This is a genomic window from Streptomyces sp. NPDC041968 (assembly GCF_055589025.1).
On record NZ_JBVJCB010000001.1, the window covers coordinates 787,845 to 835,597 of the forward strand.

The following is a 47,753-nucleotide window of genomic DNA, read 5'->3' on the forward strand; positions in this document are numbered from 1 at the left end:
GTCACGTCGCCGAGTGTGGCCAGCGTGTCCTCGGTGACCGTCGCGGACGCCCGGTACGGCGTGTAGCCCTCGGCGGACACCGCGAGCCGGTACTCCCCCGCCGGCACCGTCGCCACGAACGACCCGAAGGGGTCCGTGCCGCCACCGACCACCTTGCGCCCCATGGTGTCGCTCACCGTGAACTCCGCGTGCGGCACCGGTTCGTCGACGGGGTCGAGCACCCGGCAGCTCAGCACTCCCGCGCTCGGCGGGATCCGCACCGCCGCCAGGGGACCCGTCCGTTCCATCCGCTTCGTTCGGCTCTCCAGCCAGCGGCCGATCATCTGCGACACCTCTGCGCGACGTGCGAAAATTCGTTGACGAAGCAACATTCGATCACTGACGGGGCTTTCGCGGCAACACGGACCCACATCATGGGAAACCGGCGTATGTGCAGGCAGTAGGCACGAGTACGCCTGACTACACACGAGTGGACCCTGTGTGGGCCGTGTGTACCCCGTGGGTCGAATTGGGCGGTTGGGACGCGGTTCCGCGGGGGGCGTGATGACCGCTGCTCACGGTCGGCGCGCGGTGGGCACCCGGTGCAGTTCGATACCGAACCGGTCCCGGTACGCGGCGAGCACCTCCTCGTCCGTCGTCAGCCCGGTCTCCTCCCGGCTCCCGTCGACGGTCGTCGACACGAACCTGCGGCCACTGATCGTGATCCTCCCTCCGTCCTCCGTGAGCATCGAGCAGACCGGCGCCTGGAGGAAGTGCGACTGCGGCGAAGTGCTGTGCCACCACGCACCGGACACGAAGTCGCCGAGCACCCGCGGGCGCAACTCCAGGCGGTACACGGGCTTCCCGTCCTGCGACACGTCCAGGTCGGCCGCCCGGGCCGAGTCGTGGCCGCCGCGCACCCCCGCGGCGTCCGGCCCCGCCTCGGCCACCCGGAACGTGCCGCCGGGGTCCTCCTGCTCGCCCCGCTCCGCGAAGGCCAGCGGGGCGTGGCTGTGCGCCCCGAACCCGACGTCGGCCAGCCAGTCGCCGGCGTCCACCGACCGCACCAGCAGCGCCAGGTGGTCGTAGGGGACGCCGAGCCGGCCACCGTCCCCGTACACCCTCGCCGCGAGCAGGGTGACCTCGTACCCGAGCGCCGTCAGCAGCGCGCCGAAGAGGCCGTTGAGTTCGTAGCAGAACCCGCCCCGGCGCGCGCCCACCACCTTGTCCAGGAGCCGCTTCTCCTCCAGCACGATCTCCTCACCGAGGTGCACGGAGAGGTTCTCGAAGGGCACCGTCCGCAGATGGCGCGCCTGCAGCTCACGCAGGGCGTCGGCGGTGGGCCACGCCGGGTACTCGACTCCGAGTCGGCGGAGGTAGGCATCGACCTGTGCTGAATCCATGCCCTCAGTCTCCCGCCACCCGCAGGGCCTCGCCGGTGCCGGTGACCGCCAGCGCCCCGTCCCGGTCCGTGCGCAGCACCATCGTGCCCCGGGCGCGCAGCGCCGCGACGGTGGCGGGGGCCGGGTGCCCGTAGGTGTTGCCCGCGCCGCAGCTGATGAGCGCCAGCCGTGGGGCGACCTTTCTCATGAGGCCGGGATCCTGGTGGGCCGAGCCGTGGTGGGCCACCTTGAGCACGTCGACGCCTGCCAGCGCCGCTGCCACCGGTGAGTTCGCCAGCTCCTGCTGGGCCGGCGGCTCCAGGTCGCCGAGCAGCAGCAGACGCAGCCCCGCCGTCCGCACCAGGAGGGTGACACTGGCGTCGTTGGGCTCCACCGCGCTCGTCGCGGCACCCGGCCCGGCGCTCGGCGAGGGGGGCGGTGGCGGCCACACCACCCGCCAGGACAGCGGGCCCGCCCTTCGCTGCTGCCCGGCGGCGGCGTGCCGCATCGGGATCCGTCGTGCCGCCGCCTGTCTGCGGACGGACTCGGCCTGCTCCGCGGGCTCCTCGAGCGCGGTGGTCTCGATGGCGCCCACGGCACGCCCCCGCAACACCCCGGCCAGTCCCGCGACGTGGTCGGCGTGGAAGTGGGTCAGCACCACGAGCGGGACGCGGGTGATGCCGAGCGAGCGCAGGCAATGGTCGACCAGCGCCGGGTCCGGTCCGGCGTCCACGACCACGCCCGTGCCCTCGCCCGCCGCGAGCACCATGGCGTCGCCCTGCCCCACGTCGCACATCACCATCCGCCAGTCCGGCGGAGGCCACCCCGTGATCACCCGGGCCAGCGGGGGCGGCCTGACCACCACCAGCATCAAGAGCGCCGCGCAGACACCGCACCACCAGGGGTGCCTGAGCAGTCGCCGGCCGACCAGGAGCCCGCCCACCGTGACGAGGGCGAGCAGCGCCGCCCCGGTCCAACTGCCCGGCCAGTCGATTCCCGCGCCGGGCAGCGCCGCCCCCGTGCGGGCGATCCCCGCGATCCACTCGGCGGGCCAGCTCCCGCACCAGGCCAGACCTCGGGCCACCGGCATCGCCACCGGGGCCGTCGCCAGCGCCGCGAAACCCAGCACCGTGGCCGGCGCGACCGCGAACTCCACGAGCAGGTTGCAGGGGACCGCCACCAGACTCACCCGCGCCGACAGCACGGCGACGACCGGCGCGCACAGGGCCTGTGCCGCACCCGCGGCGGCCAGCGCCTCGGCGAGCCGAGGGGGGACCCGACGCCGGCGCAGCGCCGCGCTCCACCGGGGGGCGACCGTGAGCAGCGCCCCGGTGGCCAGCACGGAGAGCAGGAATCCGTAGCTGCGGGCGAGCCACGGGTCGTACAGCACCAGCAGCAGCACGGCCGTCGCCAGCGCGGGGAGCAGCGACCTGCGGCGCCCGGTGGCCAGCGCGAGCAGGGCGACGGCCCCGCAGGCCGCGGCCCGCAGCACGCTCGGGTCGGGCCGGCAGACGACCACGAAGCCGAGTGCGAGGACCCCGCCGAGCAGCGCGGTGGTCCGCAGGGAGATGCCGAGCCGGGGCGCCAGGCCTCGGCGCTCGCTGCGCTGGGCCAGTCCGGGCGGGCCGAGCAGCAGGGCGAGCACGATCGTGAAGTTGGCCCCCGACACCGCGAGTGTGTGCGCGAGGTCGGTCTCCTTGAACGCCTCCTCCAGCTCCGGCGTGATACGCGCGGTGTCCCCGACGACCAGGCCGGGCAGCAGGGCCCGGGCGTCCTCCGGCAGACCGTCGGTGGCCTCCCGCAGTCCCTCCCGCAGCCGTCCGGCCAGCCGCTGCGCTCCCGACGGCTCGGCCACGACCTCCGGGGCCTCCCGTCCACCCCGTACCCGCAGCACGGCTGCGATGCGGTCGTCGGCCGCCCTCGGGGGCGCAGCCCGGGCGGTGACGCGCAGCCGCGTGGTGGGCAGCAGCCCCAGCCAGTGTGCGGCGCCGGGCCCGGCACGGGAGGCAGGCGAATCATCCGGGACACCCGGGAGGGGGCGGCTCGAAGTCCCTCCGGGTGTCTCCGGCTCTCCGGACGCCGCAGGTGCTCCGGGTGCGTCCGGCCTACCGGACACCGCAGGTGCTCCAGGTGCGTCCGGCCTCCCGGGCACCGCAGGTGCTCCGGGTTCACCCGCTGCCTCCCCCACGTCGACGAGTACCAGCACCGGTGTCCGGGTCACGACCTCCGCTCCGCCCGCCTCCGTCAGCCGGCGTACCTCGCCCTCGATCAGCACGGTGGGCGGCACGGCCCGGTTTCCCCGGACACGGGGCCGGGTGAGGCGGGGATCCGCGGTGACCTCCACCTCGGCGGTGACGGTGGCGTACTGCCGTGCCAGCGCCGGTACCGGCCCCCGGCGCAGGTCCGCGCCGTGCAGTGCGGCCGAGGCGGCGGCCGCGGTGACGCACAGGAGCAGGGCGGCGAGCGACGCGTACGGCCGCCCGCGCGCCGGGCGGTGCCTGCGCGACCTCAGCAGCAGTACGCCGGCTGGGAGAAGGGCACCGGTCACGACCGCGACGGCCCACCCGGGCGGCGCGTCGAGCATCACCGCCGCCGTCGCCCAGGCCCCCAGCGCGGGCGGCACCAGCCGCAGGTCCGTGGGCCCTTCCTGGCGGGGGTGGGCGGCACCGAGCCGATGCCCGGAAGCGGCGTGCACGGCCGCGCGCGGCGGTGCCGTCCGTTCGCCGGGCACCTCGGCGCTGCCGGGGGTCGTCGCCTCCGTCCTCATGGCCGCACGAGGTTTCGCAGGTCGGCGAATCGACGCTCACCGATGCCGTTGACCTCGCGCAGTTCGTCCACCGAGCGGAAACCGCCGTGCCGGGTGCGGTAGTCGATGATGTGTTGGGCCAGCACGGGGCCGACACCGGGCAGGGTGTCGAGCTGGTCGGCGGTCGCCGTGTTGAGGGAGACCGGTGCGACGGGGCCCGCTCCCGCGAGCCCACCCGCCACGGCCGACCCGCCCGCCCCGCCTGATCCACCCGGGACCGTCCCACCCGGGACCGTCCCGGTGCCGGGCACGGGAGCGCCGACGACCACCTGCTCGCCGTCCACGAGGAAGCGGGCCCGGTTCAGCCCGTCGGTCCCGGCGCCGGGCCGGACCCCTCCGGCGGCACGGAGGGCGTCCGCCACCCGTGAGCCGGCCGGCAGGCGGTGGACCCCGGGCTTGCGGACCTTCCCCCCGACGTCCACCACGATCTCGGCGCCGGCGGTGGCCCCGGCCACGGCGGAGCCCCGGTGCGTACCGGCCGTGGAGCCGTCCCCGCCCGCCTCGCCCTCGGCCGTCCCGCTCCCCGCCGCCCCGCCCCCCGGCGAAGCTCCGTACACCGCGGCCTCGCGCACGGTCTCGGGCGCCGGGACCGGCTGGGTGCGTCCCGTCCAGAAGTGCTGCACGGCGACGACCGACGCGATGACGAGCAGCACCGTGAGCGCGGCCACGCTGCGCCGCTCCAGCGCGCACCGGGTCTGCAACCACACCGGCATGCGCTCCCGCAGTGCCTGCCCCGCCCGGCCCCGCCAGGTCTCCGCAGGGGTGTCGGCGGCGCACCGTGCCGCCTCCTCCTCGCTCCCGGCGGCTTCCCTCCGCGCCCCTTCGCTGCCTGCGTCCACCCGCGGGTGTCCGAGATCACGGCTCCGGGGCGACGGTGGTCCCTTCCCCGACTCGCCCCGCCGCACGGGGCGTTCGGCGAAGAGTGCCTCGGCGCGCAGGCGCACCTCCTGCGCCTGCGCGTCCCGGCGCATCTGTCCTCCCCGGCCGCCGGAGCGGGACCCGGACCCGGAACGGGTGTGGAAGGCGGAGCCGGACGGACGGCGGTCGCGCAGGCGGCCGGAGGGGCGGCGGTCGCGCTGCCGGCCGTCGGATGCGGGGCCACGGCCCGGGCCACTGGCCGCGGTCGCCGTGCGTGAGCGTGATGATCGGAGAGCCATGCGACGAGGATCGGGCACCTCGGCACCACGGCGTTGATCTTGGTCAGATCCCGGGGACGACCGCCGCGTTGTGGACAACTCCGCCACCCGCACGGGTGACGCGGCACCCGTTCAGCGCGACGAGACCACGACCCCCAGCAGCCCGGGGCCCGTGTGCGCCCCGATCACCGCGCCGACCTCGCTCACATGCAGGTCGGCCAGCCCCGGCACCCGCTTGCGCAGGCGGTCCGCCAGGGCCGAGGCCCGGTCGGGGGCGGCGAGATGGTGGACGGCGATGTCGACGGGCGCGGTACCCGCCCGGTCGGCGACGATCTCCTCCAGCCGGGCGATGGCCCTGGACGCCGTCCGTACCTTCTCCAGAGGTTCGATGCGGCCCTCGGCCAGCTGCAACAGCGGTTTCACCGCGAGCGCGGAGCCGAACAGGGCCTGGGCCGCACCGATCCGGCCGCCGCGGCGCAGGTAGTCGAGGGTGTCGACGTAGAAGTAGGCGGAGGTGGCCGCGGCCCGCTTCTCCGCGGCCGTGACCGCCTCGTCCACCGTGCCGCCCGCCTCCGCGGCCTCGGCCGCGGCCAGCGCGCAGAATCCGAGGGCCATCGCGATCATCCCGGTGTCCACGACCCGCACCGGGACCGCCGCCTCGCGCGCGGCGACGACGGCCGCGTCGTGCGTACCGGAGAGTTCGGCGGAGAGATGGAGGGAGACGATGCCGTCGACGCCGGACCCGGCGATCCGTCGGTAGGTCTCGGCGAAGAGTTCGGGGCTGGGGCGGGAGGTGGTGACCGGGCGCCGCTTCTGCAGGGCCTGGGCCAGCGAGCGGGTCGAGATCTCGGTGCCCTCTTCCAGCGCCCGGTCGCCCAGGACGACGGTCAGGGGTACCGCGGTGATGCCGTGCCGCTCCATCGTCCGGGCCGGGAGGTAGGCCGTGGAATCCGTGACGATCGCGACATGGCGGGACATGAGCTGGAGGTTACCTGGCGTAGCGCCCGTACGGCAGCCCGGCCCGTCGGCCGGGCATCCACACGGCTGTGATCAGGTCGTGTTCTCCGGACGGGCCTTCTTCTGCCAGGGGTACACGGGGCTCGGGCCGGGCGGGTCGATGGCGGGCCGCGCGGGTTCCTCCGCCGGCTCCGACTGCGGGGTCCGCGGCCAACTCTGCCGGGCGCCGGGGGCGTCGGCGGCCGGGGCCTCGGGCCAGGGCGGCGGCGCGGCGGCGGGCTCCGTCTCCGTCCAGTGCCGCAGGGCTCCGGCCTCGACGTCGATCTGCGCGCTCAGTGAGTCCAGGTCGTCGTCCGCGAAACGGCGGGCCCGGTCACGGGCCGCCCAGCGCAGGGACTCCGCCGAGCGCGCGATGCGCTCGGTGCGCTCGCGCAGCGTGGGAAGGCGCTCGGCGAGCGTGGCCCGGTCCGGATCGGACTCCAGCCGCCTGAGCTCGCCGTCCAGTTCGAACCCGTGCGCGCTGAGCCGGTCGAAGAGGGCGAGGGACTCCTTGAGGGACTCGTCCTCGGCCACGCCCGCGTGCAGCGCGTCCTGGGTGGCCCGCATCGATGTGCGCAGTGTCAGCCGCAGCTGCGCCAGCTCGCCCGCCGGGCCCGTCTGGACGAGGGACTTGGCCCGCAGCGTGTGGTCCTCGACCGTCCGTCGGGCCTGGGTGATGCCCCGGTCCACGCTGCGCTTGGCCGCGCCGACGGCCTTCACCGTGGCGTAGGCGCCCAGCACGAGGGCGAGCACGAAAAGCAGGGCGAATACCGTGATCACTGCTTCCACGAAGCTCCTCCTCCGAGCGTCCGACCCGCGCACCGGCAGGCCGCGGCATTCTCCGCGCCGCTCTTCCACGGTAAACGCAGCGGGCAGGCCCAGGGTTCCGACGGAACCCCGAACCTGCCCGCACACGACCCTGAACCGGCCCGCCCCGCCCCCTAGGGGACGTCCGTGCCCTCACAGGCAACCGTGCCCTCGTGGACGACCGTGCCCTCGTGGACGACCGTGCTCTGGGGGCCGTCCATTGCCCCGGACGCCCCCTCCCACCTATGCGGGAACGATGTTCACCAACTTCGGCGCCCGCACGATCACCTTGCGGATCCCGGCCCCGCCCAGCGCGGCCACGACCTTGTCGTCGGCCAGCGCGGCCTTCTCCAGGTCCTCCTCGGAGATCGACGGAGCGACCTCCAGCCGGGCCTTGACCTTGCCCTTGATCTGCACGACGCAGGTCACGGTCTCGTCGACGACGTAGGCCGGGTCGGCGACCGGGAAGTCCTGGTGGACGACCGAGTCGGAGTGCCCCAGCCTGCGCCACAGCTCCTCGGCGACGTGCGGGGCCAGCGGCGCGACCAGCAGCACCAGGCGCTCGGCGACCGTGCGCGGGACCGGGCCGCCCACCTTCGTCAGGTGGTTGTTCAGCTCGGTGATCTTGGCGATGGCGGTGTTGAAGCGCATGCCCTCCAGGTCCTGCCGTACGCCGTCGACGGCCTTGTGCAGGGCACGCAGGGTGTCCGTGTCGACGTCGGTCTCGGCGACGTCCGCGACCGTCACCTCGCCGGTGTCCTCGTCGACGACGTTGCGCCACAGCCGCTGCAGCAGCCGGAACTGGCCCACCACCGCGCGCGTGTCCCACGGACGGGAGACGTCCAGCGGACCCATCGCCATCTCGTACAGGCGCAGGGTGTCGGCGCCGTACTCGGCGCAGATCTCGTCCGGGGTGACCGCGTTCTTCAGGGACTTGCCCATCTTGCCCAGCAGCCTGGAGACCCGCTCGCCCTGGTAGTAGTAGGAGCCGTCGCGCTCCTCCACCTCGGCGGCCGGCACCGCGATGCCGCGGCTGTCCCGGTAGACGTAGGCCTGGATCATGCCCTGGTTGAACAGCTTGTGGAACGGCTCGGCCGAGGAGACGTGCCCCAGGTCGAACAGGACCTTGGACCAGAAGCGCGCGTACAGCAGGTGCAGCACGGCGTGTTCGGCACCGCCGACGTACAGGTCGACACCGCCGTGCGGCAGGCCCTCACGGGGGCCCATCCAGTACTTCTCGATCTCCGGGTCGACCAGCTTCTCGCTGTTGTGCGGGTCCAGGTACCGCATCTCGTACCAGCAGGAGCCGGCCCAGTTGGGCATGGTGTTGGTCTCGCGCCGGTACTTCCGCGGCCCGCGGCCGTCGCCCAGGTCCAGGGTGACGTGGACCCAGTCGTCGTTGCGCGACAGCGGCGTCTCGGGCCGGGTGTCGGCGTCGTCCGGGTCGAAGGTCCGCGGGGAGTAGTCCTCCACCTCGGGCAGCTCCAGCGGCAGCATCGACTCGGGCAGGGCGTGCGCGATGCCGTCCTCGTCGTAGACGATCGGGAAGGGCTCGCCCCAGTAGCGCTGGCGGCTGAACAGCCAGTCGCGCAGGCGGAAGTTGACGGTGCCCTCGCCGGCGCCGGACCGCTCCAGCCACTCGGTGACGCGCTCCTTGGCCTCGACCACGCCCAGGCCGTCCAGGGAGACGTCCGCACCGCAGGAGTTCACGATCTTCGCGTCGTAGGAGGCGAAGGCCTCGTCCCACGTCGCGGTGTCCGTACCGCGGCCGTCGGTCGGTTCGACGACGCAGCGGATGGGCAGCTCGAAGGCGCGCGCGAACTCGAAGTCGCGGGTGTCGTGCGCCGGGACGGCCATGATCGCGCCGGTTCCGTACCCCATCAGCACGTAGTCGGCGATGAAGACCGGCACCTGCTCGCCGTTGACCGGGTTGGTCGCGTACGCGCCGATGAAGACGCCGGTCTTGTCCTTGGCCTCGGCCTGCCGCTCCACGTCGGACTTCGAGGCGGCCTGCGCGCGGTACGCCGCGACGGCCTCGGTCGGGGTCGCGTGACCGCCGGTCCACACGTCGTGCGTGCCCTCGGGCCAGGCGGCCGGGGTGAACTTCTCGACCAGCGGGTGCTCGGGCGCCAGCACCATGTAGGTGGCGCCGAACAGGGTGTCCGGGCGCGTGGTGAAGACGGTGATGCGCTCCCCGTCGACGGGGAAGTCGACGCGGGCGCCCTCGGAGCGGCCGATCCAGTTGCGCTGCTGCAACTTGATGGCCTCGGGCCAGTCCAGCTCGTCCAGGTCGTCCAGCAGCCGGTCGGCGTAGGCGGTGATGCGCATGTTCCACTGGCGCAGCTTGGACTTGAAGACGGGGAAGTTGCCGCGCTCGGAGCGACCGTCGGCGGTGACCTCCTCGTTGGCCAGCACGGTGCCCAGGCCCGGGCACCAGTTGACCGGCGCGTCGGAGGCGTAGGCCAGGCGGAACCCGCCCAGCACGTCGGCGCGCTCGGCCTCGGTCAGCTCGCCCCACGCCCGGCCGGAGTGGCCCGGGACCGCGCGCTCACCGGACTCGAATCGGGCGACCAGCTCGGCGATCGGCCGGGCCCTGCGCGCCTCCTCGTCGTACCAGGAGTTGAAGATCTGCAGGAAGATCCACTGGGTCCACTTGTAGTACTCCGGGTCGATCGTGGCGAACGACCGCCGCTTGTCGTGGCCCAGACCCAGCCGGCGCAGCTGGCTCTGCATGTTCTTCATGTTGGCCTCGGTCGACACGCGCGGGTGCGTGCCGGTCTGCACGGCGTACTGCTCGGCGGGCAGGCCGAAGGCGTCGAAGCCCAGGGTGTGCAGGACGTTGTGGCCGGTCATCCGCTGGAAGCGGGCGAAGACGTCGGTGGCGATGTAGCCCAGGGGGTGACCGACGTGCAGGCCCGCGCCGGAGGGGTACGGGAACATGTCCATGATGAACTTCTTGGGCTTGGCGACCAGCTCCGGGTCGCCCGCCAGATCGCCCTCGGGGTTCGGTGCGGCGTACGTCCCCTCGGCGTCCCAGAAGTCCTGCCAGCGTGCCTCGATGTCGGCGGCCATGGCGGCCGTGTAGCGGTGCGGCGCGGCGTCCGCCGACACGGGGGCGGTCGCCGCAGGGTTCGTCTCGCTCATGATCCTCAAAGCTCCATCGATCGTCTCTGCCAGCGGCTGCGACCTTCATGACCTACGGCGACGAAGGCCGGGAAATGAAAAATCCCCTCGCACAGGAGGGGACGCCGCGCCGATTCCGGCCGCCGGACTGGGGCCGGGGTCGGAACTGATCAGCGCGGCTCGCTAAGCAGAAGGCGTACGGCACGCATGGCGTCAGGGTACCGCAGTCGCCGCACGGGCCGCGACGGCCCTGTGGACGCCCCGCGCACGCCCGGCGAACCTGAACCTAGGTCAAAGGTTACTTCGCGTAACGACCACTAACGGGACATCACAACGACCGCATTGTCATTTGATAACAACGCAATAACTCAAACCTCGTACTCGCGGGTATGGCGCCACTTAGAGTGCGGCAGCGGGACCGCTTTCCCGAACCGCTCCGGAGTCGCCCCCATGAACCCTCCCCCGTTCCACCCCAGCAGTGACAGCTCACCCCCTCCCCTCACGTCCCTGACGTGGGGAGGCCGGTCGTGGTGACGAACGACAGCACGATGGACGACACCTTCGCCCAGTTCCTCGACTTCGGCGCCGGTGTCCTCTCCCTCGTCTTCCTCAGCTGTTCCGTGATCTGGGGACTCGTCGCCCAGGACCGGGTCGTCCTCGACACCCGCCAGCGCATCCTGGCGCAGGCGGTGCACCGGACCACCGCGGTCGCCTCGGTCGTGTTCCTGCTGGTGCACATCGGGGTCAAGCTGACCCTGGCCCACACCACCTGGGTCGCCGCGGTGATCCCCTTCGGGCTGCTGGCCACGGAGGACGAGGCCTTCGGGGGAAGGTCCGTCCTCATCGGCTTCGGCACCCTCGCCAGCATGCTCATGATCTTCGTGGGCGTGACCGGCGCCCTGCGCAACCGCTTCGCGTCTCCGGCCCCCGTGGCCTCCCGCTGGCGCGCCATGCACATGCTGGCCTACCCGGCGTGGTGCCTGGCCCTGCTGCACGGGCTCTACGCGGGTCGCGCGGCGAAGCCGGTCTTCACGGTGCTGTACGGCCTGTCCGTGCTCGGCGTCATGGCGGCGCTGGCCCTGCGCGCGGCGCCCAGCCCGGTCAAGCGCCAGGTCGCCGACCGGATCGCCGGCTTCCTCGGGACCGCCGAACGCAGGCGCCAGGAGGAGCTGGAGGAGAGCCGGGCCCGCACGGCCGACACCTCCGCACGGCCGGGGTACGCGGGCCCGGCGTCCTCCGGGCCCCGGTCCACGCCGCTGTACGCGTCCGCGGAGCGGCTCACGTCCCCGGAGCCCGCAGGCGGCTTCGCGGCGGCCTACCACGCCGTGTCCAGCCCCGGCGGCACCCGACGGCAGCCGCTGCCGGCCGACGCGGTCACGCCCGACCTGCTGCCGCCGGACATGCGTCCCACCGAGACGATGCCGGTCGCGGACGGCGGCGGCAGCACCTCGGGAAGCTGGCCGATACCGTCGCCCCCGCCGGTCGGCGAGGCGCCCCCCTCGGCCTACGACCCGCTCAACGACACGGGACACACCATCCCGGTCTACGGCAATCCGGACGCGTCCGGCTACGGCTCGAGTGACGTGTACGACACCGCTGAGACGAACGCCGTCTATGACACGTACTACCCGGACGACACCTACAACAGCGGTCCCGCCACTGAACCGACCCCCGGCGTGCCCTCCGGCCCCACGGCCTTCGGCACGCCGTACGACCCGTCCTACGATTTCGACGCACCGGGTTCGGGCGAACCTTGGAACACGCCTTCCGGAGGCTTGAAGTGAACGAGGCCCTGCCCGACGTCCCCGAAGTCCGCGTCGTCGGCCTTCCCCAGCTCACGTCGGGCTTCGACCTTGTCGAGCGCCTGGACCTGCCGATGCACCTCAAGGTGCACGGGCCGCTCGAACCGCTGGGCGGCGAACAGCTCGCCCAGCTGTCCGAACGCATCAACCTGCTGGGCCGCGGCGGCGCGGGCTTCCCCTTCCACAAGAAGCTGCGCTCGGTCGCCGAGGCGGCGATCAAGCGCGGCGTGCGGCCGGTCGTGGTCGTCAACGGCAGCGAGGACGAGCCCGCCTGCCGCAAGGACACGGTGCTCATCAACCGCGCCCCGCACCTGATCCTGGACGGCGCGCTGCTGTGCGCCGAGGCCATGGGCGCGCGCACGCTGGTCATCGGGGTCACCCGGGAGTCCACCCAGCGTTCCATGGAGGCCGCCCTCGCCGAGCGCGGCCTGAACAACGGGCGCCGCTCCGCCCTCCGCGCGCGGGTCCAGCGCAACCCGGTCCGCATGGTCACCGGCGCGGCCGCCTCCCTGATCCGCTCCATCGACGGCGGCCCCGCGATGCCGCCCGGCCGCAAGGTCAGCGCCTCCAGGAGCGGGGTCGGCGGCGCCCCGACCCTGCTGTCCAACGCCGAGACCTTCGCCCAGCTGGCGATCGCCGCCCGCATCGGCCCGGAGCGCTACGGCAACACCGGCCTGTACGACGAGCCGGGCACCGTCATGCTCACCGTCTCCGGCGCGGTCGCCCGCCCGATGGTGATCGAGGTGCCGACGGGCGTGCCGTTGCGCTACGTCCTCCAGCTCGCCGGCGCCCCGCCGGTGCCGCAGGGCGTGCTGACCGGCGGCTACCACGGCAAGTGGATCGACGCGGCGACCGTCGACGAGGCGATCGTCTCCCGCAACTCCCTGCAACAGGCGGGCGGCTCGCTCGGCGCGGGCGCGATCCTGCCGATCGGTCAGGGCACCTGCCCGCTGGGCGAGTCGCTGCGCGTGGCGCAGTGGCTGGCGCAGGAGAGCGCGGGCCAGTGCGGCCCCTGCTACCTGGGTCTGCCGGCCGCCGCCCGCGGTCTGGAGGACATCCTGAACGGCGGTGGCCCGGCCGCGCTGGAGGCGGTCAAGCAGGTCGCGCGGAACGTGAAGCGGCGCGGCGCCTGCTCGCACCCGGACGGCTCGGCGATGTTCCTGGAGTCGACCCTCAAGGCCTTCACCGACGACCTCGCCGCCCATGTCCTCGGCAACGGCTGCGGACGGCCCGTGGAGGGCGTCCTGCCGCTCTTCGAGGGCGGGGCGACCCCTACGGGCGTCCCGGGCGGCGGTCCGGAGAACGGCCCCAGCCGTCAGAAGATCTACGTCGACTGGACGCTGTGCCGGGGCCACGGCCTGTGCGCGGACATCCTGCCGGAGGTCTTCCAGCTCGGCGCCGACGGCTTCCCGACGGTCGCGCAGGCCGAGGTGCCGCGCTTCGCGGAGGCCAAGGCGGTCCGCGCGGTGCGCCGCTGCCCGGCGCTCGCCCTGCGCATCGAGGAGGACACCCGGGGGCAGCTCCCCGCACCCTCGCGGACCAACCTGCCGGTCCTCTCCCCGGGCCGGGGTCGCCGGGCACTCGGCCGCTGAGGCCGGGCCACACGAACAAACCCCCCGGATCATGATCCGGGGGGTTTCCCTGTGGAGCTAAGGAGAATTGAACTCCTGACCTCCTGCATGCCATGCAGGCGCTCTACCAACTGAGCTATAGCCCCTTGCTTCTTCCTCCGCCCGGTCTCCCCGGCGGCGACGCCAACATTACACGGTCCACCGGGCCCAACACCAAATCGTTTCCGTTCTGTCCGATTTGGTGACGGATGCTCCGCACCGGGTGCGTGCGGCTAGGCCGTCACGAACGAGTAGAACCGCTTGAGTGTGCAGTGCTCCTCCAGGAGCCGGCCGTAGATCGGCTCGCCCTCGAGTTCGCGGTACGTCTCGATCGGGTCGCCTTTTATGATCAGCGCCCGCGCGCACTCCTCGCACCAGTACTGGTAGTCCGGATTCACCGGCTCCATGTCCCGCACGATCGGGGTGCCGCTGCCGCACCAGTCGCACTTCCGCCTGTGTGCACCCATCGATCAGCTCCAGCTGTGGCCGCAGGCCGTGCACACGTAAGAGATCCCGCCGTTGTCGCCGAGGACTTGGGCCACGTGTCCGGAACCGCAGGAAGGGCAGCTGAGACGGGTGATCGTGTTCCGTGTCACCGCTCCGCCGAGGAGATGACCGACCTCCTCGAGGATGCTCGCAGGCATCGCCACTCCCTCCCGTCGGGCCGCGGTCCCTTCCGGCCGTTTGATTCTGCCACGACCGGGCCAATACGGTCAGCGACGCCTCAGTACCGGTCCGGACACGGAGTCCCGGAGGGGTATACGCCTGCGGGACGCCTGGTGCTCAGCTGGGCTCGAAACGAAAAATCCCGCCCCCCGAGGGGGACGGGATTCGTCCGTGGGCTGTGGAGCTAAGGAGAATTGAACTCCTGACCTCCTGCATGCCATGCAGGCGCTCTACCAACTGAGCTATAGCCCCTTGCTGCCACCCGGCTCGGCCGTGTGGTCCTTCGCTCCGCTCGGCGGGGCGAACAAGAAGAACTTTAGCCTGCGACCTGCCGGAAAGTGAAATCCGGGTACCCGGACCTCGCCCGCGGCGGCTCAGTCGTCGTCGCCGAGCACCGGTTCCGGCAGCGTGCCGGCGTTGTGCTCCAGCAGGCGCCAGCCCCGGGCGCCCTCGCCGAGGACGGACCAGCAGCAGTTGGTCAGCCCGCCGAGGCTCTCCCAGCTGTGCGGTTCCAGGCCGAGCAGGCGGCCGATGGTGGTGCGGATCGTGCCGCCGTGGCTGACCACGACGAGGGTGCCGTCCTCGGTGAGCTTCTCCGCGTGGCGGAGCACCACGGGCGCGGCGCGGTCGGCGACCTCGGTCTCCAGCTCGCCACCGCCGCGGCGGACCGGCTCGCCGCGCTTCCACGCCGCGTACTGCTCGCCGTGCCGGGCGATGATCTCCTCGTGGGTCAGCCCCTGCCAGACGCCCGCGTAGGTCTCCCGCAGGCCCTCCTCCAGGGTCACGTCCAGGCCGGTGAGGGCGGCGAGTTCGGCCGCGGTGTGCGCGGCCCGCTTGAGGTCGGAGGCGATGATCGCGTCGGGGCGCAGGCCGACGAGCAGCCGGGCGGCACGGCGGGCCTGGGCGACGCCGGTCTCGGTGAGCTCGACGTCCGTGGTGCCCTGGAAGCGGCGCTCCACGTTCCACGAGGTCTGGCCGTGCCGCCACAGGATGATGCGCCGGCCCTTGCCGGGCCGGCCGGCGGTCACCTCTCCGGTGGCGCTCATCGCCAGTCCCCGTCGGTGTCGGTCGCCTCCTCGGCGGCCTTGTGCTCGGCGTGCTCCGCCGCCTTGCCGCGGGTCTCCTTGGCGTCGGCGGGCAGCTCCAGCTCGGGGCAGTCCTTCCAGAGCCGCTCCAGGGCGTAGAAGACGCGCTCCTCGCTGTGCTGGACGTGGACGACGATGTCGACGTAGTCGAGCAGGACCCAGCGGGCCTCGCGGTCGCCCTCGCGGCGCACCGGCTTGGCGCCGAGCTGCTTGTTGAGCCGCTCCTCGATCTCGTCGACGATCGACTTGACCTGGCGGTCGTTGGGGGCGGAGGCCAGGAGGAAGGCGTCCGTGATCGACAGCACATCGCTGACGTCGTAGGCGATGACGTCGTGGGCGAGCTTGTCGGCTGCCGCCTGGGCGGCGGCGTTGATGAGTTCGATGGAGCGGTCGGTCGCGGTCACTGCCTGGCTTTCGGGTCGGCGGTCGGTTGACCTCAAGGGTCTCACGACCGCCGACGGTGGCCGACGTGGCGACCGCGCCGCCCGCTAGGACGCCGGTTCGTAGTCCTGCCCGAGGACGACCGAGACCCTCGCGTTCGCGGAGACCTCGCCCTGGGTGACGGAGCCGGTGGGCAGGCCCAGGGTCTGGGCGACCTGGACGGCGTTCTCCTTGTCGGCGGCCTGCGCGTAGACCACCTTCGACGTGGCCTCGGTGCCGGAGGCGGTGCCGCCCTCCAGGAAGGTGAAGCCGCCGTTCAGGAGGACGACGCGGGCCTTGCCGGTGCGGTCCTCGACGCCGGTGGCGTTGCGGACGGAGACGCTGACGGCCGCGTCCTTGTCGGGGCTCTTGGCGGTGCCGCCGAGGACGTCCTTGACGATGCTGTCGCTCGCCTCGGCGCTGAGCCTGCCGTCGCCCCCCACGGGCAGCAGCGCGGTCTTGAAGTCGCCGCCCTTGGCCAGGTCGGAGAGCCCGGCGAGGAAGGCGCCGAGGTCCTGGTCGGTCAGCGGCGGGTCGAGGATCAGCCCGAGCGTCTGGATGGTGGTCGTCGCGGCCTGCGGGTCGGAGGAGAGCTTGCGCAGCACCCCCTGCATGACCTGGCCGAACCGCTGGAGCTGGGCGTCGGCCCGCTCGCCGGAGCCGCGGTGGGTGGCGTAGGCGACGGCCGCCTTGCCGCTGAGGGTCTGGTTCTCGCCCTGGTGGACGAGCGGGGCGGCGCCCTTGTCCTTGGCCGCCGGGTCGGGGACGTCGGTGTCGGTGTCGACCTCGATGTTGCCGACCAGGTCGACGAGGATCTGGAGGTACGGAGTGTCCAGGCGCCAGGTGCCGCCGATGTCGGTGCCGAGGGCCGAGTCGAGCGCGGTCCGGGTCGCGTCGGGACCGTCGTCGTCGACGGACTTGGCGAGCGTGGTGGTGGTGCCGTCGTCGCCGGTCAGGGCGAGCGCGTTGGGCACCAGGACGGCGGTGCCCTGCTTGGTCGTGGTGTTGTCGACGAGCAGCGCGGTGGAGGTGCCGCCGCCCTTGGTGTCGTGCAGGTGGACGGCGATCACGTCGCGCTTCTGGGCGCCGGCGGCCGTCGTACCGCCCGTCCGGTCCTCCGAGGAGGACGCGCCGGGCAGCTTCCCGGCGTACCAGAGGTAGCCGACGCCGCCGACCGCGACCAGCGCCAGGACGACGACCAGGGCGACGACCCGCGCGCGTGCGCGCCGCCGGGCCTCCTCACGGCGCTCGGTGCGGTTCTCCGTGAACTTCATCCAGTCGATGACGTCCTCGGAGTCGTCGGTGGGCTCCTCGACGAAGGCGAACTGCTCGGTCCGGTACTCCCGGTCGGGCCCGGCGGCCTCGGCGAGGGCGTCCCCCTCCGGTCCCTCGCGCGGGCCGGCCTGCTGCGGGATGTGGGCGGTCTGCTCGGCGACGCGGGGCTGCGGGCCGCTGGTGGCGGTGCGGCCGTACGGGTCGTGGGCGGGCTGCTCCTGCGGGCCGGTGGCGTAGCCGTCGTAGGCGCCGTGGCCGGGGACGGGGGGCTGCTGCCCGGTGTCCCAGCCGCCCTGGGTGCCGTAGGGGTCGTACGGCTGCTGGGCGGGCTGCTGGGCGTACGGGTCGTAGCCGTAGCCCTGCTGCCCGTACTGCCCCTGCTGGTGACCGTACTGACCGGCCTGCTGCTGCGCGTACGGGTCGTACGGCTGCTGTCCGCCGGGGCCGCCCTGGACCTGGTCCTGCGCCTGGGCCTGGCGGTACACCGGCCGGCCGTACTCGTCGTAGCCGACGAGTTCGTACTGGTCGCCGCCGTACCCCGCGTCGTATCCGTCGTTCACCGGTGCCCCTCTCGGCTCACTCGCCGCGGTACAGCTGGCGCTTGTCGATATAGCGCACCACGCCGTCCGGCACCAGGTACCAGACGGGATCGCCCTTGGCGACTCTCGCACGGCAGTCCGTGGAGGAGATGGCGAGGGCGGGGACCTCGACGAGCGAGACTCCGCCCTTGGGAAGCCCGGCGTCCGTGAGCGTGTGGCCGGGCCGGGTGACGCCGATGAAGTGTGCCAGGGAGAACAGCTCCTCGCTGTCGCGCCAGGTGAGGATCTGGGCGAGGGCGTCGGCGCCGGTGATGAAGAACAGGTCCGCGTCCGTGTTGAGGGCGGCCAGGTCGCGCAGGGTGTCCACGGTGTAGGTGGGGCCGCCGCGGTCGATGTCGATGCGGCTGACCGAGAACTGGGGGTTCTCGACGGTGGCGACGACGGTCATCAGGTAGCGGTCCTCGGCCGCGGAGACCGTGCGGTGGCTCTTCTGCCAGGGCTGCCCGGTGGGCACGAACACCACCTCGTCGAGGTGGAACTGCGCGGCGACCTCACTGGCCGCCACGAGGTGTCCGTGGTGGATCGGGTCGAAGGTGCCGCCCATGACGCCGAGGCGTCGCTTGCCCGACGGCGACGGGCCGTTGCCCGGGCCGGTGGCCCGTGCGGGCGCCGCGCGGTTCTGCGTGCCACGCGCCGGAGCGTGCGCCGTGTCGTGCGCCGGACCGGTAGGCATGTCCTGCTCTCCCATGCGTGCAGACCCTACCGGCCCGGCCTGAGGGCTCCTGCCGGGCCCACGGTCCCCGGACCCGCTGCCGTGCTCAGCGGTCGCGGTTGAACCGGGTGGTGATCCACAGCAGCAGCATCAGGATGACGAACGCGCCGATGCCGGTGACGTAAGGGCTGAGACTCTGGTGGTTGCCGCCGTGCTCCTCGCCGCCCTCGGAGGCGAGGGTGACGATCTGGGCAGCGGTGCTGTGGAAGCTCATCTTCGGCAGGACCTATCCGGTGTGGGCGGAATAAAGACGTCGGCTCATCGTATGCGGGCGTCTCACGGGCGATCACGCCGACTCCGCCGTTGGGGACCGGTCGGGGAGGTCCGGGGAACCTTCGGATCCCCTCAGTCGTCCTTCCGCTTGTACCCCCGCAGCAGGAACCACGCGGTCAGCACGCAGCCCACCACCATCACGATCAGCACCACCCGGAGCAGATTCCCCGGCCCTTGCTGTTCGGCCGCGGTCGCCGCCGTGGCGAGCCAGTCGGTGTGGGGGGTGTGCGCCATGACGTGGACTCCTTCGTTGCACTGCCCGTCCACGGTATCTCCGCCTAAGGTGGGCTCGGCTCCGGGGGCACAAAAGGTCGCACAAGGGTTCGTAAAGGGCCGGCCAGCAGCACGGGCCGCACACACGCACATGGGGGATGACATGTCCGACGGCCACCAGCACAACGGGCACGAGCACGTGCCGAGCAGGCAGCGCAGGCGCTTCCCCGGAATCTCCTCGCGCGCGTACGAGCACCCCGCCGACCGCAGCGCCCTGGTGGCGCTGCGCAAGCTGAGCGGCTTCGACACGGTCTTCAAGGCGCTCAGCGGGCTGCTGCCCGAGCGGAGCCTGAGGCTGCTGTTCCTGTCCGACTCGGTCCGGGTCTCGGAACGGCAGTTCGCCCATCTGAACGTCATGCTGCGCGACGCCTGCTACATCCTGGACCTGGAGAAGGTCCCCCCGATGTACGTCAACCAGGACCCGACGCCGAACGCGATGTGCATCGGTCTGGACGAGCCGGTCATCGTCGTCACCACGGGTCTCGTCGAGCTGCTGGACGAGGAGGAGATGCGGGCGGTCGTCGGGCACGAGGTCGGGCACGCGCTGTCCGGGCACTCGGTCTACCGGACCGTCCTGCTCTTCCTGACCTCCCTCGCGGTCCGCGTCGCCTGGATCCCGCTGGGAAACCTGGCGATCATGGCCATCGTGACCGGGCTGCGCGAGTGGTTCCGCAAGTCGGAGCTGTCCGCCGACCGCGCGGGCCTGCTGGTCGGTCAGGACCTGCAGGCCTCCATGCGGGGCCTGATGAAGATCGCGGGCGGCAACCACCTGCACGAGATGAACGTGGACGCGTTCCTGGAGCAGGCCGACGAGTACGAGGCCGGGGGCGACCTGCGCGACTCCGTGCTGAAGATCCTGAACGTGCTGCCCCGTTCCCACCCCTTCACCACGGTGCGGGCCGCCGAGCTGAAGAAGTGGGCCGAGTCCCGTGACCACCAGCGGATCATGGACGGCCACTACGCGCGGCGCGAGGAGGACAAGGACACCTCGGTCCGGGACTCCTTCCGCCAGTCGGCGTCCAGCTACGCCTCGGACGTGCGCGACTCCAAGGACCCCCTGATGAAGCTGGTGGGCGACATCGCCGGCGGTGCCGGTGACCTCGGGGACCGGGTGCGGCGCGGCTTCGGCGGCTTCACGGCCTCCCGGCCGAGGCCGCCCCAGGACGCCGACCGCCCGTCCGAGGGTCCGGAGGGGGCCGGCGGGGCGGACGGCCGCCCGGACGACCGCCCGCCCCGCGACGGCGCCTGAGAGGGCGGCTCACACCCCCTTCCGGCCCCTCAGACCTTCGGCTGCGCGCCGGCCGCGAGGGTGCCGCACAGGGCCGTGGCGTTGTCGGTGGTGTAGGGATCGGTGCCCGCCGGGGCGCTGGTCCTGACGCTCTGGCCGGCGAGCAGCGGCCGGAGGTGGTTCGCCGAGTCCTCGGCGCAGGACAGCGGGCCGGCCTGGACGTAGGAGGCGACGAGCTGCGTCTGGTGCAGGCGCAGGTCCTCCCGGTCGAAGCGGAACTGCAGCTCGCGCCGGACGGTGAACAGCGACGCCTCGGCCCGGTCGTCGCCGGCGGGCCGCAGGGGGTAGACCATCGTGTGGTCGGCGGTGACCTCCAGCGTGGACGCCTCCGTCTCCGCGATCCGCATGCTGCCCTTCACCCTGATCTCGGCGTCGGTGAGCCGGGCGCGCCCCGGGTCGAAGCGCACCAGCCAGCCGGTGGGCGCGTGCCGGCCGTCCGCGGCGGGCCGCTCGAAGCTCTCGTCGAACTGGTCGAGCTGGGCCGGGTCCAGCAGCACCCGCACGGAACGGACCTCCCCGCGAGCGAGCACGTCCGGGTCGAGCGCCGAGCGGACGATGTAGTTCTTGGCGGTGGTCAGAGCGTTGAGCACCTGGTCGTCCGAGAAGTGCGCGGTGCGCCGGGCGCCGGGCAGCGGGACGCCCTCGGCGGCGGACCGGAAGTGCGCGGCGGGGCTGTGCTCGTACAGGTGGACGGGGTCCCGCGCGCCCGGCACCGGTCCCTGGGGGGCGAGCGGGACGACGGTCATCCGCACCGGCTCGGTGGACCGCTGGTCGCCGGGGCTCTGGTAGGGGTGCCGTACGCCCATGTAGAGGGCGGTGCCGAAGGCCACGGCGATCAGCACGACGAGGATCAGCGCCTGCCGGGAGAGGCCGGCCCGGCGCAGCGGCGTACGGCGGCGCACGGCGGGCGTGTGGTCGGCGATGCGCTCCTGCGCGGAGAACTCCTGGAGGCGGGCAGCGCGGACGAACGACTCGTCGAAGACGACGGATCGGTACTCGTCCTCTCCGCCTCCGGGGGAGCCCTCGGGCGTCCCTCCGGGCGGGTCGCCAAGCCCTGCCATACCTTCAGGGTGGGTCGCCGGGACGCCCGGTAAACGCGTCGGCACGGGTCAAGACGGGACAGGTTCCCCGTCCCCCGGGCGGTGGGTCAGGGGCTGCGCGGAATGACCGAGACGGCCGGCTGCGAGTAGTCGGCGGAGGCCGAGGGCGTCGCGGTGCCGCCCTGCTCGGGGCCGGTGGAGGCGGGTGGGGGCACCTGCTGCGTGCCGCCCCCGGAGGACGCGCCCCGGTAGACGGCCGCGAAGGCCAGCGCGACCATGCCGACCCCCATCACCAGGGCGAGCATCCAGGCCACCGGCCGGTGCCAGCGGACCTGCTTCCCGGAGGCGGGAGGAGCGCCGTAGGGGCGGTCGAGGAGGTCCCGGTCGTCGTCCGGGTCGTCGAGGTCGGGGTCGTGGCCGAAATCGCCGTACCCGTCGTCGTAGCGTTCGGCTCTGCTGCGGCCGCGGCGGGCCGCCTCCGCCTCGGTGGCCTCGGCCCGGGCCTCGGCGGCGGCCAGGAGGCGTTCGACGGCGGTCGGCTCGTGCACCACGGCCGCCCGTACGAAGTCCTCGTCGAAGACCACGGAGGCGAACTCTTCGTCCGACACCCCGCGGTCGTGATCGTCGTCGGGCTCCCAGCCGTCAGGGAACGGCCTACCCCCCACGTCCTCCGGCACGGGACCAGAGTAGACCGGGGGGGTCGTTTTGGGCAGACCGCGGGGAAATTCATCCGGTGGGTGAGATGCCCCGATCGGGGCAAGGACGTCACCGACGGCGTGCGCCGGTCATCCGTGCCCCGGCGTGCGCCTCGGCGCGGCAGCCCCCGTCGCTGGGGCGGGGGCCCGCTCAGCGCCGTACGTGCCCGTCACCGGTGACGATGTACTTGGTGCTGGTCAGTTCCGGCAGCCCCATCGGCCCCCGCGCGTGCAGCTTCTGCGTGGAGATGCCGATCTCGGCCCCGAAGCCGAACTGGCCGCCGTCGGTGAAGCGGGTGGAGGTGTTCACCGCGACGGTGGTGGAATCGACCAGCTGGGTGAAGCGGCGGGCTGCCTGCTGGGAGGTCGTCACGATGGCCTCGGTGTGACCGGAGGTCCACAGCCGGATGTGCTCCACGGCCCGGTCGAGGGAGTCGACGACCGCCGCGGCGATGTCGTACGACAGGTACTCCGTCTCCCAGTCCTCCGGCGTGGCCTCCACGACGGTCGCCTTGGAGTCCTTGGCGTGGGCCAGCACGCGTTCGTCGGCGTGCACGGTGACGCCGGCCTCGGCGAGGGCGTCCAGCGCGCGGGGGAGGAAGTCGGCGGCGATGTCCTGGTGGACCAGGAGGGTCTCGGCCGCGTTGCAGACGCCGACGCGCTGCGCCTTGGAGTTGATCAGGATGTCGACGGCCATGTCGAGGTCGGCCTGGGCGTCGACGTAGACGTGACAGTTGCCGGTGCCGGTCTCGATGACCGGGACGGTGGACTCCTGGACGACCGTGTTGATCAGCGAGGCGCCGCCGCGCGGGATGAGCACGTCGACCAGGCCGCGGGCCCGCATCAGCTCGCGCACGCTGTCACGGCTCTCGCCGGGCACGAGCTGCACGGCGTCGGCGGGCAGTCCGGCTCCGCCCACGGCGTCGCGGAGCACCCTCACGAGGGCCGTGTTGGACCGGTAGGCCGAGGAGGAGCCGCGCAGCAGGACGGCGTTGCCGGACTTCAGGCACAGGGCGGCGGCGTCGACCGTCACGTTGGGCCGGCCCTCGTAGATGATGCCGACCACGCCGAGCGGCACCCGGACCTGGCGCAGGTCGATGCCGTTGGGGAGGGTGGAGCCGCGCACGACCTCGCCGACCGGGTCGGGCAGCGCGGCGACGTCGCGCACGTCGGAGGCGATGGCGCGGACCCGCTCCGGGGTCAGGGTCAGCCGGTCGATGAGGGCCTCGCTGGTCCCGGCGGCGCGGGCCTTGGCCACGTCCTGGGCGTTGGCCTCGACGATCTCGCTCGTACGGACCTCCAGCGCGTCCGCGACGGCGAGCAGCGCGTCGTCCTTGGCGGCCCGCGGCAGCGGCGCGAGGTCGGCCGCGGCGGCCTTGGCCCGGTAGGCGGCCCGGGTGACCGGGGACATCGAGTCGTACGGCGAGAGCGTGGTCATGGGGGAAGCGTAGTGCGCCGGGCAGGGGCGTTCACCGGCTGTCCCAAACCCCGAGACATGCCCCGGACGGCGTCAAAAGGGGTGCACCCCGACCGGGGTGGCCGGGGCGGGTCCGTACCCGGCGGCGATGCGCTGGTGGTAGGTGGCCCGGTCGATGACCTCCAGGCCGACGATCTCCCAGGGCGGCAGTCCCGCGGTCTGCCGGTGCTCGCCCCACAGGCGCAGGGCGACCGCGGCCGCGTCGTGCAGGTCGCGGGCCTCCTCCCAGTACCGGATCTCCGCGTGGTCGTCGGCGTACCGGCTGGTCAGCAGGAAGGGGTGGTCGTGGGCGAGCTGCTCCAGGGCGCGGCGCACCTCGGTGAGCGGGGCGCGGGCGCCGGAGACGCTGAGGGTGACGTGCCACAGGCGCGGGGTGTGCTCGGGCTCCTCGCCCCGGTGCCGGTCGCCGGCCGCGACGCTGGTCAGCGGGCGCTCCTCGCCGGCCGCGCGGGGTCCGCCGCGGCTCCCGCGGGCGCCGGTGCCGCCGCGGGAGGCCGTGTTCCCACCGCGGGAGCCGGTGCCACCGCGGTACCCCGTACCACCGCGGGACGCCGCCGTCCCAGGGCGCACTCCGCTCACGACGGCCTCCTTCACGCACACCGCTCGGCCCGGTAGTCGGCCGGGCTTGTCCCTGAGGAAAGTTGAGCAGGCCGGGCAGGATCGCGGGGCGGTTTTGCGGAACGTCCACCGTCGATTCGGGGACGTTTCGACCCATTACGGATGCAGGATCACCAGGTCGTCCCTGTGTACGACCTCACGTTCGTACGCCGGACCGAGTTCGCGCGCCAGTTCGCGGGTGGAGCGGCCGATCAGGCGGGGCATCTCCCTGGCGTCGAAGTTGACGAGCCCGCGGGCCACCGCGTGCCCCGCGTCGTCGCGCAGCTCGACGGGGTCCCCGGCGGTGAACTCGCCCTCGACGGCGGCGATCCCGGCCGGCAGCAGCGACTTGCGGCCCTCGACGACCGCGCGCACCGCACCGTCGTCCAGGACGAGTGCCCCCTGCGGGGTGGAGGCGTGCTGGAGCCACAGCAGCCGGTCGGCGGAGCGCTTGCCGGTGGCGTGGAACCAGGTGCCGGTGTCACCGCCGACCAGGGCGTCGGCCGCGTGCACCGCGCTGGTCAGCACCACGGGGATGCCGGCGGCGGCGGCGATGCGGGCCGCCTCGACCTTGGTGACCATGCCGCCGGTGCCCACGCCGGCCTTGCCCGTGCTGCCGATCTCGACGTCCGCGAGGTCGGCCGGCGCGCGCACCTCGGCGATCCGCGCGGTGCCCGGCCTGCTCGGGTCGCCGTCGTACACGCCGTCCACGTCGGACAGCAGCACCAGCAGGTCGGCGCGGACCAGGTGGGCGACGAGGGCGGCGAGCCGGTCGTTGTCGCCGAAGCGGATCTCGTCGGTGGCGACGGTGTCGTTCTCGTTGACGATCGGGAAGGCGCCCATCGCCAGCAGTTTGTCGAGGGTGCGGGAGGCGTTGCGGTGGTGGGCGCGGCGGCTCATGTCGTCGCTGGTCAGCAACACCTGGCCGACGCGTACGCCGTAGCGGGCGAAGGAGGCGGTGTAGCGGGCGACCAGGAGTCCCTGGCCGACGCTGGCGGCGGCCTGCTGGCGGGCCAGGTCCCTCGGGCGGCGGCGCAGGCCCAGGGGGGCGAGGCCGGCGGCGATGGCGCCGGAGGAGACGAGGACGATCTCCCGGTCCCCTCCCCCGCGCACCTTGGCGAGGACGTCGACGAGCGCGTCGACCCGGTCGGCGTCCAGGCCGCCCGCCGCGGTGGTCAGCGAGGAGGAGCCGACCTTGACGACGATCCTGCGGGCCTCGCCCACGGCCTGCCTTGCCCCTGCCACGGCCCCGTCCGCCTCTCCCGTCGACGCGCGCCGATCCCTGCGCTCGCCAGGCAATCTACGCGAAGGGCGACGCGCGCCGCACCACGGTTCAGGCCGTGGACGCCCGGTGCGGGATCCGCCGCGTCGAGGGGGCGGTCAACACGCGCGTGTCGTCGGACGGCCACCGGGCGTTAACCCGGTCGTCCGATGTGCGACGAGCCTGGAGCGACCGCAGTGCCCCTATCCCTGCCCCGCCGCCGTCTCCCCCGCCCGCCCCGCGGCCCCCGCGTGCCCCGCGGTCTCCGCCTGGCCCGCGGCCTCCGCTTCGGCCTGCCCGGGCGGCGGACCGTGGTGAAGGGGCTCGTCCTGTGCGTGCCGGCGGCCGCCTTCGTGGCGCAGGCCGTGGGCGCGCTGCTGCCGCACGTGCCCCTGCTCCTCGCCGCGACCGTCGCTTCCCTGGCCGCCGAGGGCGTGCTGTACCGGTGGCAGCGGGGCATGGTGTCCCTGTTCGCCAAGTCGCACGCGGACGTCACGGTGCGGCACGTGCTGCGGGACCTGCTGCTCGTGGTGGGACTGCTGCGACTCGGCGAGCAGCACCGGGAGACGGTGTACGCCCCGCTGGTCGCCGGTCTGCTCGCCTTCTACGGGCTGCACTGGGCGATCCAGGCGGTGTCGGTCCTGGTCCGGCGCACCCGCACGCTGCCCGTGGTCACCCGGAACATCGACACCTCCGCGCTGCGCCTGACGCCGACTCCCCCGCTGCTGCTGCGCCGTCCCGGGCACCGCCTGGCGGCCTTCGGGCTGCCCGCGACGGCCGGGCTGCTCGCCACGACGGCCACCGATGCCCCGGTCTACGGCGCGGCCGGTCTCGCGCTGTCCCTGACGGCGGCGCTGGCGGGGCTGGGCGCGCTGCTGCTGCGGTTGCTGCCGGGGCGCCGGCCGGCGGGCGAGCAGGAGGTGCTCGACTGGTTCGAGGCGTGGCTCGCGGCGTACCGGCCCAGCGTCGGCCTGTACTTCTCGGGCGGGGCCTCCTCCGCGTACCAGGCGAACATGTGGCTGGAGCCGCTGGCCCGGCTGGACGGGCGTCCGCTGATCGTGCTGCGGGAACGGCACATGGTGCAGCGGATCGCGGCGACCGACATCCCGGTCGTGTGCCTGCCCCGGGTGTCCACGCTGATGCGCCTGGAGCACTCCACGCTCCGGGTCCTGCTGCACCCCTCCAACTCCGGGAAGACCTCGCAGGTCCTGCGCATCCCCACGATCAAGCACGCCTTCGTCAACCACGGGGAGAGCGACAAGCTGTCCTCGTGCAACCCGTACGCGAAGGCGTACGACGAGGTGTGGGTGGCCGGCCCGGCGGCGCGCGAGCGGTACGCGCTGGCGGAGGTCGGTGTGGAGGACAAGGACGTGGTGGAGATCGGCCGCCCGCAGCTGGACGCCGTGGCGCCGTACGCGGGGCCGCCCGCGCCCGGCGCGTACACGACGGTCCTGTACGCGCCGACCTGGGAGGGCTGGGACGGCAACCCCGGCAACACGTCGGTCGTCGAGGCCGGCGAGAACCTCGTACGGGCGCTGCTCGCGGACCCGGGGGTGCGACTGCTGTACAAGCCGCATCCGCTGACGGGGTCGGTCGATCCGCGGGCGCGCGCCGCCGATCTGCGCATCCGGGAGCTGGTGCGGGCGGCCGGCCGGGAGCGGGGCGGGCCCCGGCCGGACGCGTCGGCGGCGGCCGAGCTGACCCGGCGGACGGCGGAGCTGGACGGGCTCGTCGCGGCCGGCTTCCGGTCGGCCGCCGACCAGGCGGAGCGGATGCTGCGCGGGTCGGCGCCGGAGCCGGGGTGGGCGGGGGCGGTGGCGCGGGCGACGGCCGCCTGGGAGGAGGCCTACCGGGCCTCGCTGCCGGCGTGGGAGCACCAGGTCGTCACGGACGCCCGGCCGCCGCTGTACGTCTGCTTCAACCAGGCCGATCTGCTGATCAGCGACGTGTCCAGCGTGATCAGCGACTTCCTCGCGAGCGGCAAGCCGTACGCCGTGGCCAACACCAGCGGGCTGGCCGAGGACGTGTTCCGCAAGTCGTTCCCTACGGTGGCGGCGGCGACCGTGCTGGCACCGGACGCGTCCGGGGTGCCGGCGCTGCTGGAGGCGGTCCGGCATCCGGAGCTGGACGAACTGGCCGGGGCACGGGCCGAGTTGGCCCTGAGGCTGCTGGGGCCGGCCGAGCCGCCGCCCCAGGAGCGCTTCGCCGGGGCCGTACGGGCGCTGTGCGCGACGGCCGGGGAGCACCGGGCGCGGAGGGCGGAGCGGACGTCCGCGGAGCTGCCGCTCCCCGCCCCGCGGCGGCACGCCGGAGCCCTCTCCACGTCCGTCGCACCGGACCCGCGGGGCCGCCGCCCCTGACACCCGCCCGCGGACGGAGCCCTACGGCGACTTGCCCGCCCCGCGAACGGGGCGGGGCGAGTCGTCGTGCGTCATCGCGGCCGTCGCGGGTCACCGGACCCGGGGCCGCGCATCCGGGTGGGAGACGACCGGCCGACGTTCAGCACGCCGCCGGCAGGGTCCGGCGGCTGCCGTCGGCACACGTCAGCCGCGCCGGTGGCACCAGCCCTGCCAGGCCGAGTCGATCATGTCGTCCAGGCCGTGCCGCGCCGACCAGCCGAGTTCCGCGTGGGCACGGTCGGCGGAGGCGACGACGCGGGCCGGGTCGCCGGGGCGGCGTTCGGTCACCCGCGGGGCGAGGTCCTCCCGGCCGGTGACCTTGAGGATGCGGTCCACCATCTCCCGGACCGAACTGCCCTCGCCCCGGCCGATGTTCAGGACGAGCGAGGTGCCCTCCGGGGCGTCCCCGAGGCGCCGGGCCGCCGCCAGGTGGGCGGCGGCGATGTCCCGTACGTGGATGTAGTCCCGCACGCAGGTGCCGTCGGGCGTGGCGTAGTCGTCGCCGAAGACGCGCGGGGCCTCGCCCGCCTCCAGTCGCTCGAAGACCATGGGGATGAGGTTGAAGACGCCGGAGTCGGACAGCTCGGGGGCGGCGGCGCCCGCGACGTTGAAGTAGCGCAGCGACGCCGCGCGGATGCCGTGCGCCCGGGCGGCGGCGCCGATCAGCCACTCACCGATCAGTTTGGTCTCGCCGTAGGGGCTCATCGGCAGGCAGGGGGTGTCCTCCGTGACGAGGTCCACGTCGGGCATGCCGTAGACGGCGGCGGAGGAGGAGAAGACGAGGCGGTCGACGCCGGTCGACGTCATGGCCTCCAGGAGGGTCTGCAGACCCGTCACGTTCTCCCGGTAGTAGTGGAGCGGCCGCTCCACCGACTCACCCACCTGCTTCTTGGCCGCGATGTGCACCACGCCTGTCACAGCATGGTCACGAAACGCGCCTTCCAGGGCGGCGTGGTCGAGCACGCTGCCGACCACCAGCGGCACCCCTTCGGGCACCCGGTCCGCGCTGCCGGTGGACAGGTCGTCGTAGACGGCCACGCGTTCACCGCCGTCGACCAGAGCGCGCACCACATGCGCGCCGATGTACCCGGCGCCACCCGTGACCAGCCAGCTCATCCTCATGCCTCCCAGGTCTTCGTCCCTGGATGCAGACTCGTCCGTGCGCCTCCGAAAATCGAGTCGGGCACAAGGGACGGAAGCCGACGGAAGTCAATAAAGAGGACAGGGGGGCCGAATGTGAGGAAGTTCTCCAGCCGCTGTGAAGCGATCGTTTCCGGCGCCCGTCACCGGGCAATTCCCGTGGTGGCCGGGCACGGACTGTCCGACTACCGTGCCAGCGGAAACTTCGCGTGAATCCTTTACGCTGATGCGGCGGCGCGCTCCAGGCCCCAACGGCGCCGGGAACGTGTTCCGGCCCCGGCCCCGGCTCGCGGTCCCCTGGTCAGTTCTCGGAACAGGTTGTAAGGATGCCCAAACTCTCTCTCGTCGTCCCCGTGTACAAGGTGCAGGGCTATCTGCCCGAGTGCCTCGACTCCGTACTCGGACAGGACTGCACGGACTTCGAGATCATCGCGGTCGACGACTGTTCGCCGGACGAGTCTGGGGCCATTCTCGACGAGTACGCGAAACGCGACTCCCGGATTCATGTGATTCACCTCACGGAAAACGTGGGTCTGGGTCGCGCGCGCAACGCCGGGCTGGAAAAGGCCACGGGCGATTACGTGTTGTTCCTGGACAGTGACGACACGTTGTCCGACGGCGCGTTGTCGGCCATTCGCGACCGGCTCGAGGCCACGGACCATCCCGAGATCCTCGTCTTCGACTACACCCGCACCTACTGGGACGGCAGGGTGCGCCCGAACCTCCGGGCCGAGCTGCTCAAGGAGGAGGGACCGGACGTCTTCTCCCTCGCCGAGCGGCCCGAACTGCTCGACCTGCTCCAGATCGTCTGGAACAAGGCCTACCGGCGGGACTTCATCACCCGCACCGGGCTCACCTTCCCGCCCGGGTACTACGAGGACGCCCCCTGGACGTTCTGCTCGCTGATCAGCGCCGAGCGGATCGCCGTGCTGGACCGCGTCTGCGTGCGCTACCGGCAGCGCCGCGAGGGCGGCAACATCCTCAAGACGGTGAGCCGCAAGCACTTCGACGTCTTCGACCAGTACCGCCGCGTCTTCGACTTCCTCGACGCGCACGAGGAACTCGCCCGGTGGCGCGGCCCGTTGTTCCGCAAGATGGTCGACCACTACCTGACCGTCCTGGAGCGCCCGGGCCGCCTGCCGCAGAACGCGCGGGCCGAGTTCTTCCACCGTGCCGCCGCCGACTACCGCGCCCGGGTGCCCAAGGGCTTCACCCGGCCGGGCGGTGGCCGCGGCCACAAGTACGGGATGCTGGAGCGGGACGCGTACACCACCATGGTGAGCGCGCTCGCGGCGGTGAAGCTCCGCCAGCGGGTCAGGACCCGCACCCGCACCGCGCTCAACCGCTCCAAGCGCAGCGCGATGGGCGCCTTCTACCAGTCGCAGCTCAGACTGCCGCTGGACGAGAACCTGGTGCTGTTCTCCGCCTACTGGAGCCGCAGCGTCTCCTGCAACCCCGCCGCCATCGACGCCGAACTCGCCCGGCAGGCCCCGCACATGCGCCGCGTGTGGGCGGTCCGCGCGGAGAACGCGGCCCAGGTGCCCAAGGGCGTGCGGGTCGTGCGCGTGGGCTCGCGCGAGTACTGGGCGGCGCTCGCCCGCGCCAAGTACCTCGTGAACAACGTGAACTTCGCCGACTCCGTGGTCAAGCGCGAGGGCCAGATCCACGTGCAGACCCACCACGGCACCCCGCTGAAGACCATGGGCCTGGACCAGCAGAAGTACCCGGCCTCCACCGACATGGACTTCGAGAAGCTCCTGGAGCGGTGCGACCGCTGGGACTACAGCGTCAGCTCCAACCGGTTCTCCTCCGTGATCTGGGAGCGGGTCTACCCCTGCTCGTACACCACGCTGGAGACCGGCTACCCGCGCAACGACGTCCTGGTGAACGCCACGTCCGAGGACGTGCGCGCGGCACGCGCGGCGCTCGGGCTGGCCGACGGCTCCCGGGCCTTCCTGTACATGCCGACGCACCGCGAGTACCAGCCCGGCTTCACCCCGCCGCTGGACCTGGGCCGGTTCGCCGACGAACTGGGCCCGGACGTGACCCTGCTGGTGCGCGGTCACTACTTCTACGGCAACTCCCCGCACACCGCCGAGCTGCGCCGCACCGGCCGGATCGTCGACGTGTCCGGGCACGCCAAGGTGGAGGAGCTGTACCTCGCCGCGGACGCCCTGATCACGGACTACTCCTCGGCGATGTTCGACTACGCCGTGCTGGACCGCCCGATCATCAGCTACGTCCCCGACTGGGACGTCTACTCGGCCGTGCGCGGCACCTACTTCGACCTCCTCCAGGAACCGCCCGGCGCGGTGGCCACCTCGCAGACGGAGCTGCTGCGGCTGCTCGCCTCGGGTGACCACGACAGCCGGGAGACGACCGAGCGCCGGGACGCCTTCCGCCGGCGTTTCTGCGAATTCGACGACGGACACGCAGCCGAACGCGTCGTGCGACGCGTCTTCCTCGGTGACGAGACCACGCTGCCCTTCGTCCCGTTCGACGAACGCCCCCACGCCCCGACCCCCGCCCAGGCTCTCGAACTGGTCGAGCGGGCCTGACCCCGAAAGGAGATCACCAAGCCATGGCCCCTCGGCTCAGTGTCATCGTCCCCATCTACGACGTGGAGCGTTACCTCCCCGCCTGTCTGGACTCGCTCGCGGCACAGACCTTCCGTGACTTCGAGGTCCTGATGGTGGACGACGGTTCACCCGACGGCTCCGCCGCCATCGCCGAGGAGTACGCCTCCCGCGACCCCCGCTTCAAGCTCATACGCAAGGAGAACGGCGGCCTCGGCGCCGCCCGCAACACGGGCATGGCCCACCTTGCGCCCGAGTCCGAGTTCCTGACCTTCGTCGACAGCGACGACCTGATACCGCCGGACGCCTACCGGCTCATGGTCGGCAGCCTCGACGAGAGCGGCTCCGACTTCGCCACCGGCAACGTCTTCCACCTCAAGGGCGAGAAGTCCTGGCAGGTGCCGCTGATGCGGATGCTGGCCGGCGAGGCCCGGGTGGGCACCCACATATCGCGGTACGCCAAGCTGGTCGCCGACCGCATCGCCTGCAACAAGGTCTTCCGCCGCACCTTCTGGGAGAAGAACGGCTTCGCCTTCCCCGAGGGCCGGCTGTACGAGGACACCCCGGTCACCATGCGGGCCCACTACCTGGCCGAGAGCGTCGACGTCATCTCGGAGCCCTGCTACTACTGGCGCCTGCGCGAGGGCGAGTCCGCCCCGTCGATCACCCAGCGGCGCACCGACCCGGCGGGCGTGCGCGACCGGGTGACCTCCGTGATGGAGATCAGCGCCTTCCTCGCCGAGCAGCCCGGCGAGACCTACGCCCGCCTCAAGCGCGAGTACGACACCCGTGTCCTCCGCGACGACCTGCGGCTCTTCCTCAACGTGGTGCCGGACGGCGACGAGGAGTACCGGGCCGAGTTCCTGCGCTCGGCGAACCGCTTCCTCGACAGCATCGACCCCAAGCTCGTCATGGACCTCCCGGCCGAGCTGCGCGTGCAGTGGCTGCTGGTGCGCAAGCACCAGACGGAGGAGCTGATCGCCCTGCTGGCCGGCCAGCGCCGCCGGGAGACCCCCGAGGTCAGCGGCCTGGTCCGCAAGTACGCCTCCTGGCCCTCCCTAGAAGGTGCCGACCTGCACCTGCCCAAGGAGGCGCTCCGCATCGACCAGCACCTGAACATGCGGGCGCCGCTGCAGGAGGTGAGCTGGGTCGGCGGCAAACTCGTGCTGTCCGGCAACGCGTGGATCGACAAGATCGACCTGCCGACCCGCAAGGCCTCGGTCAAGGTCCTCCAGCTGCGCAAGGACCGCTCCCGCCGCCGCATCCTGCTGCCGGCCCGCAACCTGCCGCGCCCCGAGGTCACCACCGACTCCGGCCAGGACCGCTACAACTACGACTGGGCCGGCTGGGAGGTCACCATCGACCCCGCCCGGTTCCGCAAGGGCGGTGAGTGGCAGGAGGCCGTGTGGCACGTGGGCCTGGGCATCTTCGCCTCCGGTCTGGTGCGACGCCACGCGGTCCACTCCAGCGGCGGCGCGGCCTGCAACTTCCCGCCGTACCAGTGGCTGAGCCCGGACTTCCGGATGCTGCCCGCCGTGGAGCGCGGCGCGCTGAAGCTGCGGATCGAGAAGGTCCGCGCCCTGATCACCGGCCGCTCCCTGGAGGGTGACCTGATCAAGGTCACCGGTGAGATCCGCGAGCCCCTCGCGGCGGACGAGCAGGTGGTCCTGCGCGTCAAGAACCAGAAGGGCGCCGAGACCCTCGAGTACCCCGTCACCGTGGACCGCGCGGGCTCCGGGCAGGCCTTCTCGGTCGAGGTGCCGGTCGCGGACGTGGCGCTGGTCTTCCACGAGGGCGTCGACGAGAAGGCGCAGCCGGAGAAGCGGACCTGGTCCACGGTGCTGGTCGCGACCGGCCCGACGGGCACGGAGCGCCGCTTCGGCACCGTGATGCAGGAGGGTCTGGCCGACGCGGAGTTCGCGCTGCCGTCCTCCCTCGGCACCCAGTCGCACCTGGTGGAGCTGGCCGTGGTGGCGGGCCACACCGGGTTCCTGAAGTTCTCCGGCCGCACCCGCCGCGCGGTGATCGACACCGCCACGGTGCGCGACGGCAGGATCGCCCTCACCGGCCATGCCGACCCGCGGCTGTCCGGTTCCCGCTTCCTGCTCAAGCCGCGCAACCGCTACGAGGAGCGCTTCGTCGAGACCCGGTGGCTCGACGGCGGGCGCTTCGAGGTGTCCTTCGACCCCTCCCGCCTCGGCGGCGCGGGCGACGTCCCGCTGCGTGCAGGCCGCTGGAACCTCTTCCTGCGTCCCGACGAGGAGGGCGTGCCCGACGTGCCCTTCGTCACCGACCGGCTGGCCGCCGACTCGTTCCCGGTCCAGGCCGAACTCGGCGGCCGCCGCTACTGGCTGGAGAACCGCTGGGGCGACTTCCCGCAGCTCAACGCCCGCTCCGAGCTGAGCGACCTGGAGCGCGGCCCGTACCGCCAGAAGGAGCTGCGCCGGACGGTGTACGAGCCGCTGTTCCAGCAGCCGCTCAAGGACCAGGTCTTCTACCTGAGCTACAACGGCAAGCAGTTCTCCGACAGCCCGCGTGCGATGTACGAGGAGCTGGTGCGGCGCGGCGCGGACCTGAAGCACCTGTGGGCGGTCCGTGACGGCCAGGTCAACCTGCCGGACGGGATCGAGACGGTCCGGATGTGGGGCAAGGAGTGGTACGAGGCGCTGGCCTCCAGCCGCTACATCGTCACCAACGGCCATCTTCCCGACTGGATCGTGCGCCGCCCCGGCCAGTCGATCGTGCAGACCTGGCACGGAACGATGCTGAAGAAGATCGGGCACGACATCGACACGCTCCACTTCGACCGGCGCTACCAGGAGAAGCTGGCGCTGGAGGCCAAGCAGTGGAGCCTGCTGGTGTCCTCCAACCGCTTCAGCACGCCGATCCTGAAGCGGGCGTTCTCCTACGACGGTGAGATCCAGGAGGCGGGCTACCCCCGCAACGACTACCTGTACTCGCCCGACCGGGACGCGATCGCGGCGCGGGTGAAGGAGAGGCTCGGCCTTCCCGAGGGCAAGAAGGTCGTCCTGTACGCGCCGACCTGGCGTGACGACCAGTCGCACAGCGCCGGGCAGTACCTGTTCGACCTGCGCATCGACCTCGAGGACGCCCAGCGTCGCCTGGGCGACGACCACGTGCTGCTGATCCGCCGCCACTCCAACGTGGTGGACGCGGTACCGGGCGCGGGCAACGGCTTCGTGTGGGACGCCTCGGAGTACCCGGACATCGCCGACCTGTACCTCGCGGCGGACATCATGATCACGGACTACTCGTCGGTGATGTTCGACTACGCGCACCTCAAGCGGCCGATGCTGTTCTTCACGTACGACCTGGAGCACTACCGGGACACGCTGCGCGGGTTCTACTTCGACTTCGAGCAGGACTCCCCCGGCCCGCTGATCGACAACTCCAAGGAGCTGGTCGACGCGATCCGGGACATCGATCAGGTGCGGGTGGAGTACCAGGAGCGGTTCGACCGCTTCCACCACCTGTTCTGCGACCTGGACGACGGCAACGCGTCCGCGCGGGTCGTGGACCGGATGCTGGAGCAGGCCCGGGAGGGCTGACCCGCTGCGGTGAAGGCGAAAGGGGGCGGGCCCGGAGGAACATGTTCCTCCGGGCCCGCCCCCTTTCGCCTTCGGCTGCTCAGAGGCGCACGGTCTTCACCGCGAGCTGGCAGGCGGCCGTGTAGTAGGGCCGCAGCTCGGTGCGTCGGCGGGTGGGCGGCAGCGGGACGGGCGTCTGGCCCAGCGCCCGGCGGGACTTGCGCACCGCGCGGGTGAGCACGGTCGGCGGGGCGGCCACCGGTTCGCTGATCACCGGACGGGGGAAGGTGAACACGTCGATCGGCGCGAGCACGTCGGTGCCCAGCTTGGCCAGCTGCACCCGGGGCGCGTCGGGCGCCGTGCGCAGCGACAGGTCCCAGATGACTTCCTGCTCGTCGCCCTCGCCGTGCTCGCGCACCAGCGTGGCGCAGTCCAGGTCCACGGCCACCCAGCCGTCGCCCTCGTCGCGCAGCGGGAAGGTCAGCACCCGCTCCTTGTCCCGGCGGTGCACGGCCTCCACCACAGCGCCCGCGGCGGGCCGCGCGCCCCACAGTTCGGCACGTACGGCGATGGTCCGCTCGTCGACCCTGACCGGACCGACCTCGGCGTGGACGTCACGCAGCGCGCTGCGCAGCCGCAGCCCGCCGTCCTCGTGCAGGTGCGGCAGCAGCAGCGCGAGGGACGGCCCCTGCGTGCGCGGCAGTTCCACGGCGAGCAGGTCCCGGGTGTCGCACCCGTAGCCGTCGGTGGTCAGCGCCACCTCGCGCTCACCCCCGCGGGCGGCCAGGGCCAGCTCCCAGGTGCCGTGGGGCACCCCGGCGTCCCAGGGCACGACGGCGTCGCCCTCGGCGGAGAACGGGAAGCGGTGCTCCCCGCCGCCGGCGCCCCCCCTGCGCAGGACCAGCTCGGCCTGCCCGGCGCTCGGCGGCAGCGTGCCCACGGCGACGTGGACCGAGCCCTGCCGGTCCACCCGGGCGGTGGCGTGGCGGGGCAGCTCCTTGCGGGCGAAGGCCTCCTCGAGGATGGCCTCGAAACGTTCCCGGCTGGCCCGCTCGTGGAAGCGCTCGGCGTTGCGGATGCCGGCGGCGGCCATCTTCAGGCGCAGTTCGTCGTCCTGGACCAGGCGTCGGATCGCGTCGGCCATCGCCTCCACGTCGCCGCGCGGGACGATCAGCCCGTCCTCGCCGTGGGTGAGGATGTTGCGCGGCCCGTGGTCGGCGTCCGTGGCGACGACGGGCAGTCCGGCGGCCATCGCCTCGACGAGGACGTTGCCGAACGCCTCCCGCTTGGAGGGCAGGACGAAGATCGAGGCCTTGCCGAACTCCGGGGTGACGGGCGAGGTCTGGCCCATCAGCAGGATGCTGTTGGACAGCCCCAGTTCCTCGATGCGGGCCCGCAGCTTCTTCTTCTCGGCGCCGTGGCCGTAGATGCGCAGGGTCCACTCCGGGGCGACGGCGTGGACCTTGGCGAAGGCCTCGATCAGCAGGGCGTGGTTCTTGTTGTCGGTCAGGTGGCCGGCGGAGACCACCACCTTGTTGGTGCCGCTGGAGCGGATCGTGGAGGCGGGCACGCAGTTGGGCATCACCGCCAGGCGGTTGCGCACCGCGGGCACCTGCCGGGCGAGCGAGGCGACCTCTTCCGGGGTGAGCGCCGTGAGGGCGTGCAGGTGCCGGTAGGCAGGGAAGAGGCGCTGTTTGATGTCCGTGGCGTAGATGGCGGGCATCGAGTGCTCCTGGGTGACCTTCAGGTAGTCACCGGGCGCCTGCGCCAGCATGATCGTGTTGCGCGGGCTGGAGCTGACGACGACGTCGGCGTCGGTGGTGTCGAAGTACTCCAGCAGCCGCAGCTCCGCGAGCCGGCTCACCACCGGCGTCTTCGCACCGTCGTTGAGCGGGTAGATCAGCGGGAACTTGTCGGACAGCGGGTTGTCCACGTCGGACACCGGGGAGTGCGGCCGCATGTCGGTGAGCGCCCGCACCTTCACCCGCGGGTCCAGCGGGAAGTACGACTCGTCGCGCACCTTGCGCAGCGCCACGATCTCGACGTCGTGCCGCTCGGCCAGCGCCCCCGCGAGATTCTGCGTGGCGCTGACCACGCCCCCCATGTGGCACAGGTCCCGAACGAGGAATGCGATCTTCACTTTGCGGCTTCTCTCTGCTCCCGGGAGCGGCTGGTCGGGCCGTCCCCCCGCCCCTGGCCACGCATGGGTGGCCACATCCTTCTCACAACGTACACATGGATGTTGTAGAGCAGATCACGGCCCCGACACACCCGTGTAACCCTGTGAACAGCAAGATGCCGCCCGTGGAACCGCGGTTCCACGGGCGGCGGTGCGCGGTGCTGCCGCGGTGGGGTCAGAACGGCTCGAAACCGTCGAACTCCTGCTGTGCCTCGTCCCGTTCGGCGTCCCGGTCCCGGCGGCGCTGGGCGGCCGGGCGGGGTGCCTCGAAGCGGTGGTCCTCGCCGCGGCGGCCGAGCATCTCGGCGCCGGCCGTCACCGACGGCTCCCAGTCGAAGACGACCGCGTTGTCCTCGGGGCCGATGGCCACGCCGTCGCCGCTGCGGGCGCCCGCCTTCATCAGCCGGTCCTCGACACCGAGGCGGTTGAGCCGGTCGGCGAGGTAGCCGACGGCCTCGTCGTTGCTGAAGTCGGTCTGGCGCACCCAGCGTTCGGGCTTCTCGCCGCGCACCCGGAACAGGCCGTCCTCCTCGCGGGTGACGGTGAAACCGGCGTCGTCCACGGCCTTGGGCCGGATGACGATCCGGGTCGCCTCCTCCTTGGGCCGGGCGGCGCGCGCCCCGGCCACCAGCTCGGCCAGCGCGAAGGACAGCTCCTTCAGGCCCATGTGGGCCACCGCCGACACCTCGAAGACGCGGTAGCCGCGCGCCTCCAGGTCCGGCCGGACCATCTCGGCGAGGTCCTTGCCGTCGGGCACGTCGATCTTGTTGAGGACGACGATCCGGGGCCGGTTCTCCAGCCCGCCGTACTCGCGCAGCTCCGCCTCGATGATGTCCAGGTCGGAGACCGGGTCGCGGTCGGACTCCAGCGTCGCCGTGTCCAGGACGTGCACCAGCACGCTGCACCGCTCCACGTGCCGCAGGAACTCCAGGCCGAGGCCCTTGCCCTGGCTGGCGCCGGGGATCAGGCCGGGGACGTCGGCGACGGTGTAGACGGTCGCGCCGGCCGTCACCACGCCGAGGTTCGGCACGAGCGTCGTGAAGGGGTAGTCGGCGATCTTCGGCTTCGCCGCGCTCAGCACGGAGATCAGCGAGGACTTGCCGGCGCTCGGGTAGCCGACCAGCGCCACGTCGGCGACGGTCTTCAGCTCCAGCTGGATGTCCAGGACGTCACCGGGGACGCCGAGGAGCGCGAAGCCGGGCGCCTTGCGCCGCGCGGAGGCGAGCGCCGCGTTGCCGAGGCCGCCCCGGCCGCCCTGCGCGGCGACGTACGAGGTGCCCTGCCCGACCAGGTCGGCCAGCACGTTGCCCGCCGCGTCGAGGACCACGGTGCCGTCGGGCACGGGGAGGACGAGGTCCTGGCCGTCCTTGCCGGAGCGGCTGCCGCCCTCGCCGGGCTTGCCGTTGGTGGCCTTGCGGTGCGGGGAGTGGTGGTACTCGAGGAGCGTGGTCACCGACTGGTCGACGGTGAGGATCACGTCGCCGCCACGGCCGCCGTTGCCGCCGTCCGGGCCACCGAGCGGCTTGAACTTCTCACGGTGGACGGAGGCACAGCCGTGGCCTCCGTTACCCGCGGCGACGTGCAGCTCGACGCGGTCCACGAAGGTGGTCATGGGATGTGCCTCCAGTTACCAGTTACTGCTTACTACGGATTGTCTCTTGCGTAACACGCGAAAGGCGGACCCGCTTCCCCTCGGGGAAGTGAGGCCCGCCTCGCGAAAGTCTCCGATCAGGCGACCGGAACGATGTTCACGACCTTGCGGCCACGGTGGGTGCCGAACTGCACCGCACCGGCCTGCAGGGCGAACAGCGTGTCGTCGCCGCCGCGGCCGACGCCCGCGCCCGGGTGGAAGTGGGTGCCGCGCTGGCGGACCAGGATCTCACCCGCGTTGACGGCCTGACCGCCGAAGCGCTTCACGCCGAGCCGCTGGGCATTCGAGTCGCGACCGTTCCGGGTGGACGATGCGCCCTTCTTGTGTGCCATGTCTCCTCAGTCCCTTACTTCGCAGCCGCGGGGATCTCAGTGACCTTGATCGCCGTGTACTGCTGGCGGTGGCCCTGACGACGGCGGTAGCCGGTCTTGTTCTTGTAGCGCAGAATGTCGATCTTCTGGCCCTTGTGGTGGTCCACGACCTCGGCCTGGACCTTGATGCCGGCCAGCACCCACGGGTCGCTGGTCACAGCGTCGCCGTCGACGACGAGCAGGGTCGAGAGCTCGACCGTGTCGCCGACCTTGGCGGTGGAAATCTTGTCAACCTCAACGATGTCACCGACAGCAACCTTGTGCTGGCGGCCACCGCTGCGCACGATGGCGTACACGCGGATCTCACTCTCTCGCTCAGAACGGCACCCCCGCAGTCCAGCCACCCGGTGACACACGCGGACAGCCTCTCCCGGTCGGGGCCCGAGGGGGCCCGCATCCGGAAGGAATGAGGTTTACGGGGATGTGACGCGTCAGTCGACACGCCGACGGTCAAGATTACGGGGCCGCACGACAGGGGTCAAACCGGGCTCCGCGCCTCACCCGGCGACCGCCGCGACGTACTCGGCGTACGCCTCCCCGGCGCGTGCCGCCGAGAGATCCAGGTGCTCCAGGACCGTGTACCGCCCGGGCCGTGTCTGCGGGGCGAACTCCACGGCCCTTACGAACTCGTCGTCGCCGAACCCGATCTCCCCGGCCACCACCGGCAGCCCGTGGCGGCGCAGCGTCCCGGCCATCAGCAGGGCCCCCTCGTGGTCGCCCCGCAGGTACGTCGCGAAGGCGGCGCCGATGCCGACCTGCTCGCCGTGGCTCGCCGCCCGCCTCGGGTACAGCAGGTCGAGCGCGTGGCTGATCTCGTGGCAGGCGCCGGAGGAGGGGCGGGTGTGCCCGGCGATCGTCATGGCGAGCCCGGACAGCACGAGTCCCTCGGTCAGCACCGTCAGGAACCCGTCGTCCCCGCAACCGCCGGGGTGCCGCAGCACGGCCTCGCCGGCCTGGCGGGCCAGGGCGGCGGCGAGGCCGTCGACCTTCTCACCGTTCACCCGGTGGGCCAGCTCCCAGTCGGCGACCGCGGAGATGTTGGACACGGCGTCGCCGATCCCCGAGCGCACGAACCGGATCGGCGCCTCGCGGATCACCGCGAGGTCGACGACGAGCGCGATCGGCGTCGGCACCCCGTAGGAACCGCGGCCGGCGTCGTTGTCGAGTATCGACACCGGCGAGCAGATGCCGTCGTGGGAGAGGTTGGTGGCCACGGCGACCATGGGCAGGCCGACGCGCGCGGCGGCGAACTTGGCGCAGTCGATGACCTTGCCACCGCCCAGACCGACGACGGCGTCGTAGCGGCCCGACTTCATCCCGTCGGCCAGTCGCACGGCGTCGTCGATCGTGCCGCCGCCGACCTCGAACCAGTCGGCGCCCGGAAGGGACGGCGCCAGCCGCCGGCGCAGACGGGCGCCCGAGCCGTCGCTGATCGCCACGGCGAGCCGCCCGGACTGGGAGATCCGCTGGTCCGCGAGGACACCCGCCAGGTCGTCCAGGGCGCCCGGCCGGATGTCCACGACGAGCGGCGAGGGGATGAGCCTCGTCAGTACCGGCACGTGATCGCGCTCCTCGCGGGGACGAGTGGGGGCGGGTCGGGGCGGGCCGGGCCGTGGCGCGGCTGTCCGGTGATGATGCGCCCGGACGGGCCCGGGGAAACGTGTGGTCCCGCCCGCACCGGAATCCTGGCGGATTCCGGACGGACGGGACCACATGCTCGGCGACAGGGGCCGGATCAGCCCTCGTCGGTGGCGGCCGTGACCGAGGACGGCGCCTGCTGGGCGGCGGCCGCGGTCTTCTTCGACGTCGCCTTCTTGGCCGTGGCCTTCTTGGCGGTCGTCGTCTTGGCCGCCTTCTTGGCCGTGGCCTTCTTCGCCGTCGTCGTCTTCTTGGCCGCGGTCTTCTTGGTGGCGGCCTTCTTCGCCGTCGCCTTCTTGGCCGTCTTGCGGGCCGCCGCCTTCTTGGCGGGGGCGGCCTCGTCGGCGGCCTCCGCCTCCGGGGCCTGCTCCGCCGGGGCCTGCTCCGCCGACTCCTCCGCCGGGCCCGACGGGACGACCATGACGGCCGTCTCCTCGGACGCGGTGGACGTGGTGGGCTTGCGCACGGCCCGGCGCCGCGGACGGGCCGGGGGGGCACTCTCCGCGTCCGCCTCGGCGGCCACCGGGGCCTCCGCCGCCGGCTCCGGCTGCGGAGCCTGCTCGACGGGGGCGGCCTCGGACACCGTCACCACGGCGGCCTCGGCACCCGCGGGCGAACCGGCCGGTGCGGACACCTTCCGGGTGGCCCGACGACGGGTACGGCCCTTGGGCGCGGCCTCCTCGGCGGCCGGGGCCTCGGTGGCGGCCGGGGCCGGAGCACCCGAGACCGCGTCCTCGACGGCCGCGGGCTCGGCCAGGATCTCGGCGGCCGCCTCCTGGAGGACCGGACGCTCGGCCTCCTCCTCGGCCGTGACGTCCTGCGCCGTCGGTGCCTCGGCGCGCCGGGCCTCGCCCTTCGCCCTCGGGGCGCCCGCGGGGGCCGACGCCCGCCGGCTCGCGCGACGCCGGCCACGACCGCGCGTGGCGGCGGCCTCGGCCTCGGCGGCGCTGCTGTACAGCTCCTCGTCCGGGACGAACTCGGGCGCGGGGAGCGCGACCGGCTCGGCCACCTCGGCGGCGACCTCGGCCTCCGACTCGGCGTCCGCCTCCTGCTCCGCCGTGGGACCGGTCTCGACGCCGGCCACGTGCTCGTGCTCGTGCGGCTGGTCGGCTCCGGCCCGCGCCCGCTTGCGGCGCTTGCTGCCGCCTCCGCCGCCGGCGGCCGAGGTCGGCTGGTCCAGGTGGACGATGACACCGCGGCCGTTGCAGTGGACGCAGGTCTCCGAGAACGACTCCAGCAGCCCCTGGCCGACCCGCTTGCGGGTCATCTGCACCAGACCCAGCGAGGTCACCTCGGCGACCTGGTGCTTCGTACGGTCCCGGCCCAGGCACTCCAGCAGGCGCCGCAGCACCAGGTCCCGGTTGGACTCCAGCACCATGTCGATGAAGTCGATGACGATGATGCCGCCGAGGTCGCGCAGCCTGAGCTGGCGCACGATCTCCTCGGCCGCCTCCAGGTTGTTCCTGGTGACCGTCTCCTCGAGGTTGCCGCCCTGACCGGTGAACTTGCCGGTGTTGACGTCGACGACGATCATCGCCTCGGTCCGGTCGATCACCAGCGAACCGCCGCTGGGCAGCCAGACCTTGCGGTCCAGCGCCTTGGCGAGCTGCTCGTCGATCCGGTAGGTGGCGAAGACGTCGACCTCACTGGTCCACTTGGACAGCCGGTCGGCGAGGTCCGGCGCCACGTGCGACACGTAGCCGTGGATGGTCTGCCAGGCGTCGTCCCCGCTGACGACGACCTTGGAGAAGTCCTCGTTGAAGATGTCGCGCACGACCCGGACGGTCATGTCCGGCTCGCCGTAGAGCAGCGTCGGGGCGTTGGAGCTGCCGCCGCCCTTGGCCTTCTTCTGGATGTCCTCCCACTGGCCCTGGAGCCGCTCGACGTCGCGGCGCAGCTCCTCCTCGCTCGCGCCCTCGGCGGCGGTGCGCACGATGACGCCCGCGTCCTCGGGGACGATCTTCTTGAGGATGGTCTTCAGCCGGGACCGCTCGGTGTCGGGCAGCTTGCGGCTGATGCCGGTCATCGAGCCCTCGGGCACGTAGACCAGGTAGCGGCCGGGCAGCGAGACCTGGCTGGTCAGGCGGGCGCCCTTGTGGCCGATCGGGTCCTTGGTGACCTGCACGAGAACCGACTGGCCGGACTTGAGGGCGGACTCGATGCGGCGCGGGCCGTTGGCCATGCCCAGCGCCTCGAAGTTGACCTCGCCGGCGTACAGCACGGCGTTGCGGCCCTTGCCGATGTCGATGAAGGCGGCCTCCATCGACGGCAGCACGTTCTGCACCTTGCCGAGGTAGACGTTGCCGACGTACGAGGTGGCCTGCTCCTTGTTGACGTAGTGCTCGACGAGCACCCCGTCCTCCAGGACGCCGATCTGGGTGCGCTCGCCGTGCTGGCGGACGACCATGACGCGCTCGACGGCCTCGCGGCGGGCCAGGAACTCGGCCTCGGTGATGATCGGAACGCGTCGGCGGCCCTGCTCGCGGCCTTCCCGGCGGCGCTGCTTCTTGGCCTCCAGGCGGGTGGAGCCCTTGATGGACTGCACCTCGTCGGACGGCTCGCTCTTCTCCCGCGGGGGCCGGGGCTCGCGGACCTTGACGACGGTGCGCTCGGGGTCGTCGGTCGACGAGTCACCCTCACCGGAGGCGTCCCCGGCACGGCGGCGGCGACGACGGCGACGACGGCTGCTGCTGGAGCCGCCGCCCTCCCCGGAGGCGTCCTCGTCCTCCTCGGCGTCCTCCTCGACCTGCTCCGCGGTGTCCTCGGCGTCCTGGACGGCCTGCTCACCGCCGGTGTGCTCGGCGTCGTCGGACTCGCCCGCGTCACCGTCGGCGGAGTCGCCCCGGCGACGGCGACGGCCGCCCCGGCGCCTGCGACGGCGGGAGCCGGACTCCTCGGAGCCGTCGGCGTCGTCGTGGTCGTCACCCAACTCGTCGGCGTCGGCGTCGGAGTCGGCGTCCGTCTCGGTCTCGGCCTCCGGCTCGTCCTGCGTGACGGCGGCGGTGGCCCGCTCCTCGGCGGCCTCCTCGGCGGCGGCGCCCCGGCGCTTGCGGCGGCGACGCGACCCGGCGGACTGCTCCTCCGGAAATTCTTCGGTCTCCTCGGGCGCCTGTGCCGGCGCGACTCCGGCCGCCTCGGCGGCGGCCTCGGCGGCGGCCCGCTCGGGCGTCTGGAACCTGGGCTCGGCGAAGACGGGCGCCTGGAACACGGCCACGGCGGGACGCGACGGACGCTTGGGAGCGTCGTCCTCGTCGGACGCCCCGGCGCTCTGCGCGGGCGCGGCGAAACCGGAGGCGGCCTTGCGGGTGGACCGGCGGCGCGCTCGGCGCGGCGTGGCGTCCTCGACGGGCTCGGCGGGCGCGGCGGCCTCGGCCGGCGTCTCGGGGGCCGGAGCGGACTCGACGGCCTCGGTACCGGCATCGGCGGTCGCGGCGGCCTCGCGGCGCGTGGCCCGACGACGACCGCGACGCGGCGCGGCGTCCTCGACGGGCTCGGCGGCGGGCTCGGCCTGCACGGGAGCCTCGGCGGCCCCGGCGTCCGACACCTGAGCGGAGGACACCTCCGCCGCGGCCGGCTCGCTGGGCGAGGTCACACTGCGCGTGGCACGGCGACGGCTACGGCGCGGCGCGGCGTCCTCGACGGGCTCGGCGGCGGGCTCGGCCTGCGCGGGAGCCTCGGCGGCCCCGGCGTCCGACACCTCCGCCACGGCCGCCTCACCGGACGAGGTCACACTGCGCGTCGCGCGACGACGACCACGGCGCGGCGCGGCGTCCTCGACGGGCTCGGCGGCGGGCTCGGCCTGCACGGGAGCCTCGGCGGCCCCGGCGTCCGACACCTCCGCCACGGCCGCCTCACCGGACGAGGTCACACTGCGCGTCGCACGACGACGACCACGGCGCGGCGCGGCGTCCTCGACCGGCTCAGCCGCGGGCTCGGCCTGCACGGGAGCCTCGGCCACGGGGGAGGCCGGAACGACGGTCTCGGCCGCCTCCTCCGACGCCGGAGTCCCGGCGGGCGCGGAGGCACGGCGCACGGCACGGCGTCGCGGGCGAGCCGCGGGCTCGGGGGCCGTCTCGGCAGCCGGGGTCTCCTCGGCCACCGCCTCGTCCGTCTCCTCGGCCTCGTCGGCCGGGGCGGTCACCGCGGCCGCGGTGACGGTCTCCGCCGGCGCCTCGGCACCGGACGGCGGCCCCGCCGGCCGGGAGGCGGCCCTGCGCCGTCGACGCGGCGGCAGGGTGTCGCTGGGGGTGTTCGACTCGGTGTCCGTCGAGGTGGTCGCGGACCCGGTGGGTTCGGTCGGTTCGAGCATGCGGGGGTTTCTCCCGTCAGGCTCCCGGGCGCCGCGCCTGGTCCGGCATCGACCTGGTCGACCGCCGGTGACGTCCGCGGCTCGCGCGATGCGCGGTCGCCGCCGTCCGGGGCGCGGGCGCCGCTCGGGAGCTCTCCGTGTCTTGTCTCGCCGGTTCCGTACCCCTTGTCGTGCACGGCCTGGCGAAAGTCTTGTGGTGGGTGCGCTGCCCGACCCAGGTGGCTCCCGAGTTCCAGGGCGGCGCTACGACGCGCGTCCCTGCGCGGAACCTTCCTTACGCCGACGCCGTCGCGGCGGCGGAAGCGGCGGCCGGTTGCGGCTCGGGCGCTTCTGCCTCGCGGTCGGGCGCGAGCGGGTCGGTCACCGCACCGGTCTCTTCATCGAGCAGCCCCTGCGCCAGCCTGGTCACCGCTGCGGGGACCGGCGGCGCCAGGTCGGCCACGGCGCGAAGACCGGACAGGACGTCGTCGGGTCGTACGGCAGGCGTCACGTGCCGAACAACCAGCCGCAGTATCGCACAGGGCTGGTCGGTCGGCCTATCAACCGGTGAACCGTGCGTGGTGGCAGTCTCGAGGTGCACGACGGCGGAGCGGGCGTCGAAGGTACGGACGCCGTTCTTCGTCCTGCGCTGGACCTCGACGGCCTCGGCCGAGTTGAAAGCCGCCACGGCGCGATCGGCGTCCGCGGCCTCCACACCGTCCAGCCGCAGCTCCCACACGGAAGCCGTCAGCCGGTCGGCGAGCCCGGAGGTCCGGGCCTCGACCGCCTCGACGATGTCGAGCCCGGTGGGGAGCGACTCGTCGAGGAGCAGTCTGAGCTGCTCCGGGTCACGCGCTTCGGTGAGCGCGATCTCCAGGTACTCCGCCTCGCTGCCCGTGCCGGTGGGTGCGGCATTGGCGTACGACACCTTCGGATGCGGCGTGAACCCCGCCGAGTACGCCATGGGCACCTCGGCTCGGCGCAACGCACGCTCGAAGGCGCGCTGGAAGTCACGGTGGCTGGTGAACCGGAGGCGGCCGCGCTTGGTGTAACGCAGTCGGATGCGCTGCACCGCGGGTACGGGCGGCGGGCCTTCGGGCTGTCGCTTGCCCAGTGTCGTTCAGTCCTTCGTGAGAGCGGTCGTACTACTACCAAGAGTACGTGCCTCGGCGACGGATGGTTCCCGCCGGGCCACCGGCCGAGCCCGCGGGGGCTCCCCGAAGAGCGCCCGCCGCGCGTCGGCCCGGGCCTCCCGTACGGTCAGCCGGGCGGAGGCGAGCGCCCGCCGGGTCGCACGCCCGGCGCCGCGCGAGGCCTCGGCGAGAGGCCGCAGGACGGTGTCCCGCACCGCGTGCCCCACCGGGGTCAGGACGCTCCGGTACGCCCAGCGCGCCGGCTCGACGACGGTCCACCGCACGAGGGTGCCGAGGAACCGCCCGACGGCGAGCGACACGTACCCCGCGATCCGCCAGGCATGGCCGAGGGCGTCCCGGACCTCCCTGCCGACGACCACCAGCACCCGGCCGACCGGTGCGAGCACCCACCGCCACACGGCGAGGGCCGGCAGCACCAGCAGCACCCGTACGGTCCAGTACAGGACGAACCCGACCCCGGTGACGACGACCCCCACGCCCCGCGCCACCTGCCTGCCGCACCAGAGCAGCCCCTTGCCGCACCAGGCGAGCGCCTGCCCGACCGGGGTGAGCACCCACCGGTACAGCCACACCGCCGGAACGGCGACCAGGTACCGCGCGAGCCATGCCAGACCGGCGTACAGTCCGCGCCCGATCGCGGCGAGCACCGCGCCCACCCGGGTGAAGAACCAGGCGAGCGCCTGTCCGGCCGGCGTCAGCACCCACCGGTACAGCCACACCGCGGGCACCACGAGGAGTACGTTGCCCAGCCATCCCATGCCCTTGGCGAGCGGCACGACGACATGGCGCCACAGCCCGACCAGCGGCCACACGAAGACGGCCCGCCCGAGCCACGCCAGCGCCCGCCCGACCGGGCGGAGCACCGTGTCCCGCGGGACCCGCCCGGCGACGACGAGCGCGTCCCACACCAGCCGCACCGGCACGACCACCACGAGGGCCACGATCCGCACCGGAACGCGGATCGCCGCGGCGACACACCCCTCCGGGTCCGATCGCCGCGGCGGCTCCTGTGGACGGCCCTGCGGCCGCTTCTCGAGGTCCATACCGGAACAGACGCCGGAACGCGCCGTCCGGATGCGGTCAGGTGAGTTCGCTGCGGGACCAGGTCCAGCTGCCGGAGGCGGCGCTGTCCCACCGGCGCACCGGCGCACCGAACCCGGCACCACTGCTCGTCAACGTCCACAGCGCCGTCCGGTTCGACCCGTCGCTGCCCTGACCGTTGTCGTACAGCACGCCCACATCGGTGCGACCGTCACCGTCGAAGTCACCCGACGTCACCTTGGACCGCTCCCAGTCCCAGCTGATCGACCCCGCACTGTCCCACCTGCGCACCGGCGCACCGAACCCGGCACCACTGCTCGTCAGCGTCCACAGCGCCGTCCGGTTCGACCCGTCGCTGCCCTGACCGTTGCCGTACAGCACGCCCACATCGGTGCGACCGTCACCGTCGAAGTCACCCGACGTCACCTTGGACCGCTCCCAGTCCCAGCTGATCGACCCCGCACTG

At 72.8% G+C, this 47,753-nt stretch carries 35 protein-coding genes and 2 tRNA genes (1 of these 37 only partly in view); 6 read left to right on the forward strand and 31 right to left on the reverse strand.

Annotated elements, in window-relative coordinates; genetic code table 11:
• The 7 genes from ACZ6EG_RS03600 to leuS form a co-directional block, all read right to left on the reverse strand.
• On the reverse strand, positions 1-323 hold the start of the coding sequence (locus tag ACZ6EG_RS03600; RefSeq protein WP_469601184.1) for a YceI family protein. Its footprint begins 604 nt before the window's first position; only the first 323 of its 927 coding nucleotides appear in the window; the start codon lies at positions 321-323; its stop codon lies off the left edge, out of view.
• Between the two features lie 231 nt (positions 324-554).
• Entirely contained in the window at positions 555-1,382 is an 828-nt protein-coding gene (locus ACZ6EG_RS03605; protein ID WP_469601187.1) for an arylamine N-acetyltransferase family protein, read from the reverse strand.
• 4 nt (positions 1,383-1,386) lie between these two features.
• Positions 1,387-4,128 (reverse strand): ComEC/Rec2 family competence protein, encoded by a 2,742-nt coding sequence (locus ACZ6EG_RS03610; RefSeq protein ID WP_469601189.1) that lies wholly within the window; start codon positions 4,126-4,128, stop codon positions 1,387-1,389.
• Positions 4,125-5,324, reverse strand: a complete 1,200-nt coding sequence (locus tag ACZ6EG_RS03615; RefSeq protein WP_469601192.1) for a ComEA family DNA-binding protein — start codon at positions 5,322-5,324, stop codon at positions 4,125-4,127. Before ACZ6EG_RS03615 ends, ACZ6EG_RS03610 begins: the two co-directional genes overlap by 4 nt.
• Before the next feature lie 111 nt (positions 5,325-5,435).
• The gene (locus ACZ6EG_RS03620; protein ID WP_391967969.1) at positions 5,436-6,281 is read right to left on the reverse strand and encodes a DegV family protein; all 846 of its coding nucleotides are present in this window, start codon (positions 6,279-6,281) and stop codon (positions 5,436-5,438) included.
• Between the two features lie 72 nt (positions 6,282-6,353).
• Positions 6,354-7,088 carry a hypothetical protein gene (locus ACZ6EG_RS03625; protein ID WP_391967970.1) on the reverse strand — a complete coding sequence of 245 codons (735 nt, stop codon included), beginning with the start codon at positions 7,086-7,088 and terminating at the stop codon, positions 6,354-6,356.
• Between the two features lie 261 nt (positions 7,089-7,349).
• A complete protein-coding gene (gene leuS, locus ACZ6EG_RS03630; RefSeq protein WP_469601196.1) occupies positions 7,350-10,250 on the reverse strand; it encodes a leucine--tRNA ligase in 2,901 nt (966 codons plus the stop codon).
• 506 nt (positions 10,251-10,756) lie between these two features.
• Here leuS and ACZ6EG_RS03635 point away from each other — a divergent pair.
• The gene (locus ACZ6EG_RS03635) at positions 10,757-12,013 is read left to right on the forward strand and encodes a cytochrome b/b6 domain-containing protein (protein WP_469601199.1); all 1,257 of its coding nucleotides are present in this window, start codon (positions 10,757-10,759) and stop codon (positions 12,011-12,013) included.
• The gene (locus tag ACZ6EG_RS03640) at positions 12,010-13,623 is read left to right on the forward strand and encodes an NADH-ubiquinone oxidoreductase-F iron-sulfur binding region domain-containing protein (RefSeq protein WP_391967973.1); all 1,614 of its coding nucleotides are present in this window, start codon (positions 12,010-12,012) and stop codon (positions 13,621-13,623) included. The genes ACZ6EG_RS03635 and ACZ6EG_RS03640 overlap by 4 nt, the downstream gene beginning before the upstream one ends.
• 52 nt (positions 13,624-13,675) lie before the next feature.
• On the opposite strand, the gene ACZ6EG_RS03645 is transcribed toward ACZ6EG_RS03640, so the two are convergent.
• From ACZ6EG_RS03645 to ACZ6EG_RS03685, 9 genes are all read right to left on the reverse strand, one after another.
• Positions 13,676-13,748: transfer RNA gene (locus ACZ6EG_RS03645), tRNA-Ala, on the reverse strand.
• Positions 13,749-13,874: 126 nt separating this feature from the next.
• On the reverse strand, positions 13,875-14,048 hold the full coding sequence (locus ACZ6EG_RS03650) for a hypothetical protein (RefSeq protein ID WP_004001335.1): 174 nt from the start codon (positions 14,046-14,048) through the stop codon (positions 13,875-13,877).
• 438 nt (positions 14,049-14,486) lie between these two features.
• Positions 14,487-14,559, reverse strand: a tRNA-Ala gene (locus ACZ6EG_RS03655).
• A gap of 122 nt (positions 14,560-14,681) precedes the next feature.
• On the reverse strand, positions 14,682-15,353 hold the full coding sequence (locus ACZ6EG_RS03660) for a histidine phosphatase family protein (RefSeq protein ID WP_391967974.1): 672 nt from the start codon (positions 15,351-15,353) through the stop codon (positions 14,682-14,684).
• Positions 15,350-15,796, reverse strand: coding sequence for a ribosome silencing factor (gene rsfS / locus ACZ6EG_RS03665; RefSeq protein WP_391967975.1), 447 nt, complete (start codon positions 15,794-15,796; stop codon positions 15,350-15,352). The genes ACZ6EG_RS03660 and rsfS overlap by 4 nt, the downstream gene beginning before the upstream one ends.
• A gap of 84 nt (positions 15,797-15,880) precedes the next feature.
• Positions 15,881-17,647 (reverse strand): LCP family protein, encoded by a 1,767-nt coding sequence (locus ACZ6EG_RS03670; RefSeq protein ID WP_391967976.1) that lies wholly within the window; start codon positions 17,645-17,647, stop codon positions 15,881-15,883.
• 16 nt (positions 17,648-17,663) lie between these two features.
• A complete protein-coding gene (gene nadD, locus ACZ6EG_RS03675) occupies positions 17,664-18,374 on the reverse strand; it encodes a nicotinate-nucleotide adenylyltransferase (RefSeq protein ID WP_356603332.1) in 711 nt (236 codons plus the stop codon).
• Between the two features lie 70 nt (positions 18,375-18,444).
• On the reverse strand, positions 18,445-18,612 hold the full coding sequence (locus ACZ6EG_RS03680; RefSeq protein WP_356603334.1) for a hypothetical protein: 168 nt from the start codon (positions 18,610-18,612) through the stop codon (positions 18,445-18,447).
• A 131-nt stretch (positions 18,613-18,743) separates the two neighbouring features.
• Entirely contained in the window at positions 18,744-18,905 is a 162-nt protein-coding gene (locus ACZ6EG_RS03685; protein ID WP_384688464.1) for a hypothetical protein, read from the reverse strand.
• Positions 18,906-19,047: 142 nt separating this feature from the next.
• Between ACZ6EG_RS03685 and ACZ6EG_RS03690 the strand changes: the two genes are divergently transcribed.
• On the forward strand, positions 19,048-20,193 hold the full coding sequence (locus ACZ6EG_RS03690) for a M48 family metallopeptidase (protein ID WP_391967978.1): 1,146 nt from the start codon (positions 19,048-19,050) through the stop codon (positions 20,191-20,193).
• Positions 20,194-20,222: 29 nt separating this feature from the next.
• Here ACZ6EG_RS03690 and ACZ6EG_RS03695 read toward each other — a convergent pair whose 3' ends face one another.
• The 5 genes from ACZ6EG_RS03695 to proB all read right to left on the reverse strand — a co-directional run bounded on the left by ACZ6EG_RS03695 (position 20,223) and on the right by proB (position 25,286).
• A complete protein-coding gene (locus ACZ6EG_RS03695) occupies positions 20,223-21,293 on the reverse strand; it encodes an SCO2583 family membrane protein (protein WP_391967979.1) in 1,071 nt (356 codons plus the stop codon).
• Positions 21,294-21,379: 86 nt separating this feature from the next.
• Positions 21,380-21,949: an SCO2584 family spore wall biosynthesis protein gene (locus ACZ6EG_RS03700; protein WP_391967980.1), complete on the reverse strand. Its 570-nt coding sequence runs from the start codon at positions 21,947-21,949 to the stop codon at positions 21,380-21,382.
• 169 nt (positions 21,950-22,118) lie between these two features.
• Positions 22,119-23,405: a glutamate-5-semialdehyde dehydrogenase gene (locus ACZ6EG_RS03705; protein WP_391967981.1), complete on the reverse strand. Its 1,287-nt coding sequence runs from the start codon at positions 23,403-23,405 to the stop codon at positions 22,119-22,121.
• A 72-nt stretch (positions 23,406-23,477) separates the two neighbouring features.
• Positions 23,478-24,023, reverse strand: a complete 546-nt coding sequence (locus ACZ6EG_RS03710) for a hypothetical protein (RefSeq protein WP_356603344.1) — start codon at positions 24,021-24,023, stop codon at positions 23,478-23,480.
• Positions 24,024-24,158: 135 nt separating this feature from the next.
• Positions 24,159-25,286: a glutamate 5-kinase gene (gene proB / locus ACZ6EG_RS03715; RefSeq protein WP_391967982.1), complete on the reverse strand. Its 1,128-nt coding sequence runs from the start codon at positions 25,284-25,286 to the stop codon at positions 24,159-24,161.
• 186 nt (positions 25,287-25,472) lie between these two features.
• Between proB and ACZ6EG_RS03720 the strand changes: the two genes are divergently transcribed.
• Positions 25,473-27,662, forward strand: coding sequence for a hypothetical protein (locus ACZ6EG_RS03720; RefSeq protein WP_469601211.1), 2,190 nt, complete (start codon positions 25,473-25,475; stop codon positions 27,660-27,662).
• A 183-nt stretch (positions 27,663-27,845) separates the two neighbouring features.
• On the opposite strand, the gene galE is transcribed toward ACZ6EG_RS03720, so the two are convergent.
• Positions 27,846-28,817 carry a UDP-glucose 4-epimerase GalE gene (gene galE / locus ACZ6EG_RS03725; protein ID WP_469601213.1) on the reverse strand — a complete coding sequence of 324 codons (972 nt, stop codon included), beginning with the start codon at positions 28,815-28,817 and terminating at the stop codon, positions 27,846-27,848.
• 350 nt (positions 28,818-29,167) lie between these two features.
• On the opposite strand from galE, the gene ACZ6EG_RS03730 reads away from it, so the two are divergent.
• Entirely contained in the window at positions 29,168-31,399 is a 2,232-nt protein-coding gene (locus ACZ6EG_RS03730; RefSeq protein ID WP_391967985.1) for a bifunctional glycosyltransferase/CDP-glycerol:glycerophosphate glycerophosphotransferase, read from the forward strand.
• Positions 31,400-31,422: 23 nt separating this feature from the next.
• Positions 31,423-34,986 carry a bifunctional glycosyltransferase/CDP-glycerol:glycerophosphate glycerophosphotransferase gene (locus ACZ6EG_RS03735; RefSeq protein WP_391967986.1) on the forward strand — a complete coding sequence of 1,188 codons (3,564 nt, stop codon included), beginning with the start codon at positions 31,423-31,425 and terminating at the stop codon, positions 34,984-34,986.
• 79 nt (positions 34,987-35,065) lie between these two features.
• Here ACZ6EG_RS03735 and ACZ6EG_RS03740 read toward each other — a convergent pair whose 3' ends face one another.
• The 9 genes from ACZ6EG_RS03740 to ACZ6EG_RS03780 form a co-directional block, all read right to left on the reverse strand.
• Entirely contained in the window at positions 35,066-37,105 is a 2,040-nt protein-coding gene (locus ACZ6EG_RS03740; protein ID WP_469601218.1) for a glycosyltransferase family 4 protein, read from the reverse strand.
• 214 nt (positions 37,106-37,319) lie between these two features.
• Positions 37,320-38,756 carry a GTPase ObgE gene (gene obgE, locus ACZ6EG_RS03745; RefSeq protein WP_391967988.1) on the reverse strand — a complete coding sequence of 479 codons (1,437 nt, stop codon included), beginning with the start codon at positions 38,754-38,756 and terminating at the stop codon, positions 37,320-37,322.
• A 116-nt stretch (positions 38,757-38,872) separates the two neighbouring features.
• Positions 38,873-39,127: a 50S ribosomal protein L27 gene (gene rpmA, locus ACZ6EG_RS03750; protein WP_003976205.1), complete on the reverse strand. Its 255-nt coding sequence runs from the start codon at positions 39,125-39,127 to the stop codon at positions 38,873-38,875.
• 14 nt (positions 39,128-39,141) lie between these two features.
• Entirely contained in the window at positions 39,142-39,462 is a 321-nt protein-coding gene (gene rplU / locus ACZ6EG_RS03755) for a 50S ribosomal protein L21 (RefSeq protein WP_004931419.1), read from the reverse strand.
• A gap of 201 nt (positions 39,463-39,663) precedes the next feature.
• Complete coding sequence (locus ACZ6EG_RS03760) at positions 39,664-40,725, reverse strand: iron-containing alcohol dehydrogenase family protein (RefSeq protein ID WP_391967989.1); 1,062 nt, start codon at positions 40,723-40,725, stop codon at positions 39,664-39,666.
• 176 nt (positions 40,726-40,901) lie between these two features.
• Entirely contained in the window at positions 40,902-45,113 is a 4,212-nt protein-coding gene (locus ACZ6EG_RS03765; protein ID WP_469601222.1) for an Rne/Rng family ribonuclease, read from the reverse strand.
• Positions 45,114-45,387: 274 nt separating this feature from the next.
• On the reverse strand, positions 45,388-46,164 hold the full coding sequence (locus tag ACZ6EG_RS03770) for a TIGR03936 family radical SAM-associated protein (RefSeq protein ID WP_391967991.1): 777 nt from the start codon (positions 46,162-46,164) through the stop codon (positions 45,388-45,390).
• A gap of 48 nt (positions 46,165-46,212) precedes the next feature.
• Positions 46,213-47,289 carry a hypothetical protein gene (locus ACZ6EG_RS03775; protein WP_469601227.1) on the reverse strand — a complete coding sequence of 359 codons (1,077 nt, stop codon included), beginning with the start codon at positions 47,287-47,289 and terminating at the stop codon, positions 46,213-46,215.
• A 37-nt stretch (positions 47,290-47,326) separates the two neighbouring features.
• Positions 47,327-47,753, reverse strand: a 427-nt coding sequence (locus tag ACZ6EG_RS03780; RefSeq protein ID WP_469601230.1) for an FG-GAP repeat domain-containing protein, incomplete at its 5' end; no start/stop codon positions are given.

What these genes read in the sequence shown, in the direction of transcription:
- leuS (WP_469601196.1), bottom strand. Translation starts at nt 10,250, where the DNA reads ATGAGCGAGACGAACCCTGCGGCGACCGCCCCCGTGTCGGCGGACGCC.
- ACZ6EG_RS03685 (WP_384688464.1), bottom strand. Translation starts at nt 18,905, where the DNA reads ATGGCGCACACCCCCCACACCGACTGGCTCGCCACGGCGGCGACCGCG.
- ACZ6EG_RS03610 (WP_469601189.1), bottom strand. Translation starts at nt 4,128, where the DNA reads ATGAGGACGGAGGCGACGACCCCCGGCAGCGCCGAGGTGCCCGGCGAA.
- ACZ6EG_RS03615 (WP_469601192.1), bottom strand. Translation starts at nt 5,324, where the DNA reads ATGGCTCTCCGATCATCACGCTCACGCACGGCGACCGCGGCCAGTGGC.
- galE (WP_469601213.1), bottom strand. Translation starts at nt 28,817, where the DNA reads ATGAGCTGGCTGGTCACGGGTGGCGCCGGGTACATCGGCGCGCATGTG.
- ACZ6EG_RS03720 (WP_469601211.1), top strand. Translation starts at nt 25,473, where the DNA reads ATGTGCGACGAGCCTGGAGCGACCGCAGTGCCCCTATCCCTGCCCCGC.
- ACZ6EG_RS03690 (WP_391967978.1), top strand. Translation starts at nt 19,048, where the DNA reads ATGTCCGACGGCCACCAGCACAACGGGCACGAGCACGTGCCGAGCAGG.
- rpmA (WP_003976205.1), bottom strand. Translation starts at nt 39,127, where the DNA reads ATGGCACACAAGAAGGGCGCATCGTCCACCCGGAACGGTCGCGACTCG.
- ACZ6EG_RS03730 (WP_391967985.1), top strand. Translation starts at nt 29,168, where the DNA reads ATGCCCAAACTCTCTCTCGTCGTCCCCGTGTACAAGGTGCAGGGCTAT.
- obgE (WP_391967988.1), bottom strand. Translation starts at nt 38,756, where the DNA reads ATGACCACCTTCGTGGACCGCGTCGAGCTGCACGTCGCCGCGGGTAAC.
- ACZ6EG_RS03735 (WP_391967986.1), top strand. Translation starts at nt 31,423, where the DNA reads ATGGCCCCTCGGCTCAGTGTCATCGTCCCCATCTACGACGTGGAGCGT.
- nadD (WP_356603332.1), bottom strand. Translation starts at nt 18,374, where the DNA reads ATGGGAGAGCAGGACATGCCTACCGGTCCGGCGCACGACACGGCGCAC.
- ACZ6EG_RS03605 (WP_469601187.1), bottom strand. Translation starts at nt 1,382, where the DNA reads ATGGATTCAGCACAGGTCGATGCCTACCTCCGCCGACTCGGAGTCGAG.
- ACZ6EG_RS03620 (WP_391967969.1), bottom strand. Translation starts at nt 6,281, where the DNA reads ATGTCCCGCCATGTCGCGATCGTCACGGATTCCACGGCCTACCTCCCG.
- ACZ6EG_RS03660 (WP_391967974.1), bottom strand. Translation starts at nt 15,353, where the DNA reads ATGAGCGCCACCGGAGAGGTGACCGCCGGCCGGCCCGGCAAGGGCCGG.
- ACZ6EG_RS03765 (WP_469601222.1), bottom strand. Translation starts at nt 45,113, where the DNA reads ATGCTCGAACCGACCGAACCCACCGGGTCCGCGACCACCTCGACGGAC.
- ACZ6EG_RS03695 (WP_391967979.1), bottom strand. Translation starts at nt 21,293, where the DNA reads ATGGCAGGGCTTGGCGACCCGCCCGGAGGGACGCCCGAGGGCTCCCCC.
- ACZ6EG_RS03680 (WP_356603334.1), bottom strand. Translation starts at nt 18,612, where the DNA reads ATGAGCTTCCACAGCACCGCTGCCCAGATCGTCACCCTCGCCTCCGAG.
- ACZ6EG_RS03650 (WP_004001335.1), bottom strand. Translation starts at nt 14,048, where the DNA reads ATGGAGCCGGTGAATCCGGACTACCAGTACTGGTGCGAGGAGTGCGCG.
- ACZ6EG_RS03705 (WP_391967981.1), bottom strand. Translation starts at nt 23,405, where the DNA reads ATGACCACGCTCTCGCCGTACGACTCGATGTCCCCGGTCACCCGGGCC.
- ACZ6EG_RS03775 (WP_469601227.1), bottom strand. Translation starts at nt 47,289, where the DNA reads ATGGACCTCGAGAAGCGGCCGCAGGGCCGTCCACAGGAGCCGCCGCGG.